44 protein-coding genes (1 of these 44 running past the window's edge) are annotated in these 57,671 nt (G+C 59.4%); 33 read left to right on the top strand and 11 right to left on the bottom strand.

Translation table 11 applies throughout. The features are described 5' to 3' along the window. From pcrA to GTO89_RS13340, 12 genes are all read left to right on the top strand, one after another. Positions 1-1,046, top strand: partial view of a DNA helicase PcrA gene (gene pcrA / locus GTO89_RS13395; protein WP_161262602.1) — the end only. The gene continues 1,432 nt to the left of window position 1, outside the view; the window shows 1,046 of its 2,478 coding nt (coding positions 1,433-2,478); its start codon lies off the left edge, out of view; it ends in the stop codon at positions 1,044-1,046. A 27-nt stretch (positions 1,047-1,073) separates the two neighbouring features. Continuing rightward, entirely contained in the window at positions 1,074-3,098 is a 2,025-nt protein-coding gene (gene ligA / locus GTO89_RS13390) for an NAD-dependent DNA ligase LigA (RefSeq protein ID WP_161262601.1), read from the top strand. Between the two features lie 15 nt (positions 3,099-3,113). Continuing rightward, positions 3,114-4,829, top strand: coding sequence for an adenine deaminase (ade, locus tag GTO89_RS13385; RefSeq protein ID WP_161262600.1), 1,716 nt, complete (start codon positions 3,114-3,116; stop codon positions 4,827-4,829). Between the two features lie 77 nt (positions 4,830-4,906). Further along, positions 4,907-5,401: a hypothetical protein gene (locus GTO89_RS13380; RefSeq protein ID WP_161262599.1), complete on the top strand. Its 495-nt coding sequence runs from the start codon at positions 4,907-4,909 to the stop codon at positions 5,399-5,401. Positions 5,402-5,419: 18 nt separating this feature from the next. Beyond that, the gene (locus GTO89_RS13375) at positions 5,420-7,201 is read left to right on the top strand and encodes a hypothetical protein (RefSeq protein WP_161262598.1); all 1,782 of its coding nucleotides are present in this window, start codon (positions 5,420-5,422) and stop codon (positions 7,199-7,201) included. Positions 7,202-7,334: 133 nt separating this feature from the next. Beyond that, a complete protein-coding gene (gene gatC / locus GTO89_RS13370) occupies positions 7,335-7,619 on the top strand; it encodes an Asp-tRNA(Asn)/Glu-tRNA(Gln) amidotransferase subunit GatC (RefSeq protein ID WP_161262597.1) in 285 nt (94 codons plus the stop codon). Positions 7,620-7,693: 74 nt separating this feature from the next. Then, entirely contained in the window at positions 7,694-9,157 is a 1,464-nt protein-coding gene (gatA, locus tag GTO89_RS13365; protein WP_161262596.1) for an Asp-tRNA(Asn)/Glu-tRNA(Gln) amidotransferase subunit GatA, read from the top strand. A gap of 3 nt (positions 9,158-9,160) precedes the next feature. Then, on the top strand, positions 9,161-10,708 hold the full coding sequence (gene gatB, locus GTO89_RS13360) for an Asp-tRNA(Asn)/Glu-tRNA(Gln) amidotransferase subunit GatB (protein WP_328793919.1): 1,548 nt from the start codon (positions 9,161-9,163) through the stop codon (positions 10,706-10,708). A 291-nt stretch (positions 10,709-10,999) separates the two neighbouring features. Continuing rightward, positions 11,000-12,988 (top strand): methyl-accepting chemotaxis protein, encoded by a 1,989-nt coding sequence (locus tag GTO89_RS17870; RefSeq protein WP_161262595.1) that lies wholly within the window; start codon positions 11,000-11,002, stop codon positions 12,986-12,988. Between the two features lie 146 nt (positions 12,989-13,134). Then, complete coding sequence (locus tag GTO89_RS13350; protein ID WP_161262594.1) at positions 13,135-15,294, top strand: ATP-binding protein; 2,160 nt, start codon at positions 13,135-13,137, stop codon at positions 15,292-15,294. 85 nt (positions 15,295-15,379) lie between these two features. Then, positions 15,380-16,396, top strand: coding sequence for an alpha/beta fold hydrolase (locus GTO89_RS13345; RefSeq protein WP_161262593.1), 1,017 nt, complete (start codon positions 15,380-15,382; stop codon positions 16,394-16,396). 42 nt (positions 16,397-16,438) lie between these two features. Then, entirely contained in the window at positions 16,439-17,374 is a 936-nt protein-coding gene (locus tag GTO89_RS13340) for a ketopantoate reductase family protein (RefSeq protein ID WP_161262592.1), read from the top strand. Positions 17,375-17,468: 94 nt separating this feature from the next. On the opposite strand, the gene GTO89_RS13335 is transcribed toward GTO89_RS13340, so the two are convergent. Beyond that, positions 17,469-17,819: a PilZ domain-containing protein gene (locus GTO89_RS13335; protein WP_161262591.1), complete on the bottom strand. Its 351-nt coding sequence runs from the start codon at positions 17,817-17,819 to the stop codon at positions 17,469-17,471. A 246-nt stretch (positions 17,820-18,065) separates the two neighbouring features. On the opposite strand from GTO89_RS13335, the gene GTO89_RS17865 reads away from it, so the two are divergent. After that, the gene (locus GTO89_RS17865; protein ID WP_161262590.1) at positions 18,066-18,905 is read left to right on the top strand and encodes a methyl-accepting chemotaxis protein; all 840 of its coding nucleotides are present in this window, start codon (positions 18,066-18,068) and stop codon (positions 18,903-18,905) included. Positions 18,906-19,008: 103 nt separating this feature from the next. Here the strand turns inward: GTO89_RS17865 and sfsA are convergent, their stop codons facing one another. Beyond that, a complete protein-coding gene (gene sfsA, locus GTO89_RS13325) occupies positions 19,009-20,169 on the bottom strand; it encodes a DNA/RNA nuclease SfsA (protein WP_161262589.1) in 1,161 nt (386 codons plus the stop codon). A gap of 179 nt (positions 20,170-20,348) precedes the next feature. Here sfsA and GTO89_RS13320 point away from each other — a divergent pair, with 179 nt between their 5' ends. Next, positions 20,349-20,918, top strand: coding sequence for a nitroreductase family protein (locus GTO89_RS13320; protein WP_161262588.1), 570 nt, complete (start codon positions 20,349-20,351; stop codon positions 20,916-20,918). Between the two features lie 211 nt (positions 20,919-21,129). Here the strand turns inward: GTO89_RS13320 and GTO89_RS13315 are convergent, their stop codons facing one another. Beyond that, positions 21,130-21,807, bottom strand: a complete 678-nt coding sequence (locus tag GTO89_RS13315) for a hypothetical protein (RefSeq protein WP_161262587.1) — start codon at positions 21,805-21,807, stop codon at positions 21,130-21,132. 661 nt (positions 21,808-22,468) lie between these two features. On the opposite strand from GTO89_RS13315, the gene GTO89_RS13310 reads away from it, so the two are divergent. After that, complete coding sequence (locus tag GTO89_RS13310; RefSeq protein WP_161262586.1) at positions 22,469-24,541, top strand: endonuclease MutS2; 2,073 nt, start codon at positions 22,469-22,471, stop codon at positions 24,539-24,541. 102 nt (positions 24,542-24,643) lie between these two features. Here GTO89_RS13310 and GTO89_RS13305 read toward each other — a convergent pair whose 3' ends face one another. Continuing rightward, positions 24,644-26,212: an L-lactate permease gene (locus GTO89_RS13305; RefSeq protein WP_161262585.1), complete on the bottom strand. Its 1,569-nt coding sequence runs from the start codon at positions 26,210-26,212 to the stop codon at positions 24,644-24,646. Between the two features lie 146 nt (positions 26,213-26,358). Between GTO89_RS13305 and GTO89_RS13300 the strand changes: the two genes are divergently transcribed. From GTO89_RS13300 to GTO89_RS13280, 5 genes are all read left to right on the top strand, one after another. Continuing rightward, a complete protein-coding gene (locus GTO89_RS13300) occupies positions 26,359-27,963 on the top strand; it encodes a thiamine pyrophosphate-binding protein (protein ID WP_161262584.1) in 1,605 nt (534 codons plus the stop codon). A 93-nt stretch (positions 27,964-28,056) separates the two neighbouring features. Beyond that, positions 28,057-28,269: a helix-turn-helix domain-containing protein gene (locus GTO89_RS13295; protein WP_161262583.1), complete on the top strand. Its 213-nt coding sequence runs from the start codon at positions 28,057-28,059 to the stop codon at positions 28,267-28,269. A gap of 175 nt (positions 28,270-28,444) precedes the next feature. Beyond that, positions 28,445-29,611: an energy-coupling factor ABC transporter permease gene (locus tag GTO89_RS13290; protein ID WP_161262582.1), complete on the top strand. Its 1,167-nt coding sequence runs from the start codon at positions 28,445-28,447 to the stop codon at positions 29,609-29,611. Positions 29,612-29,637: 26 nt separating this feature from the next. Then, positions 29,638-30,450 (top strand): cobalt ECF transporter T component CbiQ, encoded by an 813-nt coding sequence (gene cbiQ, locus GTO89_RS13285; protein ID WP_161262581.1) that lies wholly within the window; start codon positions 29,638-29,640, stop codon positions 30,448-30,450. Next, positions 30,447-31,229, top strand: coding sequence for an energy-coupling factor ABC transporter ATP-binding protein (locus GTO89_RS13280; protein WP_161262580.1), 783 nt, complete (start codon positions 30,447-30,449; stop codon positions 31,227-31,229). Before cbiQ ends, GTO89_RS13280 begins: the two co-directional genes overlap by 4 nt. A 41-nt stretch (positions 31,230-31,270) precedes the next feature. Here GTO89_RS13280 and GTO89_RS13275 read toward each other — a convergent pair whose 3' ends face one another. Next, positions 31,271-32,563: a threonine/serine exporter family protein gene (locus GTO89_RS13275; protein ID WP_161262579.1), complete on the bottom strand. Its 1,293-nt coding sequence runs from the start codon at positions 32,561-32,563 to the stop codon at positions 31,271-31,273. A 333-nt stretch (positions 32,564-32,896) separates the two neighbouring features. On the opposite strand from GTO89_RS13275, the gene GTO89_RS13270 reads away from it, so the two are divergent. From GTO89_RS13270 to GTO89_RS13230, 9 genes are all read left to right on the top strand, one after another. After that, positions 32,897-33,967 carry a 3'-5' exoribonuclease YhaM family protein gene (locus GTO89_RS13270; RefSeq protein WP_161262578.1) on the top strand — a complete coding sequence of 357 codons (1,071 nt, stop codon included), beginning with the start codon at positions 32,897-32,899 and terminating at the stop codon, positions 33,965-33,967. Beyond that, the gene (gene addB, locus GTO89_RS13265) at positions 33,964-37,596 is read left to right on the top strand and encodes a helicase-exonuclease AddAB subunit AddB (RefSeq protein ID WP_161262577.1); all 3,633 of its coding nucleotides are present in this window, start codon (positions 33,964-33,966) and stop codon (positions 37,594-37,596) included. The genes GTO89_RS13270 and addB overlap by 4 nt, the downstream gene beginning before the upstream one ends. Next, entirely contained in the window at positions 37,593-41,699 is a 4,107-nt protein-coding gene (locus GTO89_RS17860; RefSeq protein ID WP_161262576.1) for a UvrD-helicase domain-containing protein, read from the top strand. Before addB ends, GTO89_RS17860 begins: the two co-directional genes overlap by 4 nt. A gap of 317 nt (positions 41,700-42,016) precedes the next feature. After that, positions 42,017-42,493: an L-2-amino-thiazoline-4-carboxylic acid hydrolase gene (locus tag GTO89_RS13255; RefSeq protein WP_161262575.1), complete on the top strand. Its 477-nt coding sequence runs from the start codon at positions 42,017-42,019 to the stop codon at positions 42,491-42,493. Positions 42,494-42,518: 25 nt separating this feature from the next. Continuing rightward, a complete protein-coding gene (gene bcp / locus GTO89_RS13250; RefSeq protein WP_161262574.1) occupies positions 42,519-42,986 on the top strand; it encodes a thioredoxin-dependent thiol peroxidase in 468 nt (155 codons plus the stop codon). Positions 42,987-43,061: 75 nt separating this feature from the next. Next, entirely contained in the window at positions 43,062-43,274 is a 213-nt protein-coding gene (locus GTO89_RS13245; protein ID WP_161262573.1) for a hypothetical protein, read from the top strand. Between the two features lie 177 nt (positions 43,275-43,451). Beyond that, a complete protein-coding gene (nifV, locus tag GTO89_RS13240; protein ID WP_407929495.1) occupies positions 43,452-44,591 on the top strand; it encodes a homocitrate synthase in 1,140 nt (379 codons plus the stop codon). Positions 44,592-44,834: 243 nt separating this feature from the next. After that, a complete protein-coding gene (locus tag GTO89_RS13235) occupies positions 44,835-45,200 on the top strand; it encodes a carbohydrate-binding protein (RefSeq protein WP_328793918.1) in 366 nt (121 codons plus the stop codon). A gap of 121 nt (positions 45,201-45,321) precedes the next feature. Further along, entirely contained in the window at positions 45,322-46,572 is a 1,251-nt protein-coding gene (locus tag GTO89_RS13230; RefSeq protein ID WP_161262571.1) for a glycosyltransferase family 4 protein, read from the top strand. 81 nt (positions 46,573-46,653) lie between these two features. On the opposite strand, the gene GTO89_RS13225 is transcribed toward GTO89_RS13230, so the two are convergent. After that, positions 46,654-46,932 (bottom strand): DUF4911 domain-containing protein, encoded by a 279-nt coding sequence (locus GTO89_RS13225; protein WP_161262570.1) that lies wholly within the window; start codon positions 46,930-46,932, stop codon positions 46,654-46,656. A gap of 153 nt (positions 46,933-47,085) precedes the next feature. Between GTO89_RS13225 and GTO89_RS13220 the strand changes: the two genes are divergently transcribed. Beyond that, positions 47,086-47,493 carry a hypothetical protein gene (locus tag GTO89_RS13220; RefSeq protein WP_161262569.1) on the top strand — a complete coding sequence of 136 codons (408 nt, stop codon included), beginning with the start codon at positions 47,086-47,088 and terminating at the stop codon, positions 47,491-47,493. Positions 47,494-47,615: 122 nt separating this feature from the next. Here the strand turns inward: GTO89_RS13220 and GTO89_RS13215 are convergent, their stop codons facing one another. After that, entirely contained in the window at positions 47,616-49,226 is a 1,611-nt protein-coding gene (locus tag GTO89_RS13215) for a glycoside hydrolase family 57 protein (RefSeq protein WP_161262568.1), read from the bottom strand. Beyond that, on the bottom strand, positions 49,219-49,905 hold the full coding sequence (locus GTO89_RS13210; RefSeq protein ID WP_161262567.1) for a DUF4912 domain-containing protein: 687 nt from the start codon (positions 49,903-49,905) through the stop codon (positions 49,219-49,221). The genes GTO89_RS13215 and GTO89_RS13210 overlap by 8 nt, the downstream gene beginning before the upstream one ends. A 445-nt stretch (positions 49,906-50,350) precedes the next feature. Between GTO89_RS13210 and GTO89_RS13205 the strand changes: the two genes are divergently transcribed. Beyond that, on the top strand, positions 50,351-50,749 hold the full coding sequence (locus tag GTO89_RS13205; RefSeq protein WP_161262566.1) for a CPBP family intramembrane glutamic endopeptidase: 399 nt from the start codon (positions 50,351-50,353) through the stop codon (positions 50,747-50,749). Next, entirely contained in the window at positions 50,746-52,389 is a 1,644-nt protein-coding gene (locus GTO89_RS13200) for an amidohydrolase family protein (protein ID WP_161262565.1), read from the top strand. Before GTO89_RS13205 ends, GTO89_RS13200 begins: the two co-directional genes overlap by 4 nt. Before the next feature lie 2 nt (positions 52,390-52,391). Here the strand turns inward: GTO89_RS13200 and GTO89_RS13195 are convergent, their stop codons facing one another. From GTO89_RS13195 to GTO89_RS13185, 3 genes are all read right to left on the bottom strand, one after another. Next, positions 52,392-53,501, bottom strand: a complete 1,110-nt coding sequence (locus GTO89_RS13195) for a hypothetical protein (RefSeq protein ID WP_161262564.1) — start codon at positions 53,499-53,501, stop codon at positions 52,392-52,394. Between the two features lie 385 nt (positions 53,502-53,886). Next, positions 53,887-55,032 carry a hypothetical protein gene (locus tag GTO89_RS13190; protein WP_161262563.1) on the bottom strand — a complete coding sequence of 382 codons (1,146 nt, stop codon included), beginning with the start codon at positions 55,030-55,032 and terminating at the stop codon, positions 53,887-53,889. Positions 55,033-55,113: 81 nt separating this feature from the next. Next, positions 55,114-55,731, bottom strand: a complete 618-nt coding sequence (locus GTO89_RS13185; protein ID WP_161262562.1) for a copper amine oxidase N-terminal domain-containing protein — start codon at positions 55,729-55,731, stop codon at positions 55,114-55,116. A 418-nt stretch (positions 55,732-56,149) separates the two neighbouring features. Here GTO89_RS13185 and rlmD point away from each other — a divergent pair. Further along, positions 56,150-57,671, top strand: a 1,522-nt coding sequence (gene rlmD / locus GTO89_RS13180) for a 23S rRNA (uracil(1939)-C(5))-methyltransferase RlmD (RefSeq protein ID WP_161262561.1), incomplete at its 3' end; no start/stop codon positions are given.

The following is a 57,671-nucleotide window of genomic DNA, read 5'->3' as shown; positions in this document are numbered from 1 at the left end:
CCCAGATCGTCGAAGCCATCCTCGACCGGACGGGCTATGTGCGCGAGTTGGAGGCCGAGCAGACAGAAGAGGCGAAGGGGCGCATCGAGAACATCAAGGAATTCCTTTCCGTGACCCAGGAGTTTGACCGGACGGCCGATGAAAAGACCTTGGAGGAATTCCTGGCCGGCGTCTCCCTCGTTTCTGACACGGACAATTATAATGAAGAGGAAGACGCCGTTGTCCTCATGACGATGCACTCGGCCAAGGGCTTGGAGTTTCCCGTCGTCTTCGTCGCCGGCATGGAGGAGGGGGTCTTCCCCCACAGCCGTGTCCAGTTCGAAGAGGCCCAAGTGGAAGAGGAGCGCCGGCTCTGCTATGTGGCCATCACGCGGGCGCGGGAGCGCCTCTACCTGGCTCGCGCATGGAGGCGAACCCTTTTCGGCAATACTGTCTCTAACGGGCCTTCCCGGTTTTTGGAAGAAATCCCTCCGTCTTTGCTGGTTGAGGAGGATGACCGTCCGCCCCGGGAGTCTCGCTTTTCCTCTTCTACGTCCCTTACTTCTTCTTTTTCCGGGAATGGAGGCGGCGCTTCCTTCGGCCGTGAGACCTATGGAAGAGAAAGCGCCTCGGGCAGCAGCAACCGCATGAGCTACTTTGAACCGGCCTCGGTGCGGACAGGGGCTGGAGGCAGAAGCGCCGTTGGCGGTTCTGCGCCGGTGGCCAAGGGCGCCGATGCGGGCCGAGCGGGCGCACCGGCGGGCACGGCTGCAGCGGGAACGGGCTCGATGAGCGTCCCTGGCGCTCCCGCCTTCGGTGAGAGGGCGAACACAGGCGGCATGGCCGGCGCTGCCGGCGCGTCCGGTTCATCCGGTGCGGGCAGCGCGCCGGCTTCCGGCAGTGGTGTTGGTTTCATCGTCGGCGATAAGGTCCAGCACGGCAAGTTTGGCATGGGCATCGTCGTCAAAACCTCGGGAAGTGGCGAGAGCCAGGAGCTTTCCGTCGCGTTCCCCCAACAAGGGATCAAAAAACTGCTCGTGAAATATGCCGGGCTAAAACGGGTATAGTCTGAAATGAACTGTGGAGGTGTTCCCATGGCTGCCAGAGAGGGCGGACCCGCCCCGGTCGATGGGGCCCAGCGCATCGCTGAACTGCGGGAGCTGATCCGCCATCATGACACCTGCTATTATGTCCATGACGCGCCCGAGATCAGCGATGGCGAATACGATCGGCTGATGCGGGAACTGATCGAGTTGGAACAGGCCCACCCCGAAGAGGTTACGCCCGACTCGCCGAGCCAGCGCGTCGGCGGCGCGCCCCTCGCGGCCTTTCGCGCCGTCAGACACCGTGTGCCCCTGCTGTCGTTGGCCAACGCTGTTGATGACGGCGACCTGCGCGAGTTCGACCGCCGGGCTCGTGAGCGGGCCGACCGTCCCCTTACATATGTCGTGGAGCCCAAGATCGATGGCCTCACGGTGGTGCTCTCGTATCAAGCGGGGCGTTTTGTCCGGGCGGCCACCCGGGGCGACGGCACGACCGGCGAGGACATCACGGAGAACATGAAAACGGTTCGCGCCGTTCCTCTTCGGCTGAAGGCGGATCTGGAAGCCCTGGAGGTGCGCGGTGAAGCCTATCTGCCCAAGGAGGCCTTCGCCAAGCTGAATGAGGAGCGGGAAGAGGCGGGCGAACCGGCTTTCGCCAACCCGCGCAACGCCGCTGCCGGGTCCTTGCGTCAACTGGACCCGAAGGTGACGGCCTCACGACCGCTGCGCGCTTACTTTTACAACATCCTGCACCTCGAAGGCGACCGTGTCAGCGAACAGGTGGCAGCTTTGGAAAAACTGGAGGCCTGGGGTCTGCCGGTCAACCCGGTGCGGCGTCACTGCCAGACCATCGATGAGGTCCTCGAGCACTGCCGGTACTGGACGGAGCACCGTCACGACCTGCCCTATGAGATCGACGGGCTGGTCATCAAGGTGAACGAACTGGATCAGTACCCCTTGCTTGGCGAAACGGCCAAGAGCCCCCGCTATGCCATCGCCTTCAAGTTTCCCCCGGAGCAGGCCGTCACCCGCGTGCGGGACATCACCGTCAAGGTTGGCCGCACCGGCGTGATCACGCCGACAGCGGAACTGGAGCCGGTGCGCGTCGCCGGCACGACGGTCAGCCGGGCGACCTTGCACAACGAAGACATCATCCGCGAGCGCGACATCCATATCGGCGATTATGTGATCATTCAAAAGGCCGGGGACATCATCCCCGAGGTGCTTTCCGTTCTCAAAGAGAAGCGGACCGGCGAGGAACGCTTTTTTGACATGCCCAAGACCTGTCCTGAATGTGACAGCCCTGTCAGCCGGCTGGAAGGGGAGGTGGCGATCCGGTGCACCTCCGCTGCCTGCCCGGCCCAGGCGAAGGAGGGATTGATCCACTTCGCCTCCCGCGATGCCATGAACATCGAGGGCCTCGGACCGGCGGTGGTCAACCTCCTCTGGGAGGCCGGACTCGTCCACGACCCGGCCGACCTCTATGACTTGGCGGCAGAGCAGGTGGCCCCGCTGGAACGGATGGGCAAAAAATCGGCGGCCAACCTGATCGCCGCCATCGAGAACAGCAAGTCTCGGGGCCTGGCTGCGCTGATCTTTGCGCTCGGCATCCGCCTCGTCGGACAGACGGCGGCCAAGACGCTCGCACGCCACTTCGGTTCCATGGAGGCGCTGATGAGCGCCACGACCGAGGAACTGCAAGGGGTGAGCGAGATCGGACCAAAGATGGCCGAGTCGCTCCAGCGCTGGTTCGCTGTTCCCGCCAACCGGCAGGTCATCGCCCGCTTGGCCGAAAAGGGGATGCCGATGGAGGCCGCCAATGCGGCGGTCGCCGCTGTTCCGCAAATTTTCGCCGGCAAGACCGTCGTGCTGACGGGGACGTTGCCGACGCTCGACCGCCGCGAGGCGCAGCGGTTGCTGGAAGCCCGCGGCGCCAAGGTGGCTGCTTCGGTGAGCAAAAAAACGTCTATGGTGATCGCCGGCGAGGCTGCTGGATCGAAGCTCGATAAAGCGAAGGAACTGAACATCCCCATCCTCTCGGAAGCGGAATTTTTACAGTTGATTGACCAGGGATAGCAGGGAGGAACCGGCGTGACGGCGAATAGAAAACAGAATGGGGACATTCTGCTCCGCGGCGGCAAGGTGGTCAACGTCTTCACCCTTGAGATCGAAGAGGCGGACGTGGCCATCGCCGGCGGGATGATCACCGGCCTTTACCGCCGGGACACAGCATCGCCCGCGCCAGGGAGCTATGGACAGGTGATCGATCTGCAGGGCGCCTTTGTGACGCCCGGTCTGATCGACGCCCACATCCACATCGAGAGCACCCTGTTGACGCCGCCCGCCTTTGCCGGCGCCGTCGTTCCCCATGGGACGACCGCCGTCATCGCCGATCCCCACGAGATTGCCAATGTCCTGGGCGTCGATGGTGTCTGGGCTTTTGCCCGGATGGCCGAACGGTTGCCCTTGGATGTCTATATCATGGTTCCTTCCTGTGTGCCCGCCACCCCGCTGGAGACCAGCGGCGCCGTTCTCGACGCCGAAGCGGTCGCCCAAATGATGGACGATATTCCCGGCGCCATCGGGCTGGCTGAAGTGATGAACGTCCCCGCCGTTCTGGCCGGGGATGACGACCTCTTGCAGAAGATCACCGCCGCCCGATTGCGTGCGTTGCCGGTCGACGGGCATGCGCCCGGTCTGAAAGAAGAGGCGCTGCAGGCCTATATCTCGGCCGGCGTTACCTCTGATCATGAGAGTGTTACCGCCGAAGAAGCCTGGGAGAAACTGCGCCGGGGGATGCGCCTGCTGATTCGTGAAGGATCGGCGGCCCAAAACCTGGCTGATCTCATATCCTGTATCGTGCCGGCTACGCAGGAAAACATTTCTTTTTGCTCTGACGACCGGCACCCGGCAGACCTCTTGCGCGAAGGACATATGAACGCCATTTTGCGCAAGGCTGTCTCCCTCGGTGTCGCTCCGGCGCTGGCCGTCAAGCTGGCGACCGTAACGGCAGCCCGCCACTACCGGTTGCCCCGTGTGGGCGCCGTCGCGCCGGGATACCGGGCCGACCTGGCCGTCTTTTCGGATCTGACCGCCTTTCAAACCCAGGCGGTGTTCAAAGGTGGACAGATGGTCGCTTCGGCAGGGAAGCTGTGCGAAAAGGCCGGTGACGCCCGAACATACGCCGATAGGCCTTGTTTCGGTGAAGGCAGCGTCCATCTTCCCCCCATCGCCGGCCGCCTCGCGCCTGCCTATGATCGAGACGCCGAGGTGCGTGTCATCGTTATCCAGCCCAACCAGATCGTCACTGGTCAGGAGATCATCCCGGCCGCCCACATCGGCCCGGCCAAGGATATCCTCCCCGTGGCCGTCGTGGAGCGCCACGGCAAGAGCGGGGCCATCGGTTGCGGCCTCCTCCGTGGTTTCGGCCTGAGACGTGGCGCTGTCGCGTCGACTGTCGCCCATGATTCCCACAACCTGATCGTCGTCGGCGTCGACGACGCAGAGATGGCCTTCGCCTGTGAGACCCTGGCCGAGATGGGCGGCGGCATGGTCGCCGTTGCCGGCGGTCGAGTCCTCGCCGCCTTGCCCTTGCCGGTGGCCGGCCTCATGTCGGATGAGGACGCCGCAACGGTCGCCCGGCGCCTCGCGTCGTTGCACCAAACTGTCCGTGATCTCGGCTGCACTCTGGCGGCGCCGATGATGACCTTGTCCTTCCTGGCCTTGCCGGTCATTCCGGAACTGAAGCTGACCGATCAGGGCCTCGTCGATGTAAATCGTTTTTCTTTGGTTCCCGTTCTCTGTTGACGGACCGCTTGACCCATAATCGCAACGCAGTGATCAACGCTAGGAAAGGCAGGCCGTCGAGCGTGAAGGTTGTTCCGATGTTCCGATTTACCGCCAAAGCGGCGCCATTCCGGCTCCAAGGCGTCATCTCGTTGATGATGGTATGGGAAACCCGTCGGATCGGCGCGCAGGGAATCTATGTCCATTTTGTGGTGGCCAATCCCGTCGAGTCTCAGATCGACTGGTTTGACCAAGTGCCCTTTGGTCAGGGGGACAGCCTTTTTACGGGATTGCCTGATCATTCTGTCGACCTCGCCATGCCAGAGGCGCTCAACCTCTTTGATCAGATCCTAAGCGATCTCGAACAGGCTGACGTGGAGATCCCCACAGAGATCACGGCGCTCCGCAAGACGCTGCAACCCCAGGATCCCCTGACGCCAGACCAGTGGCATGCCATGATGATGCGACTCTTTGACCGGCCCTTAAAACCGCGGGAAGTGGTGCATGCCTACTTTCAGGCCAGGGCTGTCGATGACTGGGCCCTCGTCTATTTCCTTTTGCCCCGTCGCACACGGCAACGGGATGGGAACTAGGAGGAATTTACCCGGCGCATGCTGAAAAAACACGAAGGGGAGAGTGTCCTTCGCGGCGTTGTGGTCGAAGAATCACCCAGTGTCAAGGGGGTCCACCTGATCGCCGAATCGCTCATCGGCCGGGATCAGTTTCTCCTCACCTTTCGCGCTCATTTTTACCTCGTCCAGGAGGAAGGTCGCTGGGTCATCTCCAGCATCCGCCGCGAGCCGTCCCTGAAAGTCCCCTTTGGTCAAGATCCCTTCTTCCAGGGGTTTTGGTATTGGCGCGTTTTCCCGACGCGCAACACCGATCTGATCCTGGAAAACCTCCGCAATGAAGACGGCTGTCATGCCGAAGAGGGTGAGCGTGGAACGGCCGTTATCTATATGAGCCACATGAACGATTCCATCGAGATGGGCGTCGATGTGGCTCGCGACGCCCGTGGTCAGGTCTGGATCGGTCGCCGTGAGATCGCCGTGGGCACCGTCTCGGAGGAGCGGCTCAACGCGCTTATTCGGGACCTGCGCCGCAGCCGCCTCATCGGCCATAGCCCGGGGAGAGGTCCCTACCGTCTGCCCGAGATCGCCAACTACGCCTTTCGTGAAGGCAGCTACGCCAACTTTGAAGAACTGCTTGACGCCTGGGAAGTGAAGCTTGACGACCCGCTCATCGGCCCCGAAGGCTGGGGGCGGGACAGCGATAACGACCCTGTCGCCCGGGCGGTCGCTGAGACAGCCCAGATCGGTTCCTTGCTGACCCAGTTCATTCATTGGCGTTTTGCCGAACAGTGGAAGCGTGAGTGGAGCCAGTTTGCCCGCCATACGGACGAACCGGAGTCATCTTTTGCCGACCACCCCCTTGGCGCCCTCTTTTGGGAGTGGTTCGTCTTTGACCGCCGTCTCCGCAGCGGCAGCACCACCTTGGACGCCTTTGAGCAGGAGGTGGCGAGCCACCTGCCGCCGGCCTTGCGAGAGGCCTTGCAAAACTGGATAAAAAACCGGCCCGGCTTTTACGTGATCCTTTCCCTGGAAGAGAAGGGGTACTGGGTCCGCGATGTCTTCGGCGAGGAAAAGTTCTTCATCCGCGATCCCGAGTACAACCCGAAAAAACCGCCCTATGAAGGGGGCTACCTGCTCTTTTGCCGGCTCATGCCCTGGGAAGAGGATTATCGCTACGGCGGCATCGCTTTTTTCTTCCCGCCCTGGTACCGCTCACCGGTAGTGAGTTACATCCGGGAACTGGGTTTGAACACCGGCGGCGAAGTGCCCTTTGACTGGCTCAGCCTGTGGCGGCGAAAGTCCCGGCAGATCCTCTACTTCGTGATGGAGTTGCGACGCAAGCAGATTCAGCCGAAACTGATCACCGCAGAGGGACATCGCGCCAGTTCTTGCCGGTCGATTTTCCGGATCGCCGATCAGGCGGCTTTGCTGGAAGCGCTCGAACAGCTGCCAGACCTTTCGGCGCCGGAACGGGAAACGCAAAAGGGGCAGGGGGAGATCTGTCGCTTCAAGTGGCTGGAAGCGGGTTTGACGGCCCAGTTGATGAACGCCTTGCGCGCTGTCGACGTGGAACAGACCGTCGACGGGATTCCCCTGACCGATATTCACTGCTTGAACCCGGGCGGGGAGATGGTGCGCCAGGTCGGCAACCTTACCCTGTACCGCCAGTACGCGGTCATCGATACGATCTCCAAGGAACGGATGGACATCATGAAGCGGGTGCTGATCAAGTTTTGCGGCTTTTATCTCAGTCATGAGGAAGATGTCTTCGAGGAGCCGGAAACACTCGGCTCAAATCTCGTCAAGAATAAAATGAAGTGACCATCACAAATGAGACACGCCTGCGGCTGCATTCCGACTGATTTGCCGATCGGCTGCGAGGAAGTGTACAATTCGATGATTCTTCGCTTCGATAAAGATGATGAAGATGATGAAGATAAGGAAGGTGAAATCGATGGCCCTTACCAAAGCGGAAGTGGAACACGTGGCCATGCTGGCCCGCCTCCAACTGTCTGAGGCGGACGTGCAACGATACACAACCCAACTCAACGCCATCCTCGATTATGCCCAGCGCTTGCAAGCCTTGGACACCAAAGATGTCCCTCCGACAGCCCATGTCTTCCCGCTCCACAACGTTATGCGCGACGATCGCATCGACCCCTCGATGGACCGCGAAAAGATTGTCGCCAACGCGCCGGAAGAGGAAGAAGGCTTTTTCCGCGTACCGCGGATCGTATGAGCCGCCCTTAACCCCCAACCCTTGATCATCAGATACCGGAACCGCTCGCCGGAACCGACGAATGGAGGATCCCCGTGAAGCTGTACACGAAAACGGCCCATGAACTTCACGATCTGCTCGTCCGCAAGGAAGTCAGCGCCACTGACCTGGTGAAGGCCCAAGCGGAACGGATGCAGGCATTGGAACCGAAGATCCAGGCGTTTGTTACACCGACAGTGGACAAGGCCTTGGAACAAGCCGCCCTTGTTGACGCTAAAATCGTCGCCGGCGAGGCCATCGGCCCCCTGGAAGGCGTTCCCATGGCCATCAAGGACAACATGTGCACCGATGGCGTGCGCACCACCTGCTCCTCGAAAATCCTGGAGAACTTTGTGCCGCCCTATGACGCCACTGTGGTGACCAAACTGAAGGAAGCCGGCGCCATCATGATGGGCAAGACCAACCTGGACGAGTTCGCCATGGGTTCTTCGACGGAGAACTCCGGCTTTTTCACCACCCGCAACCCCTGGGATACAGAGCGAGTGCCCGGCGGTTCTTCCGGCGGTTCTGCCGCCTCTGTCGCTGCCGGACAGGCGGTCTTTTCCCTCGGTTCCGACACGGGCGGTTCCATCCGCCAGCCGGCCGCCTTCTGCGGTGTCGTCGGTTTAAAGCCCACCTATGGCGCTGTCTCCCGTTTCGGCCTCATCGCCTTCGCTTCGTCTCTCGATCAGATCGGTCCCTTCACCCGCGATGTGCGCGACTGCGCCCTCGTCATGAACGCCATCGCCGGTCATGACGCCAAGGATTCCACGTCGGCGCCGGTCGATTTCCCTGACTATACGTCCTTGCTTGGCAAATCGATCAAGGGCTGGCGTGTCGGTCTGCCGAAGGAGTACTTCGGCGACGGCATCGACCCTGAGGTTCGCGCCGTCATCGAAAAGGCCGTCAAGACCATCGAGAGCTTGGGCGCCGAGGTGGCCGAATGCTCGCTGCCCCATACGGAGTACGCCCTGCCCGTTTACTACCTGCTCGCCCCAGCCGAGGCGTCGTCCAACTTGGCCCGTTACGACGGTGTTCGCTATGGCTACCGCTCCGAGTCGGCCGACGACCTGATCAGCATGTTCAAAAAGACCCGCGCTGAGGGCTTTGGCGACGAAGTGAAACGGCGCATCATGCTGGGCACCTACGCCCTCAGTTCCGGCTACTATGACGCCTACTACCTGAAGGCGCTCAAGGTGCGCACCCTGATCAAAAATGACTTTGATCAGGCCTTCGAGAAGTTCGACTGCATCCTGTCGCCGACGACGCCTTCGGTGGCCTTCAAATTCGGCGACCGCACGGACAACCCCCTCCAGATGTACCTCTCTGACGTCTTTACCCTGTCGGTCAACCTGGCGGGCATCCCCGGCCTCTCGATCAACGCCGGCTTTGCCAACGGCATGCCGGTGGGATTGCAAATCATCGGCAAGGCCTTCGACGAGGCGCGCCTGCTTCAGATCGCCCACGCCTATGAAGAGGCGACCGGCTGCCACAGCCGGATGCCTGAGTTGGGGGTGTGATCGATGGGCAACGAAATGATTGAGACGATGGATAGGGACGAAACGATGGAACGAGAATTTGATTTTGAGATCGTCATGGGCATTGAGGTCCATGCTGAACTGCACACGAAGAGCAAGATCTTTTGCGGCTGCACCACCGAGTTTGGCGGCGAACAGAACACCCATGTCTGCCCCGTCTGCCTTGGCTTGCCCGGCGTGTTGCCGGTGCTCAACCGCCAGGTGGTGAACTACGCCATGAAGGCGGGCCTCGCCCTCAACTGCGAGATCGCCGAGTTTTCGAAGTTTGACCGCAAGAATTATTTCTACCCTGACCTGCCGAAGGCATACCAGATCTCCCAGTATGACCTGCCCATCGCCAAGGATGGCCACATCGAGATCGAGGCGGGCGGGAAAAAGAAGCGCATCGGCATCACCCGCGTCCACATGGAAGAAGACGCCGGCAAGCTTGTCCACGGCGGCGCCGCCAACCTGGCCGGGGCCGAATACTCCCTCGCTGATTACAACCGGACCGGCGTGCCCCTCATCGAGATCGTCTCCGAGCCGGATATCCGCTCCATCGAGGAGGCCATTGCCTATCTGGGTCAATTGAAAGCCATCCTCGAGTACACAGAGGTGTCCGACTGCAAGATGGAGCAGGGCAGCCTGCGCTGTGACGCCAACGTGTCCCTGCGCCCCTGGGGGCAGAAGGAGTTCGGCGTCAGGGCGGAACTGAAGAACATGAACTCCTTCAAGGCCCTCCAACGGGCCCTTGAATACGAGATCGAGCGCCAGGCGGAGATCCTCCGTGAAGGCGGCGCCGTCGTCCAGGAGACACGCATGTGGGATGAGGCGAAGGGCATGACCATCTCCCTGCGCAGCAAGGAAGAGGCCCACGACTACCGCTACTTCCCCGATCCCGACTTGGTTCCCCTGGTGATCTCCCGCGAGTGGGTGGACAAGGTTCGCCAAACCCTGCCCGAGTTGCCGCAGGCGCGGCGGGTGCGCCTCGTCCAGTCCTATGGCCTGCCTGAATATGACGCCGGCATCATCGTCGGATCAAAAGCGATGGCTGACTACTTTGACGCCGCCTGCGCCGCCTACGCCATCGCCGTTCCTGCGGGCACGGAAGCCGACAGCAAGGGCCAGGAGCGGGCCAAGCAGATCTCCAACTACTTGATGGGCGAACTGACGCGCTTCCTGAACGCCTCCGAAAAGGGCTTCCAGGACAGCCCGATCAGCCCCGACAACCTGGTCGGCCTCCTGCGCCTGCTGGAAGAGGGCACCATCTCCACGAAAATCGCCAAGACTGTCTTCGAGGAGATGTTTGCCACCGGCAAGGCGGCCAAGACCGTCGTCGAGGAGAAGGGCCTCGTCCAAATCTCTGACGAAGGCGCCATCGCCGCCGTCATCCGCGACATCCTCGCCGCCAACCCCGCCGTCGTCGCCGATTACAAGGCGGGCAAGGAAAAAGCCATGGGCTTCCTTGTCGGTCAGGCCATGAAGGCGACGAAAGGGAAAGCCAACCCCGGCTTGGTGAACAAGCTGTTGAAGGAAGAATTGGCGAAGATGTAACCCTGATCACAGAAGAGCCTGTCATCCACGGAATCGATGAAAAAAACCTCCGGCAGCGGCCAAGCGTCGCATCGGAGGTTTTTTTCTTTTACGGCCACCCGGACGGCATTGCCTTCCCATTAAAAACAACATATAATTTTCCAATAAAAGGAATTCCGATGCCGCATTTTTCATCACTTCGCAACATAGCGTCTGAACGGAGGTTTTATTAGCGCGCCGACCGCCTGAGCATCGGACGGGTTTTAGGGAGAAGCAAGACGATAGGAGGGATACCCGATTCGAACCAATTCGGTGAAACAGAAGATCGTCTGGCCCATCCTGATCGTATTTGGTTTTGTCGTCTTGGCCATGGCTGCCTTCATCTACAACTACACCGCGCAAACCCTGAAAACCCAGGGGATGGTGCTCACTGAGACGATTCGCATGGGAACAGAAAACGCCCTCGCTGCGCGCAAACGGGTGGAAAAGGTGCTGGAGCGGGAGATGCTCGCAGAGGCCACCTTATTATCCCTGCTTGTAAAAAAAGGCGCCACCTATGAAGACTTGGTCGAGTTGTCGCGGCGGGGGGACATGGACGAGTTGTGGGTGAGTGACAGCACAGGTCAGACCCGGCTGACCAATCTGGCGCCACGCGTTGATTTCAGTTATGGAAAGAACTCGAAAGAGCAGGCCTTCGAGTTCATGGATCTGATCACCGGTAAACGGCAGACTGTCGTCCAACCGGCGCAACCGCGTTCCCTGGACAGACAGGTTTACAAATATGTCGGTGTAACCGGATGGGATGACGAGCGCATCGTTCAGATCGGCCGAAGCGGAAAAATGCTGATCGATCAGGAAAAACGGATCGGCGCCCAGGCATTTTTCGAACAGATGAGCGACGATTTGGGCAAAGAGGTGCTCTTCGTCGCCATCGTATCGGAGGAAGGCAAGGTGCTTCAGGGAACCGATGAGACGGTCACAGAAGTATCTCCCGAGATCTGTGCCCGTTTGAATGAGGGACTTCTCAACGGCAAGACGCAGTATCTTGTGGGACAGTATCAAAAGAACCCGGTCGCCTACTACGTGGCGCCCCTTTCGAACGGTCAGGGACTGGTGTTGGCCTATTCCAACCGCATTCTCAGCTACATTCGCAATGTGACGGCCATTTCGGCGCTGGCCGGTTTTGCGATCATCTCCCTGGTCTTGCCGACCGTCGTCAACCGCCAGATGGGCCGCCTCGACGAATTGGCCAGGGCCTTGCAGGGCATCAGCCGCGGCGAGGGCGATCTGACCCAGCGGATCCCCGCCACGACGGATGACGAGATCGGGTTGTTGGGGAAGGCGGCCAATGGCATGCTCGAGACCTTGCAACGCACGATCCGTCATATCAGCGGGTCGGTGGAACAGTTCCGGGGAGCCTCAGAAAACTTGAAAATGACGACCGATCAGCTTCGTATCGTCAATCACCAGACGGCTGATGAGACGGCAAAGGCCTCCCAGGAGGCTCATGATTCTGATCGAACATTGGCCGGCATGGGCGCCCGCATGGAAGAGGTGGCCCATACGGTGGAACGCATGGCGGCGGCCACTGAAGAGACCTTTCTCGCGACGGAACTGGCGGGGCGGTGCGTGGACCGGGGACAGGAGGTTGTCGCCGCGGCCCGGGAGAAGATGCAGTTCATCCGTCTTTCAACAGACGATACCAACCGGGTCATCGATCAATTGTCCTTGAAGTCGGGACAGATCGCCAAAATCCTGCTCATAATCGACCAGATCGCCAACCAGACGAACCTGCTCGCTCTCAACGCCGCCATTGAGGCAGCAAGAGCCGGCGAGGCGGGGCGGGGATTTGCTGTTGTGGCCGGCGAGGTCCGGAAATTGGCCGAAGAATCGCAGCGGGCTGCCGGCGATATCGCGGCCATTGTCGGCGATATCGGAGATGAGATTGAAAACATTGTCATCAACCGGGAAAAACAGAAGCAAGGGCTCGCCGCGGGCATCCAATCCTTCGGCGAAGTCGACGACACCTTTCGAGATATCGCCGTCGCCAGCCGGCAGGTGCTGGAACGGACGGAAACCGTCGCCGGTCAAATCCAGACGCTGGCGACGGAATGGCAATCCCTGTTGGGGGAATTGCGGCAGGTGCAGGAGAACTCGCGGCGGATGGCCGGCAACACGGAGACGATTGCCGCCACCGTGCAGGAGCAGGCCGCATCGATGGAAGAGATTGCCCTGTCGGCGGCCCTCCTGGCTCGAACCGCTGACGGGTTGCAGGAAACTTTGTCTGGGTACCGATTCTGAGCCATGCAGTCGAAAAAGCGACCAGCCTGTCTGGTCGCTATTTTTTTCTCCCTGTCGCCATTGTATAATGAAAACAAACATGCGCGAACGAGCACAATCACAATCACTGTCGTCCTTCCCCCCCGGAAGAAAGAGGGATTCTCATCATGTGGCAACGGCATCACATCGCTGCGTCTGTGTTAGACGCGCTTACCGCCCATATCGCCGTCATCAATGCCGAGGGAACAATCATTGCCGTGAACCAGGCATGGAGTGAATTTGCTCGCGCCAACGGTGCAGCCGAGGCGAAAGCCGGTGTGGGCGCCAACTACCTGGCCGTCTGTGATGACGCGCTGGGAGATGACGCCGACCTGGCAGCCCAATTCGCCGGCGGGATTCGTGCCGTCATGGCGGGAGCACAGGCGCTGTTCGCCCTGGAGTATCCCTGCCATTCGCCGGAGCAGCAGCGCTGGTTTATCGGACAGGTGACACCCATGCGCCCAGTGGTTGGAACAACAAAGGAAGAAAATCTGTTCATCGTCGCCCATGAGACAATCACTGAACGGAAGATGGCGAAGGAAACAGAACGACAACTGCAACAGGTGCGGGCGGCGCTGCAGCGCAAGACGGAAGAGCAGACCATGTTGCTCAACGACATCGACACCCACGTCTGGTACCTGAAGGATCCCGAGACGTTTGGCGCCGTCAACCGCGCCCATGCCGAGTTTTACGGGATGGACCCCGCCGATCTGGACGGCCGAAGGATTTACGACATGTGCGGGAGTCGCGCCGAGGCCGATATCTGCATCGCCGGCAACCGCAAGGCCTTTACGGAAAAAATCCTCGTCCGCGCCCTGGAGTGGGTCACCGACGGACAAGGACGCCGGCGTCTGCTCGCTGTCAACAAACGACCCCGGCTGGACGAAACGGGCAATGTGGCGTTTGTCATCTGTTCCGCCGACGATGCGACGGAAAAATGGCAGGTGGAAGAGAACCGCAAACAGGTCGAAGCGGAACTGCACCAGGCCAAGGAGGCGGCGGAAGCGGCCAACCGAGCCAAAAGCGCCTTTTTGGCCATTATGAGCCATGAGATTCGCACACCCATGAGCGGCGTCATCGGCATGACCGAATTGCTCTTGGATACGGAGCTTTCGGGTGAACAACAGAAGCTGGCCGGGATGATCCGCGAGTCGGCGAATCTGCTCCTGACCATCATCAACGACATCCTCGACTTCTCGCGCATCGAGGCGGAGCGGCTTGCCCTGGTGTCGGAGATCTTCAACCTGTCTTCAGTGGTTCAATCGACGACAGGGCCGCTGGAACTCAAAGCAAAGAAAAAAGGACTGCAGTTCCACTGCGCCGTCGACCCAAACCTGCCCCAACTGCTTCTGGGTGACGCCGTCCGACTGCGCCAGGTGTTGTTCAACCTCCTCGGCAACGCCATTAAATTCACGGAAACGGGAACGATCACCTTTCGGGTGACGGGCGAGGTGGAGTCGACGGAGTTTGTTCATCTTCATGTTGAGGTTAGCGATACCGGTTTCGGCATCACGCCGGAAGAACAAAAGCGACTGTTTCAACCCTTCACCCGCATTGAAAACCAGCAAACCCACCGGTTGGAAGGGACGGGGTTGGGCCTTGTCATCGCCGACCGGCTCGTCTCCATGATGGGGGGCAAGCTGTCTGTTGAAAGTGAGCCGGGAAAAGGAGCCACCTTCCGCTTTGCCATTCCGCTGCCCATCTTTCAAGCAGGCAGCGTTTCCCATGAGACGATGATCTCATCCTCGAGGACATTGCCGGCGACTGCGCCAGCATCGTCGATGACGGGCACTGTGTCGCCACCGCCACTCCTGCTGGCCAAAGCGGCGGACCGGCAATCGACACCGGCGCCGGCGACCCTTCCGGCTATGCCGGCGAGAGCCAAACCGGAGCGTCGGCTCTTCAACCACTTTCCCATTCTCCTGGTGGAGGACAACCCTGTCAATCAGAAACTGATCGGCCTTCAGTTGAAGACTCTGGGCTATATTGATGTCGATCTCGCCGTCTCCGGCCATGAGGCCATTGAACGCACTGAAAAACGGGAGTATGCCCTCATCCTGATGGATTGTCAGATGCCAGGGATGGATGGGCTGGAAGCGACCCGGCAGATCCGTTGCCGCGAAGAGACGAATGGCCGCCATACGCCGATCATCGCCGTGACGGCCAACGCCATGCTCGGTGACCGGGAGGTGTGCCTCCAAGCGGGAATGGACGACTACCTCAGTAAACCCTTCCGCCTCGAAGAGTTGCATCACTCTATGTTGCAGTTCCTTGAAGCCAGCGGGTAACCTGTTCGCCTGTCGAAGATGGAGGAAAAAAGAGGGCGCAAGCAGAATCTTTTTCCCATGGAATCGCCGATGGAGGGAAACAGCCATGCTTCAAGAAGCATTGTCCAGGGGGAAGCGCCCAAACTATCGAAAACCGATCATTCTTGGGCTGGCATGGTTACTGGTTCTCCTCTCGCTGACAACTGGGGCAGGATCGGCCTTGACCCATCGGGCAGAAGGCGCGCCGGTCGGACCGTCGAACTGTCTGGCGCCGGGAGACCACAAAGCGCTGATCAACGGGGTGGAACTGAGTTACCATGTGGCAGGTGATGGGCCCGTCTGTGTCGTTCATCCCGGCGGACCGGGTTTGGATTGGAGCTATGCCCGGATGCCGGAGGTGGAAAAGCATTTTCGCATGGTCTACCTGGAACCGGTGGGAACCGGCGCGTCGGGCCGGCTGGAGAGACAGAATGACTACACCTTCGAACGGTATGTGGAAGATCTGGAAGCATTGCGCCGGCGCCTTGGCCTGGAAAAGATGTACCTCCTGGGCCATTCCCATGGCGGCATGGTCGCCCAGCATTACGCCTTGCGCTATGGCGAACGGTTGCAGGGACTGATCCTTTATGCGACAACGCCGGTCACGGACGACACCTTTCAAAAAACAGTAGCGATGAACGTCTTCTGGTTTTTCGACCGTCCCTGGTACTGGGAGGCCATGGCGGGGATGCGCGACACCGCTACGGTGCGCACCGACGAAGAGGCGACCCGGAACTTTCGCCGCTATGTGGGGCTCTATTTTGCCGACTATGACGCCCATAAACAAGAGATCGACCGCTTCGCCGAAGGGGTGCGCTGTTCCCTGGCGCCCAATCAGGCTTTTTACCGTCAGATGCCTTTCTTTGACTTGCGAAACCGGTTGGGAGAGATCTCTGCCCCCGTATTGATCTTGGCTGGGCGGAAAGACTTTCTCTGTCCGGTCCAGTATGCCGAGGAGATGGCAAGCCGCATCAAAGGCGCCCAGTTGGTTCTTTTTGAACATAGCGGCCACCTGGCCCATCTGGAAGAGCCGGCGGCCTTCGCCGAGGCGATGGCCCGTTTCAAAGCCGGCGCGGCCCATTGAGTCAAGTCCTCCATAAACGCGCGAAGGAAGGTTGAATAGCGTATGCGGATCGCAATCGTCGGACTGGGCGGTGTGGGCGGGTACTTCGGTGGAAAAATGGCCGCCGCCGCTACAGCCGATAATGAAGTGTTTTTTATTGTTCGAGGACGTCACCGGGACGCGATAACGGCGAAAGGACTGACCGTAAAAAGCAAGGAGGGTGAGTTTACGGCCAAACCGGTCCTGGCCACAGATGACGCCGCTCTGATCGGCCCCGTCGATTTTGTGCTCTTCTGCGTCAAGACCTATGATCTCGAATCGGCGGCGGCGCAAATGGCCCCCTTGATCGGCGACCAGACGATCATCCTGCCTCTGTTGAACGGCGTCGACCATGCCGAGCGGTTGCGGGCACTTTTGCCGCGAGGGCGGGTGCTCAACGGATGCTGCTATATCTTTTCGATGATCGAACAACCCGGCGTCATCGTGCAATCGGGCGGCGCCTGCCGGATCGTTTACGGCGTCGACAGCCGCCCCGGTCTTCCGGAGATCCGCCCCGAGGAGATCGAAGCGATCGCGAGCCTGTTCCGTCAATCGGGCATCTTGGCCAAGGTTGTCGAAAACGCAGAGGTCGCCGTCTGGAGCAAATATCTGCTCATCTGTTCTCTCGGCGCGATCACCTCCTTCTACCAGGCGCCTGTCGGCGCCATCACCGGCGAGCCGGAGCGATTGGCGCAGCTGCGCGCCTTGATGGAAGAGGTGGCGGCGGTTGCGCGAGCCCAGGGCGTCAACCTTCCCGAAACGATCGTCGAGGAGACGATGAAATCGGTTTTTTCCTTCGGTCCTGACAGCACCACATCGATGCAGCGGGATGTGGAAAAGGGAACCCGGACGGAGTTGGAGTCTTTTTCCGGCTATATCGTCCGGGCAGGAGCCAAATGGGGTGTCGCCACACCGGTTCATGGCGAAGTGTACGCCAAACTGTCCGCCCAAAGCGGCTGAGTGGGGCCGCCCTCGGCATATATTTAGCAAACATGCCTATGGAAAAGAGGCTGCGCGACGGTTCGACGCGCAGCCTCTTTTCTGGTGGGGCTTTTTAGAAAAAGCCGCCGGGAAACTCGAACGATCCTGACAGGGCTGATTCGACGAGGAGTTCATTCACCTTGGTTTGAATCACATCGGTCGTTTCCGGCGTCTGATCCACAAACATAGCGCCATAGCGGTCTTTGTGCTTCCAAGCGATCTCGATCGAGGTCTTGACCATGGGGAGTTGAATCTGGTAACGCTCATGGACGACTAGCGGCCGGTCACAGATGAGGAGGAGCCCCCCGAAGCTGATGTTGTGAATCTGCACAGGAGCCAGGAGGTCGATTCCATCGGACGCAAACACCTCTCCTTTCCAATTTACATCGACACGAGGGTGGACACGTTTTTCTGAAAAAACCACAGCAATCCCCCCTAAGTTTCTTCTGGTGGCAATATTTTAAGATTCCATACCATTCTTCGCATTGGACAAATTTTCCTCTGTTGTTGCTGGGAAAGAAACAGGCCAGCTTGAATAAATTGGTTTTCCCCCGTAGAAGGAACAGGAGAACGGTTTTTTCCGTCGAACTGAATAAATCGAATATTCGTTAACCAGTTCGTCGAGTGGGTTAAGCGCAAGCGATGAAACAGGGAAAGGAGCGACAAACTAATGGATCATCGGGAAACAACAGGGGCTGACGTCCTCACGCTGATCATAAACAGCGCCCCCTTTTTTAAAACCATCCTGCCCGTCGACTGCATGCTGGCGGTAACGGACACAGAGCGTTTTGTCTATTACGCGCCGGGCAAGGGCATCGATGTCAAAGTCCGCGTTGGAGAGGCCGTTAAACCGGGGGACGGTATGTATGAGGTGCTGCGTTCCGGGTCACCGCAGGTTACCGTCGTCCCCAAGGAGGCTTACGGCGTAGCCTTTAAAGCAGTTACAGCCCCAGTTCGCAATGAACAGGGGCAGATCATCGGCGCCATGGGAATGGGCGTGAATGTGACGGCTCAACTGGAGCTACAGGACATCGCCCAATCGTTGGCCGCGTCATCGGAAGAGATGACGGCCACCAGCCAGGAGGTGGCCGCCACGGCCGGCAACCTGGCCGCCCATCTCTCGGAATTGAAGACCTCCAGCGATGCCGTGCTGCAACGCCTGAAAAAGACCGATGACATCCTCAAGTTCATCACCGGCATCGCCAGCAAGACCAACCTGCTCGGGTTAAACGCCTCCATCGAATCGGCTCGCGCCGGCGAACATGGTCGGGGCTTTTCTGTCGTCGCCGGCGAGATCCGCAAGATGTCCATGGACAGTGAACAATCGGTGAAAGAGATCAAGAACATCCTCACCAGCATCGCCGAGGACATCCATAAGATGGGTCAGAAAATCGCGCGGTCCGATGAACTGAGCTCCGCCCAAGCCCAGGCGACCCACCAGATCTCCGAGGCGATGGAGCAATTGGCCCTGGCTGCGGAAAAAATCCAGGGTTTCGCCAAAGACATGTAAAATGGGTTGTCCGGCTATCCCATGGCTGTTGCCGACATTGCGTTCACATGCCATCACATGCTCTCAGGCTAGTTACCGGTCAGGGCGTGCCCTGTTCGGATCGCTATGCTTTTGCGGGAGAGAGCAACCGCTCTTCGACGCGCCCCATGCGGAATCGCTGCAACAGGTTGATGAAAGCCCGCTGGCGCAGCGGATTTTCGGCAAAATAGAACAGGTGGCTCGAACAGGAACAGTCGGAGCAGCCGAAATTGGGCGTCTCCCCTTGGGCGATGGGCCGCAGCGCCTGGGCAAGTTCATGCTCCAGATCCTCTGTCGTCCGTACGGCCAAGGCGGTGCAACTTGCTGCGGCGTCACGCAGGGTATCGATGTGCCAGTGGAAGTTCTTGCGCTTGCGGCAGTGGCGATCGATCCGCTGGGTCAGGTTTTTCTTGGCGCTGCCTGTATAGACATAATAGCCGGCGGGGAAGATCCGCTCTCCCAGGCTGCCGATGGTCAGGGGCGTTTCCCTTGTCAACGCCAGGACGAGGAGGTAGCAACCCCCATCGTGGAGCTCATTTTCGAGAAAGCTCCAGGGGATGGATACGGGAGCGACAGCGTCGCCCAGGCTCAGGTCGTCGCGCCAGGACAGGGAGAGGGCCTGCAGCCACAGGTCATGGCGGACATCCAGGAAGGTCTGGGCAAAAGCGAAGTCGGTGTGATAATCGGGCAAAAACCAGCGCGCCCGGGGCCATTGCACGGCGATGAGAACGCCGCAAGCCACCCCTTCCCGTCGGGAGAGGGCGGCCAGTTCTTCCAGATGGCGCCGGCCCCGATCGGTGACGGCGTCAGGGAACATGGCCATGGCGCCTTCAAAAAGGGTGCATGACTTTACCTCCAGATAGAAGGGCTTTCCCTGGCGATCCAGCAGAAAATCAAAGCGGTGGCGGCCGACTTTTACTTCGGGCCGGACGACAGCGGCATCCTCTAACCCTGGGATGCGCCCTTCCGTGAGCAGCCGGTGAATCACCTCGTTCGTCATGTGCGTGTGCAGCATCACGGGCAGTCCGTCCCGTTCGACGGCGACGACCGTATAGGCCGTTCGACGGCCTTCGGGAGCGGTGGAAAGAAAGAGGGTCACACCGGGAAAGAATAACTCCCAGAGGCGACCCGGATTGGGCAGGTAGGCCCGGACCGGTTCTCCCTCCAGGTCACATTCGACGATAAAACGGTTGGGCCGGCGGAGAAAGGCGGCCCTTTTCACTTCACCAAAAAAAGAGTCGGACATTTTCGCATTTCCTCCCATCCCGCCGCAGCGGCGGCGCCGCTACTATTCTATCCTTTTCAACGCCGGGAAGGAAAGCCTTTTCTCCGATGGGTCTCTCGCCGGCGCTTGAAAAAAGGGCATGCGCGATCGCCCGCTTCATGGTATGCTAATTGTGATGACAGCAACAAGGGGGTTGTTCCATGCTCTACGGACTCGTCGCACGCAATCGCAGCTTCCGTCGCTTTCACGAGAGCCATTCCATCAGCCGGGAAACACTTACGGAACTGATCGAATTGGCCCGCCTGTCTGCCTCCGGGGCGAACCGGCAACCGTTAAAGTACATCCTTTCTCATGACCGGGAGAAAAACGATAAGATTTTCCCCACCCTCTCTTGGGCGGGTTATCTGAAAGAATGGCCGGGACCGGTAGCCGGGGAAAGACCCTCGGGTTATATCGTTATCCTTGGAGACCGGGAGATCAGCCAAAACTACTTCGTCGATCATGGCATTGCCAGCCAGAGCATCCTGCTCGGGGCTGTGGAAAAAGGCCTGGGCGGATGCATCATCGCTTCCATCAAGCGGCAGGAACTGGCGGAAGCCTTGCAGATCCCCGAGCGTTACGAGATCCTGCTCGTCATCGCGCTGGGCAAACCGAAAGAGACGGTGGTCATCGAGCAGATCGGAGCAGATGGCGACGTCAAATACTGGCGTGATGAGGATGGCACTCACCATGTGCCGAAGCGCCCGCTGCGGGAACTGATCCTGGAATAAGCGCTCTGGGTCGCAAAATCAATAGAGAATAAGGGCGGTTCCGAGTTTCCTTCGGAACCGCCCTTTTGCGCTTTATTTTGGCGACGATGGTGCAATAAAGTTGTTCTTGCCTGTGTTTTTACCCGTAGTCTTGCCTTTCTTTCGCACACCTTGCCGATACGTGAAGACGATGTCTCCTGGCGGGTTTGCACGTTTTCAATAGGGCGACCGTTTACCGGCCGAAAAAGGGGAAGGTGGGATAGACATAACATTGAATGCCTTCGAAGATATAACCGCCGCTGCCCCTGCCCAACTCATTGAAATTGATCGTGTAGAAATGGTCGCCGGCGGTGGGGTTCCAGTAGCGGTACAGGGGAACCGTTCGGGGGCGCTCGGTGGGGAAGACATAGCAGGCGATTCCTTCAAACTGGTATCCCTGGGCGCCTGAACCGAGTTCGCCGAAATTAGTCGTGTAGAAATGGTCGCCGATGGTGGGGTTCCAGTAGCGGTAAAGGGGCGTTGTGCCGGGCCGTTGCCTTGCGTAGACCAAGCAGGCGATCCCTTCGAAGCGGTAACCGCTTCGCCCAAAGCCGAGTTCATTGAAGTTTGTCGTGTAAAAATGATCGGTGATCGTGGGATTGAAGTAGCGGTAGAATGGAACAAGGTCGCGCCGGCGGAACTCACCGAGTTCTTCCGGTTCTCCCGGTGTAGGTCCCGGTCCGGGGAAGGGTCCCGGTCCAGGAGAGGGTCCCGGTCCGGGGAAAGGTCCCGGTCCAGGGAAAGGTCCCGGTCCAGGGAAGGGTCCCGGTCCGGGGAAGGGTCCCGGTCCGGGCTGGGGCCTGCGGGCGGGCGGCAGCCCAGGCGCAGGCTGCTGGGAGGCCCCGTACAGTTCATCATCGTCATCATACATCGAGGTGACACCTTCCTTGCCAAACAATCATCCTGTCTTTTCCGCTGGGATGTCTTCCGTTCGGGAAAGACGTCGGTTTGCCATAACATATGAATGACAGCCAGAAACGGTGAAATTTTCCTCTCGCCTCGATGAGTCGTCTTTGGCGATGATCGGCAGGCAGCGTCGAACTTGACAAGATTTGTTTTTCCTGCTAAGGTAAATGCGTAAAAACGATTGGGAGTATGGTGTATGTCTGCGGTTGTTCTGAGCTAACAATTCCATAAGGTCTGAAAGGGAATCCCCTCTAAGCGGCGCAACCCCGATCACAGGAATGTGAGCGGTGCGATTGACGTTGCTGTTTCAGGGGCTAGATTTTTCTACCCTTTTCAGGTCTGAATTGTTCAGAACAGCGGCTTGCTCGCCAGCCAATTCGGAATGCAAAGATCAATGCATGCCGTGCTGTCCTAGCACGGCATTTTTATGCCCTTTTGGGGTGCGGTGTCCTTTCCGGGCGGCGTTGACCTGGTGTTGACGTCACCCGATTGGATCGGGCTTCCCAACAAGGGTGCATTGGCGATGCCAGGAGAAGGTTGTGGGTGAACGACGGTTCATCGACAACCTTTTTTATTTTAAAAGTCTCGCGATGACATGTCGCGCGATGACAGAGGAGGAACAGATGATGAAATCCATGCAGATGCTCGAATTCGACAAGATTAAAGAACGGATCAAAGAATTCGCCTTGTCCGACCAGGCGAAAGCGATGATCGACAACCTGACCCCGGCAGGGGAGCAAAAGACGGTGGAGCGGTGGCTTCAGGAGACGACGGAAGCGCGGGACATACTGCACCGGCGTTCCGGCGTGCCGCTCCACGCCTTGACAGACATGGGAAAAATCCTGGACAAACCGGAGAAAGGGTATGTGCTGACGGCGCAGGAACTGGCGGCATTGCACGGCTTTTTGCGGGACGGGAACAAACTGAAAAAAGTGATGCAGGAGTTGCGCCATACGGCGCCGATGGTCAGCGCCTACGCCTTGTCCATCCACGAACTGACCGGTGTGATGGAGCGAATTGAGCAGTCGATCGTCCATGAACAGGTCGACGATCAGGCCAGCGCTGAACTGGCTAAAATCCGGCGGCGCATCGCGGCGACGGAAGGGCGATTGAAGGGGCGACTGGAGAGCATCCTCAAATCGCCGGAGACGCGCAAGTACCTGCAAGAAGCGCTTGTCACCGTGCGCAACGGCCGCCATGTCATCCCTGTGCGCAGCGAGTGGCGGCACTGTGTCCGTGGGATGGTTCTCGACAGTTCAGCCAGCGGCTCCACCGTTTTTGTCGAACCGGAGGGGATTCGACCCATTCAGGAAGAGATCGCCCTGTTGCGGGCGCAGGAGGAGCAGGAGGTCTTCCGAATCCTGGCCGAGTTGTCCGCCCTTGTCGCCGCCTGCCAGCAGGAACTGTCAGTCAACATGGAGGTGATGGCCCAATACGACTTCGCCTTTGCCAAGGCTCGCTACAGCCGATCCATCGACGGCGTCGGCGTGCAGGTGAACAGGGAAGGGATCATCCGCCTCACCGGCGCGCGGCACCCCCTGATTGGGCGCGCCGCCGTTCCCCTCGATTTTTCTATCGGCGAAGACTACCGGGCGCTCGTCATCACCGGTCCGAACACCGGCGGCAAGACGGTGGCGCTGAAAACGGTGGGCCTGCTTACGGTGATGGCCCAGTCGGGCCTGCATGTGCCCGCCGACCCGGGGAGCTCGGTGGCCCTCTTTCGCAATATCCTCGTCGACATCGGTGACGGCCAGAGCATCGAACAATCGCTGAGCACCTTTTCCTCTCATATCTGCAACATCATCGACATTGTGGCCGACACCAGTCCCGACAGCCTGGTCATCCTGGACGAACTGGGCGCGGGGACCGATCCTTCAGAAGGGATGGGCCTGGCCATCGCCCTCTTAGAGGAGATCTACCGCAAGGGAGCAACGATCGTCGCGACGACCCATTACAGCGAGATCAAGGAATTTTCCGCCAGCCAGCCGGGATTCAAAAACGGCTGTATGGCCTTTGACATCGATACCCTGCAACCGCTGTACCGGTTGACCATCGGCCGCCCGGGCGAGAGCAACGCCCTGCGGATCGCCTTGCGGTTGGGGTTGGACCGCCGGATTGTGGAACGCGCCCACGAGGTGACCTACAAAGAGAAGCAGGCCTATCCGGAACAGTGGGGGAGGGACGGTAAAGGGAGCGAGGGGAGCGATGGCGGGCGCGAAGGCGAAAACATCTTTTCGGCTCGGAATGAACGATTTGAGAAAGATGAAAAGCGAGAGTTGCAACATCTCGATGGGGTAGACGACGCCGTCATTCAAGAGAGAGTGCCTGCTGAAAATACGGCGCAAGAGCCAATCCAAAAGCCGACGCCAAACGCAGCGCCAAAAGAGCCGTCAAAATCAGTGAATGGGAAAGCGAAGACGACCTTTCAACTGGGCGACGCCGTTTACATCTCCACCCTGGACGGCATGGGCATCGTCTGCGAATTGGTGAACCACCGGGGCGAAGTGGGGGTCATGTATAAGAAGAAAAAGATCATGATCAATCACAAGCGCCTCTCCCTCCGCATCGAAGCCGCACATCTCTATCCCGAAAACTACGACATGGACATTGTCTTTGAAAGCAAAGAAGACCGGAAAAAACGTCATCTCATGAGCCGCAAGTATGTGGAAGGCGTCACCATCGTCAAACCTGTCGAATAGCGAGGCGAAAAAAAACAGACCCCCTGCTGTCGCCTTGGCGCAGCAGGGGGTTGCCGTCAAGATTCTCGTTACACCGTTACCGTGGCAGAGACAGGTTTACTATCAAATAAAGGCCAACACCTGCGCCATCACCGCCGTGATCGCCGTCAGCAGCGCCGACAGCACGAAAGCCGTCTTGATCACTTCGCTCTCAATGCCGAGGGCGTCAATGGTGGCGGCGGCATTTTGCAGCTTCGCCGGCGAGATGACGCTGGCCAACCCGCCGCCGATGGCCGTCCCGGCGATGACGATCAGGGGGTCGACGTTCAGGAGTTTTGATGTGAGCAGGTGGTACTTGGTGAACATGGCGATCGTCGAGGCTTCGCTGCCGCTGACAAAACCGCCGAAGAGCCCCAGGTAGCCGCTGACAAAGGGATAGAGGACGCCGAAGGTTGACGCCGAGGCCTTCGCCAGAATGGAGATCATGTTGGTCGCCGGATCAGCGATCTTCCAGACGCCTTCGATGTTCTGCATGCCCGAGTTGTTCATCACAAAGGCGATGGCGAAGAAGACGGCGGCGGCCAAGGTGGGCCGGGGCGCCCGTTGGAGCCACTTGGCGATCGTCTCCGAAACAGCGGTCCGGTCCGGCCTGAGCCAGATCATCGACAAGGCCGTGCTGACGAGCACCCAGGTGTAGGCGTTCCAGAGCATGCGCGTCTTGATCACCTGGCCGGGGATGATCGCCAGGGGCATGGCCCAATCGGCAAAGAGCAGTTGGAAGAGGGGCGGGAAAAAGTTTGTCACCATCAAGATGGCGCAGAGAATCAACCAAGGGGAAAGGGCCACAGACAGGGACATCTGTTTTTCCACAGCCAGGTCTGCCTCGGTCAGGCCGGAACGGTCGATGATCGGCCGCCCCGTCACTTTGAGGTAGAGGAGCATCACCAGGATGGTGCAGGAACCGGCGATCACGCCCGTCAGGACGACGCCGGAGGCGAAGAAGGGGATGTAACTGATGGCGACGGCCGTCCCGCCGTTGGTCATGCCGGCGATCAGGCAGGGCAGGAAGCCCCGTCGCACCAGATCCCAGCGCCCGACGATCCAGAGCATGCCGAAACCGATCAGGGTGGAAATCATGGGAAGAAACTTGGAGAACACCTGGGCCGCCTGGACGAGGGACGTGCCGGTCAAGTCGGCGAAGACGACGAGGGGCGCGCCGAGCAGGGCGTAGGTGCAAAGGGCGTCAAAGCCGATGGCCGGCAGCGCCACGGCGACAAAGGTCGAATAGCCGAGGGCCACCAGGATCGGCGGCAGGATCGACACGGGCGTGGCGCCGATGGAGACGAGGAGCGTGCCGGCGCCCACGTTCAGGAGCATGATCTGCACGGCCTTGTCCTGGGGCGCCAGGGTTTTGACAAAAACGACGATGCGCTTTAAGGCGCCGGTCCGTTCCATAAAGGTGATCTGGAGAATCGAGGCGAGCACCATCAGCGAAACGGGGAAGGAGGAGACAACGCCGGCCAGGCTGGCGCGCAATCCCGCCTCCCAACTGGTGGAGAAGAAAAGGCAAGCGATCAACAGGCTAAGCAACCATCCTACCATGCCACTGAGATCGGCCGCCATCCGTCGCCAGGTCATCAACAAAACGATGACCGCGATCGGAAGCAGGGTCAAAGAAAGAGAAAGAGCCAAAACTACCGTCCTCCCATGCTACACATATTTTTTTGAATCCGATTATATCATAATTACGGTTGCGGTTCGGAAAAACTTCATTGCAGCATTGGTTTTTTTGCGCATAATAAGGGCGCGATCAATCGTTGAGGATGGAGGACAAGCTTGTGCAATCTACCGTCGCCGCTCTGCTTTGGCGGGCTGTTGCGGAGTGGGGGATCGAGCGCGTGTACGGGGTGGCTGGCGACGCGATTTTTCCCTTGCTCGACGCCTTGGGCAGAACCCAATCGCTGCGCTATATCGGCGCGGTCAGTGAAACGGGGGCCGCCTTCATGGCCGGCGGCGAAGCCAGGGCAACAGGCCGGCCCGGTCTGTGTATCGCCACTGCCGGACCGGGAGCGGCGAATCTCGTCAACGCCGTGGCGGACGCCTACCGGGACGAGATCCCCCTTTTGGTCATCACCGGACAGGTGGAGACAGGGAAGGTGGCGACCGCCGCCAAGCAGTATATCGATCAGCAGCAACTCTTCGCCCCGATCACGGCGATGACCGTCACGCTCACCCGGCCGGAATCGGCGATCGATATACTCAAAGCCGCCATGGAAAAGGCGATCGGCGACAGAGTTCCTTGCCAGATCACGATCCCCAAAGACATCCAAAGCAGCCCGGCTCCGGAAATCGTCGCCATCCCTGCCCTGGGCGCGCCGCAGCTCCCGAAGATGCAGGGAGACATCGACCAAGTGGCAGACCTGCTGAACCAGTGCAAGCGTCCGCTGGTCATCGTCGGACGAAGGGCACTCCCCTTTCGCGATGAACTCCTGCAATTGACAGAAGCGCTGGGCGCCGGGATCATTCCCGGTCAAGGCGCCCGTGCCATCGTCCCGGCGACGGATAAAAGGTTCCTCGGCGGATTGGGGGAGGCCCACATCCCGGAACCCCTCGCGCGGGCCGATCTGATCCTGCTGATCGGCGCAAGCCCCTTTGAACACAAATTCATCCCCGCCCACATCGCTGTGGCGCAAATCGACACCCATCCCAAATGGTTGGCCCATGAGCTCCGCCCCTGTTCCCTCACGGGCGATGTGGCCGCAATTTTGCCCATGTTGGTGGAGAAGGCTCAACAGGACCGGCCGGATTCAGCGTGGATCGGGGAAATAGAACAAGCCCATGACGCGCTCTTGGCCATGATTGCGCCGGTGGGTCAAGAGAACAGCCCCAAGGGCTCGAGCGAACCGATCGATCCGCCACAGGTCATCTCCCTGTTGAATGATCGAGTGCCCCCTGACGCGATCATCGCTGTCGATACTGGTGAATTCATGCACTGGTTTGACCGGGGTTTTCTGCCGAAAAGGCAACAGGTGATCCTGTCAGAGAACTGGCGGTCCATTGGCGCCGCATTGCCCTACGCCATCGGGGCGCAAGCGGCCGAGCCGGGAAAGAGAGTCGTTGTGCTCACAGGTGATGGCGGCTTGCCGCTGACCCTTACGGAAATCGTCACGGCGGTGCGGCATCAACTCCCGGTGGTCGTCCTCGTGTTTCATGACCGAAGGTATGCTTTAGAAGCGGATCGCATGGAAAAGGCGGGGTTGAAGCCGCTGGGAACAGACCTCGCCCCACTCGATTTTGCGGCGGTGGCCATCGCCTGTGGCGCTGAAGGGTTCAGGGTGAGTGAAAGCTCGCAGCTGCCTGCAGCCTTGGCCACGGCAATGACGCGGGAAAAGCCCGTCGTCGTCGATATCGAAATGGGTTCCGCGCGCCCCCTGTTTTTATAGCCCTGTTCTCGGCCGCAGCGGAAGGAAATCAACGGATGTGGACAAGGATTTTCTCCTGCAAATGTTGAAGAATACAGCAGGAGGGGGAGACCTGTGTTTGGCTTTGGCATCAAAAATAAAACGGTGAGAGAACTGCGAAAAAATCGAGGGCTGACGGCCAAGGAACTGGCGCAGCGGCTGAAACTCGACACGATTGATATCCTTCAGATCGAGGACATCCGGCTGAAGGATGTGCCGGAACCGTTGCAATCGAAGATCACCCCGATACTGCGGGGGGATGATATGGATAAGATGAAGTGGTTATGACAGCGGCAAACCTTGACGCCCCCAGGAGTTGATGATAGATTAGGGGTATTGAAGTCTTGAAGGCTTTATGCGTTTGATCAATATATCTCAAAATCGGCCCATGAAGGGTTGTCCCCATGAAGGGGTATGCGACAACACCCGTAATGGGTCATTTTTTTGAGAGGAGCTTACGAATATGCATATGGCCGACGCGCTCATCTCTCCCGTCGTGGGGGGGACCCTCTGGGCTGCTGCCGCTGGAGCTGCGGCCTACTCGATGAAAAAAGTCCAGAACAACATCGATGAAAAGATCATCCCCATGATGGGGGTGATGGGGGCTTTTGTCTTTGCCGCGCAGATGATCAACTTTTCGATCCCCGGCACCGGTTCGAGCGGTCACATCGGCGGCGGCATGCTGCTGTCGATCATGCTGGGACCTTATGCCGGTTTTCTGACGATGGCTTCTATATTATTGATTCAGGCGTTGTTTTTTGCGGACGGCGGTCTGCTCGCCTATGGATGCAACCTGATCAATATGGGCGCATTCAGTTGTTTTGTCGCCTACCCATTGCTGTATAAAGCCATCCTAAGAAAGGGACTGACGGCCAACCGCATGCTTGTGGCCTCGATTGCATCTGTTGTCGTCGGTCTTCAACTGGGCGCCTTCAGCGTGGTTTTGGAGACGATCTTATCGGGCAAGACAGAACTGCCCTTTAACACCTTCCTGTTGTTGATGCAGCCGATCCACCTGGCCATCGGCATCGTGGAAGGTCTGGTGACGGCGGCCATCGTGACCTTTGTCTGGAAAAGCCGCCCGGAGATCCTGGAGCTGGCAATCACCGGTCAAAGCTATGGCGATCTTTCGTTGCGCAAGGTGTTGCAGGGACTGGCCGTTTCCGCTGTGATCGTCGGTGGCCTGCTGTCCTGGTTTGCGTCGGCAAATCCGGACGGACTGGAATGGTCGATGGAGAAGACAGCGGGAACGACGGAATTGGAAGCTTCCGATGATGTGCACAATGCCTTTGCCGTGCTCCAAAAAAAGACGGCCTTTTTACCTGATTACGACTTCAAAAGAGCCGAGTCAGAGCCCTCAGAAACAACTGCGGCAAAATCGGAAATAATAGATAACCCGGCAGTAAAATCGGGTGACACCGGTTCCACTGCGTCCGGCGCCTCCCTTTTGAACGCTTCCGAGTCAGGCGCGACGGAGGCAACCGAGACGGCGGAAGCGTCCTGGCCGAATGTCAATGCGGGAACGTCCGTGTCCGGCATCGTCGGCGGCCTGCTGACGCTGGCCCTGTCCGCCTTGATCGGATTTTTGATCCATCTGTCGAAACGACAGCAACGAAAGGTCAACGCCTGAGATTCGTAGGACGGGGACTAACGACGATGTGGAATATGGCCGATTCACTCCTCAGCATGAGACATCTGGACGATCTGGCGCGACGCCAGACCTCTATCCATAGGCTGCACCCGGTCGCGAAACTCGTAACCACAGTTATGTACTTAGCTGTGGTTACTTCTTTTGACAGCCGGGCGATCGGGGCGCTGCTGCCGCTGGCGCTTTTTCCTGTCGTGCTGATGGCCCTTGCCGAGTTGCCGCCCGATGCCATCGTGAAGCGCCTCTTGTTTGTAGAGGCTTTTGTGGTCACCATTGGCATCTTGAGCCCCTTGCTTAACCGGGAGGTCGTCACGGTAGGCGGAATGACCCTTTCAGCGGGATGGCTCGTTTTTGTTTCGCTTCTTCTTAAATCGGCCCTGACGGTGACGGCCACGCTTATCTTGATCGCGACGACGGGGATGGACCGCATCGCTGTCGCATTGCGCCTGCTCAAGGCGCCGAAGCTGTTCGTGCTGCAGTTGATGCTGACCTACCGGTATATTTCCGTGCTGATGGAAGAGGTGCAGCGCACCGTCATGGCTTACTCGCTGCGGGCGCCCGAGCAAAGGGGCGTCCATTGGACTGCCTGGGGATCCCTGGCGGGGCAACTGTTGCTGCGGACGGTGGACAGGGCCCAGCGCGTCTATGAGGCCATGCGGCTGCGCGGCTTTGACGGCGATTTTCAGGCCGGAGAGGCGGCGATGAAGGTCAAGGCGAGCGATTACGGCTTTACCGCCGGTTGGGTCGCCTTTTTCCTGGCGGCCCGCTTCGTAAACCTGTCGGCGTGGCTCGGTTCTTTGATTACGGGGGTGCTGCGATGAGCGGTGGCAAACTGGAAGTCAACAACCTGCGTTATACCTATCCCGACGGCCACCCGGCGATCAAGGGGCTGTCCTTTCACGTCACGCCGGGTGAGTCGGTGGCCATCATCGGTGGTAACGGCGCCGGCAAGACAACGCTGTTGTTGCTGATGATGGGGCTGCTTTGGCCTTCGAGCGGGGAGATCGTCGTGGACGGCATCGCCGTGACAAAAAAGACCTTGCCCCAGATCCGGCAACGGATGGGCATGGTCTTTCAGGATCCCGACGATCAGTTGTTCATGACCACCGTCTATGATGACGTGGCTTTTGGCCCGCGCAACAGCAAGCTGGATGAACAAGCGGTGGAGAAGCGGGTCGAGGCGGCCTTGGCGGCCGTCGGGATCGCTCACCTGAAGGATCGGGCGCCCTTTAAGCTCTCCGGCGGGGAGAAGCGCGCCGCCGCCATTGCCTCTGTCTTGTCCATGGGGCCGGACATCCTCGTCATGGACGAGCCCACGTCGGCATTGGATCCGAAATCGCGCAGGCGGTTTATGGAATTGCTGCGCAGCTTTCCCCATACGAAAATCATCACCAGCCATGATCTGGACATGGTCTTGGAGAACTGCGATCGGACGATCGTCATCCAACAGGGCGAGATCATCGCCGACGGACCGACGAAGACGATCCTGCTTGACGCTGAACTGATGGAATTGAGCGGCCTGGAACAACCCTTGACCGTCCAGGCTTGTCCGAACTGCGGCGGCCTGGGGCGCGTCAGCGGGAGCGACGGCAAGGACTGAAGCCGAATGTTTCTATATTCATTACTCCTGGGCGCTTGCCGCTACAGGCTCCGCTTCACCCGTTTATGCCAGTAGCGCCAGTCAAGGCGGATGTTCCACCGGTTCTGTTTCCAGTGCCGCATCACCGCTGTCACGATGGCCACGCCGGCGCCCACGGCGACAATGCCGCCGAAGCCGACCATCAGCGGTTCCAGGACGTCGAGGTAGTTTCCCGTGAAGAGGAAGATGGTGGCCCGGAAAAACCAAATCCCCGGCAACAGGGGCATAAAACCGCCGATGATGAAGACGGTGACAGGTACGAGGTGGATGCGGGCGAGGATCTCGCTGACGATGGCGACGACGATGGCGCCCCAGAACATGCCCAGGATCAGCGTGTAACCATTGGACACGGCCAGATAGAGAACGGTGGCGCTGAGCATCCCTGTCACTCCGCCGGAAAAGACCAGTCCCTTCGGCGCATGGTTAAAAATGCTGAAGAGAGCGGAAACGAAAAAGCTGACGGCGATGATCGGCGGCTGCGGCACCACCGGTTCGGACAGGTACTGGGTGCCCACCATGGACAGCGTGATGCCGGCCCCGCCAAAGAGGGCAGCCGCGAGGCCGGCTGACTCGAGGCCCCGGATGGCGCCGGAGATCAGGTCGCCGGCGATGATATCCCGAACCGAGTTGACCATAAAAGCGCCCGGGATGGCCGATACCAGCACCCCGGCCACAACGGGGCCGATGTCAAAATTGATGCTCGCGCGCGCCGCCAGGACGAGGCCGGTGCCGACAGCGCCCAGGAGCAGTTCGCGCAGATAGGCGATGGCGACGAGTTTGGTGCCGTCGATCAGCAAAAAGGCGAGAAAGGCCATCACCAGGGCCAGTCCGCATTCCATCCATTCGCCGCCGAAGATGGCGGCGGAACCGGCTGCCGTCATCGAGATGACGGCGAGTCTCAGCAGCGGTGAATAGGGGGGCGGCGTGTTTTCGATTTTTTCCAAATCGGCAAAGGCGGCTTCGAGGGAGATCTCTTTGCGGGCCACCTGGCGGGAGAGATGATTGATGGCGGAAATCCGGCTGAGATTGACGCCTTTTTTTGATACGCGCCGGAAGTAGGTGCGGGGGTTGCCTTCGTCATCGACATAGCTGACGAAGACGCCCGCCGGGGTGACATAACTCTCCAGATCGTCGATGCCGAGAGCGGTTCCCATCTTTTGGACCGTGTCTTGCACCCGGTACACCTCGGCGTTCGATTCGAGGAGCACGCGACCGGCGTTGACGATGAATTCGATGGCCCGGTTTACGGGCTGGTTCGCGGTGCGGGTTAGGATGACTTGCAAGGAACTGCTCATGGGACGATCACCTCCGCCGTGAGTGAGCTTGTGAACTGAATTCATTATAAGCGGAAGAATGCATGAACGGCTAGAACTGATTGATCCGTAATAGCCGACTCAAAAGACGCCACATAAATAAAAAATGCCTTTTAACGAGCTGCCTGCTGGTTGAAAGGCATTTTTTCGTGCAAGGAAATTGCAGCCCCTTTGCCGAACAAATATGGGCTGGGTTCCTTTATTCTCATTACGCATATCCGATTTCTTGTACGGTTTCCTTATCTTTTTATCTTATTGGTCTCATATCATATTCTTATTTGGTCTCGCGACCCGAACAGAAAAGGAGTTGTCCCTGTGACACAAGCATGCGAAGTCCATCCGACAGGCCGTCTTATGGTCAAAGACATCAAACATGGTCAGGCCTTTCATGACCTTTTGGTTGTTCGCCGTTTTTCCCTTATGCCTTACCGCGACGCCGCGAAGGGGCATTATCTCACCGCCACCTTGGAGGATCGATCGGGCAAGGTGGAGGCGAGAGCCTGGGACAAGGGCGAGCAGTTTGCCCAAATCCTGAAGGAGGAGACTGTTTTTCGCATCCGCGGCCAGGCCACAGAATACCAGGGAGCCATCCAACTGCATATCCACGGTGTCGAACCGGTCGACGCCCGGGAGGTTGACTGGGGCCACTTCCTGCCGGTGACCCCCTTAGATCGTGACCAACTGGAGGCCGATTTGGATCGCGCCATCGCCGCCATCGCCAATCCCCATCTGAAGATGTTGCTGGCGCGTCTCTTCGCCGAAGGGGACATCCGCCGCGCCTATGTGAACGCTCCGGCGGCAATGACCCACCACCAGGCCTACATCGGCGGCTTGTTGGAGCATTCCCTTAGGGTCCATGCGACGGCCCTCGGCCTTGCCGCCAATGTGCCCGAAGCCGACCGGGACCTGCTGGCCGCCGGCGCCATCCTCCACGATATCGGAAAAATTGAGGAGCTTCAGTACCAGAGCGTCATCGGCTATACCGTCGCCGGCAATCTGCTTGGTCACATCGTCATCGGCATCAACCTGCTCGATCGCGAAATCGCCGGCCTGCCCGGATTTCCCGAGGAACTGCGCCTGAGACTGCTGCACCTGATCGCCAGCCATCACGGCGAGTATGAGTGGCAGTCGCCCAAACGGCCCCAGACGGCGGAAGCCATGATCCTTCATTACGCCGATCGCTTTGACGCCGACATGTTCAAGGTGCGCCAGGCGCTGGGCGAAGCGAAGGACGGCTGGTCGCCCTACCTCAAAGGGATGGAACGCCGCTTTTACGCCGGCGTCGCCGATTCCGGCGCCCTTCAAGGGAATGTCGCTCAAGCCAGCCCGGCGCAGAGCGCCAGTCAACCGTCGCCCCATGATCGAGGGGGAGGGGAGCGCTCATGAGCCTGCGCTTCATCCTGGGCCGGGCCGGAACGGGGAAGAGTTGCGCCTGTCTCGATGCGATCGCCAGGGAACTCCTCAGCGCCCCCTTGGGGCCGGCCCTGCTTTTCCTCGTGCCCGAACAGGCCACCTTTCAGACCGAGCGGGCCTTGGCGACAAGACAGGGACTGGGCGGCGCGATCCGGGCGCAGGTCTTCAGTTTCCGCCGCCTGGCCTACCGGGTCCTCCAGGAGGTGGGCGGGAGCGCCCGCATCCCCATCGGCGAGTTGGGCAAGCGCATGATCCTGCGCAGCCTTTTGGAGCGGCACAAGGACGAACTGCGTCTCTTTCACCGCTCCGCCGGCCAACCCGGTTTTGCCGATGCCCTCGCCGGCGCCTTGTCGGAGTTGAAACTGTACAACATCGATGTGGACAGCCTGGAGCGCTGTCAGACCGAGGTGATCGAGCGCCAGGGCGCCGGACTCCTCGCTGACAAGCTTCATGATCTGGCGCTTCTTTACGGCGCGCTGAACGCCTTTTTGGAGGGCAAATACACCGATCCCGACGACTACTTGCACCTGCTGGCCCAGCGCATCCCTGAATCGGCCATGCTTCGCGACGCCGAAGTCTGGGTCGACGGCTTCGCCGGCTTTACCCCCCAGGAATTGTCCGTCCTGGCGGCGCTCCTGACCGTCTGCCGTCGCGTCAATGTGACGCTCTGCCTCGATCCGGCCCAACTGGATGATCCGTGCGATCTGGACGACCCCTTTTTCCGCACCCGCGAGACCCAGGCCAAGCTGTTGCAGTTGGCCGGCGACCATGGGATTGCTATCGAAAAAGCGATCCACCTCGACGAATCGGCCCCGCGCTTTCGACAAGCCCCCGAACTGGGGCGATTGGAGTCCCTTTATTTTCGCCGGCCCGCGCCAATCTGGCCGGGCAAAACGCAGGGACTCTTCGTCTGCGCCGCCGCCAACCGCCGCAGCGAGGTGGAGGGAGCGGCCCGGGAGATCATCCGCCTCTGCCGCGACCAAGGCTACCGCTGGCGCGACACGGCGCTCCTGTTGCGCGACCTGGAATCCTATCAGGATGTGATCGAGAACGTCTTCGGCGATTTCGGCATCCCTTTATTCATGGACTGCAAGCGCCCGGCGCCCCATCACCCGCTCGTCGAACTCATCCGCTCCGCCCTCGAGGCGGTGCTACGCGACTGGACCTATGAACCCCTCTTCCGCTATTTGAAAACCGATCTGGTCCCTCTATCGCGGGAGGAGACGGACCGGCTGGAAAACTATGTGCTGGCCCACGGCATCCGTGGCCGCCGCTGGCGCGACGACGAGCCCTGGCTCTTTCGCCGCCGATTGACCCTGGGCGAGGACAGCCTCGACTCGTTCAGCGATCAGGAACTGGCGGAACTGGCCGAGATCAACGACGCCCGCGATCGGGCTCGGGACGCCTTGCGCACCTTTCATGGGGCTGTCGCCCGTTCCAAGGCGGTCCGGCCGATCACGGCGGCCCTCTATCAACTGCTCATCGACGTGCAGGCGCCGGAAAAACTCTCCGCCTGGATCGCTGAGGCGGAAGGGGCCGGTCGGATTGAAGAGGCCCGCGCCCACCGCCAGATCTGGTCGGCTGTGCTCGACCTCTTTGACCAGATCGTGGAATCCCTCGGCGAGACGCCTCTCGATCTGGCCACCTACGCCGTCGTCATGGAAGCGGGCCTTGACAGCCTGAAGCTCAGCCTGATCCCGCCGGAATTGGATCAGGTTTTCATCGGCAGCCTCGATCGCTCCCGCAGCCCTGAGATCCGGGCCGCCTTTATCCTTGGTGTGTCCGAAGGCGTGCTGCCGGCCCGGCCCAAAGACGACGGCATCTTTGACGACAAAGAGCGGGAGCGCATCCAGGAGTTGACCGGTCTTGAACTGGCGCCGGGCAGCCGTCGTCGTCTCTTCGACGAGGAGTACCACGTCTACCTCGCCCTCACCCGGGCCAGTGAGCGCTGCTACCTCGTCTATCCGATGGCCGACGCCGAAGGGCGGGCGCAACTGCCCTCGTCGGTCATCGCCCGGGTGCGCGAGATCTTTCCCCAGGTGACGACACGGACTTGGCTGCTCGAACCGGGCGCTTTGTCCTTGGCAGCCGCTCCTGTGGAGGATTTGGCTGTCGACGATTCTACCCAGGCAGCAAGGGCGCTCGACGATGAACTGGCCCTCGAATACATCGTCCATCCCGGGCGCAGCCTCTCCTACCTGATTCCTTCCATGCGGGAGGCTCTGGCCCACCGCCCGTCGCCGCTGATCTGGTGGGTCGCCTACTCCTGGCTGGCCGAACGGCCCGCCTGGCGGGAACGACTGGCGCGGGTGCTCTCCGGCCTCTGGCATGAGAACCGGGAAAAAGACCTGCCCAAACCGGTGAGCCGCCGCCTCTTCGGTGACCCCTTGAAGGCCAGCGTCTCCCGGATCGAGCGCTTTTTGGCCTGCCCCTTTTCCCATTTCGTCTCCCATGGCCTTCGCCTCAAGGAACGGCGGATCTTTCGCCTGGAAGCGCCCGATCTGGGCGAGTTTTTCCATGCCGCCTTGAAGCAGTTCGGCGACCGCGTCCGTGAGGACAAACTCGACTGGGGCGCCTTGCCCCGGGAGGAACTGTTTCGCCTCACCGGTGAGGTTGTCTCCCACCTGGCGCCGCAACTGCAAAACGAGATCCTCCTCAGCACCGCCCGCCATCGCTACCTCACGGGGCGCCTCCAACAGACCCTGTCGCGGGCTGTCGCCGTTCTTGGCGAACATGCCCGGCGCGGCCAATTCCGGCCCCTCGCCCTGGAGGTCGGCTTTGGACCGCGGGAACTGCTGCCGCCCGTCCAGGTGTCCCTGCCCGATGGCCGCGCCATGGAACTGGTGGGCCGCATCGACCGCATCGACGGCGCGCTGGCCGGCGATGTGCCCTGGCTGCGCGTCATCGACTACAAGTCCAACCGGGCCGATCTGAAGCTGGCCGATATGGCCCACGGCTTGAAGCTGCAATTGCTCACTTACCTGGATGTGGCCCTGCGCCACGGCAACCGGCTGATCGGCGGATGCGCTTTCGGCGAAGGCTTGTCCGCATCGCTGAACGAAACGGCCTCGCCGCTGCTGGCCGCGCCGGAGTGCCGTCCCGGCGGGATGCTCTACTTCGGCGTTCGCGATCCCCTGCTTCCGGCGGGCGGTCCCCTGACGCGCGATGAGGCGGAGCAGGGCATCCTCAAAGCCATGAAGATGCGCGGCCATGTCCTGGCCGATCCCGCGGTGGTGGCCCTCATGGACGGCGAGACCCCTCAGGGCTTTTCGCCGCTCATCCCCGTGGGCTTAAAAAAAGACGGCAGCTTCTACAGCGCCTCCTCCGTATTGACGATCGACCAGTTCGCCCTCCTGCGCCGGTACCTGCAGGGCATCTTCGCCCGCGCCGGCGAAGCCATCCTGGACGGGCTCGTCTCCATCCGGCCCTACCGGCGCGATGATCGACTCGCCTGCGCCTTCTGTCCCTACAAGCCCGTCTGCCAGTTTGACCTGTTGTTGCAGGATAACGACTACCGGCTGCTTATCGACGACCCGCCGGAGACGATCTGGGACAAGATCGCCGCCGGCCCAACATCCGTGTTTGAGGGGGTGATCCGGTGAACCGCGATCCCAAATGGACAGACGAGCAATGGCAGGCCATCACCGCCCGCGGCGGCGACATCCTCGTGGCCGCCGCTGCTGGCGCGGGCAAGACGGCTGTGCTGGTTGAGCGGATCATCGGCATCATCAAGGAAGGCGTCGATGTGGACCGCCTGCTTGTCGTCACCTTCACCAATGCGGCGGCGGCGGAGATGCGCGAGCGCATCCGGGCCGCCCTGACCAAGGAGTTGGCCCAAAACCCCCAGCAGACGCGGCTGCGGCAACAACTGGTCCTGATCAACCGGGCCGCCATCACGACGCTCCACTCCTTTTGCCTTGATTTGGTCCGCAAACACTACTATCGCCTTGACCTCGATCCTGCCTTCCGGGTCGCCGACGAGACGGAGATCGCCCTGCTGCGCCAGGACGTGCTCGATGCGGTCTTTGAGACCTTTTATGAGCGAGCCGGCGAGGCGGCCGGCAGTCATGGAGAGGGAGAGCCCTTGAAGGGCGCCGATGCGGAGTTCCACCGGTTCACCGCCCTTGTCGACGCCTACGGTGGCGACCGCGACGACAGCCCCTTGCAGGACATCGTCCTCCAACTCTATGCAAAAGCCCTCAGCCAGCCCTGGCCAGAGGGGTGGCTAAAAGACATCCTCCGCGTCTTCCAGGACGCCGGCAAAACGATCGGGGACAGCGGCAGCGGCGAGACCGCCTGGGAAACCCTACCCTGGTTTAGGGCGTTGCGTGAGGAGATCGCCATCGACCTGGCAGAGGTGGAAGGGCTTTTGAACCGGGCGCTGCGCCTCTGCCGGCTGCCCGGCGGACCGGCCGCCTATGCTGACGCCATCACGGCTGATCTGCAACTCACCCAGGACCTGTGCCAGGCTGCGGGCCGGTCCTGGTCGCAACTGTACAGCCATTTTCAGGCGCTTGCCTTTACCCGGGCCAAAGCCATCCGCGGCCCTGTTGACGAAACCCTCAAAAAAGAGGTGGGCCGTCATCGCGATCAGGCCAAAAAGAAACTGACAGACCTGCAAAAGAAGTACTTTCTTCGTCCGCCCCAGGAACTGGTTGGTGACCTGGAGCGGGCGCTCCCGGTGATGGAAACGCTCGTCGAAGTGGTCCTCGCTTTCGACAGCGCCTTTCAAGCAGCCAAGCGGGAAAAACGCCTCGTCGACTTTAACGACCTGGAGCGCTTCTGCCTGCGCCTGCTCCTGGATGAGGCGGCGACGCCGGAGGCGCCGCTCCCTTCGGCGCTGGCGCGGGAATTGAAGGAACACTTCGCCGAAGTCCTCACCGACGAGTATCAGGATACGAACACCGTTCAAGAGACGCTCCTGAGCCTGGTGTCGCAGAACAACCGGTTCATGGTTGGCGATGTGAAACAAAGCATCTATCGCTTCCGCCTCGCCGAGCCGGGGCTCTTCATGGAGAAATATCAGCGGTATGGGCCCTACGAGATGGCGGCGGCGGGAGAGGCCCGGATCGACTTGGCGAAAAACTTTCGTAGTCGCCGCAACGTCGTCCTGGCTGTCAACGACCTCTTCCGGCGGATCATGACCGTTCGCGCCGGGGAGATGGCCTATGACCGGCAGGCGGAGCTCGTCTACGGCGCTACCTTCCCGGAACTTCCCGGCCACCCGGGCGACCCTGTCGTGGAATTGCACCTGTTGCAACGGCAGCCCGATCCCGATGGGCCGGAACCGGAAGCGGGCGGCGCCGATCAAACCGCCAGCAATGCCATCAATAACAGCGCCAGTGACGGCGCTGCCTCCGACGCGGACGAAGACACCGGCGAACGGGAGGGCGGGGAGGAGGCCTTGCTCCTCCTCGAAACGGCCCAGTATGAAGCGCGTCTGGCAGCCCGCCGTATCAGGGAACTGATCGACGAAGGGATGCCTGTCTTTGACCGGGACCAGGGCGGCTACCGGCCTGTCTGTTACCGTGATATCGTCATCCTCATGCGCGGGACGAAAGGGCGGGCCGACATCTTCCTGGAGGAGTTCCGGGCAGCCGGCGTTCCCGCGTACGCAGACACTGGTTCCGGTTACTTTGAGGCCACCGAGGTCTCCATCATGCTGTCGCTGCTGCGCGTCATCGACAACCCGCGCCAGGACATCCCGCTGGCAGCTCTTCTGCGCTCGCCCATCTTCCGGTTTACAGGGGAGGAAATGGCCCGCATCCGCTTGGCCGAACCGCGTAAATCCTTCTTTGATGCCATCCAGGCTTTTCTCAGGCAAGTTGAGGGGGCTGGGGGAGAAGCCGGCAGCGTCCCGGCGACGAGCGTCCGGCCGAACGTCGAGCCGCCGATGGATGTGGCGCCCATCGCCCACCGCCTTCAGGAGTTTTTGCGCCAAATCGACGCTTGGCGGACCATCGCCCGCCGGGATTCCCTGGCCAAGTTGATCGCCGCCATCTACCGGGAGACCGGCTATTACGACTACGCCGGCGCCATGCCCGGCGGGGGGCAGCGCCAGGCGAACCTGCGCGCCCTCTATGACCGGGCGCGCCAGTACGAGGCGACCACCTTCCGGGGCCTCTTCCGCTTCCTTCGCTTCATCGAACGACTCCAGGATCAGGGCGGCGACTTGGGGACGGCCCGGGCGCTCGGGGAAAAGGAAAATGTCGTTCGCATCATGAGCATCCACAAGAGCAAGGGCCTTGAGTTTCCCGTCGTCTTCGTCGTCGCCATGGGCAACCAGTTTAACGTCCAGGACTTGCGCCAGGACCTGTTGATCCACAAAAACCTCGGTCTTGGCCCGGTCGTCGTCGACACGCAACTGCGTTACCGCTATCCGACGGTGGCAAAGCTGGCCATCCAACGCCGCCTCTACCGGGAAACCTTGGCCGAGGAGATGCGCATCCTTTATGTGGCGCTGACCCGGGCCAGAGAAAAACTGATCCTCCTGGGCACCGTCCGCGATATCACCAAGGCTGCCCAGCAATGGCGTCTAGACGGTGATGGGATCGCCCTCGCCTCGCCCCTGGCCGACCAGGCCCTGTTGCGGGCCAAGTGCTACCTCGACTGGATCGGTCCGGCTTTGGCGGAACACCCTGACGGCCAGGAGATGCAGGCCTGGGCAGCCGGCGCGATCGCTGCGGCGATGGAAGGGAACCTGCCGGAACGGGAGCAAAAGGCGGAAGGCATATCCCGCTGGAGACTGTGTTTCGGCGCCAAAAGCGCGCTGACTCGACAGGAGGCGGGAAAGCAGACCGAGATCGCCGTCGATCCGCTCTGGCTGGCAAAGTTGCGTCGCTTTGAACCGGTCACCTCAACGGAGCGGGTGGAAGGCCAACTCGCCTGGCAATATCCCTTGCGGGACGCCTCCGGCATTGCGGCCAAGGTCGCTGTGAGCCGTGTCAAGGATCGCTTTGTCCGGTGGCTCTATGCCCAGGGAGAGGAGATACCGGAGAGTGACGGGGAAGTCCAGAACGGGCAACTCCAGCCAACGCAATCCCTAACGGTGCAATCCTCAACAGCGCAACACTCGCCAGATCAACCCCCATCCCAGGTAACCGATACGCCGCCATCGCGTCCCGCCAGCGCACTCTCCGAGATGCGCCCCCGTTTTCTCCAACAGGAACGGCGGCTCACGGCAGCCGAGCGGGGCACCGCCTTTCACCTCGTCATGCAGCACCTTGACTTTGCCGGCGACCTGTCGCGCGACGGCATCGCCCGGCAAGTGGATCGGCTGGTCGAACGGGAACTGCTGACGATGGAACAGCGAAAGGCAGTCGACGAAGAACAGATCGGCGCCCTTATGGAAAGCCCGCTGGGCATTCGCCTTCGCCGGGCCAAGCAGGCCCTGCGGGAGGTCCCCTTTACACTTGCCCTGCCCGTTCGGGAGGTCTATCCCGACAAGGCCTCTGTAGACGACAGGGTGATCGTCCAGGGTGTCATTGACTGCCTCTTTGAGGAAGAAGACGGCTGGGTGCTTCTCGACTATAAGACAGACCGCCGGCCCTCCGGGATGGACAGCGACGAATGGTTCTGCCAGCTTCGAGAGATGTACCTGGGCCAGGTAAACCTCTACCACCGGGCTGTTGAGACGGTGTGCAAGGTCAAAGTAAAAAACCGTCACCTCTTTCTGATCGCCGCCGGTCGGGAAATGGTTCTGTAAGAAAGGAGCGGCCACTTGGCAAAAAACCAAGGGCCGCTCCGGGGTCAGCGTGCGCGCCCTCCCACTTTCGGTTGCTCAGCACAGGGCGGACTTTTTTTATTTTTTAACAAAGGGTGAACGGGCAAAGGAATGATATCGCCGGTCGTCGAAGAAAACATGTCTGTAACATCAACAACCGCATCAGCCAACCGTCAACGGCGACAGACACCATCAGACAACAATCCGAGCAAGCACCGAACCAAACATCGAAATCATGCATCTGAGCCGGCAGGAACAGAAAACTGTCCGGTGATCAAGGAGAATGGAGGAGGCGCACGATGAGCCAGTCCGAAACCTTTTCCCTGGAAACGGTCCGGCAAGCCTTTCAAGACCGGGCTACTTGGTTTTACCTGCTTCTCGATGAGGCCCAGGCCATGGGTGTCGACGCCGAGACGCTGGCGAAGAAAGCCATTTTCCGCTACGGCCAGATGAAAGGCCAGGCCATGGAGCCGACGGCGGAGATGGAAAAGTTGATCGCCCAGTTTGCCCGGCCCACGTCCCAGGCGATCTTTGAGATGAAGATTGTTGAGGTGACGCCGGAACAGGCGGTCATTGAGTTTCACCGCTGCCCCCTCGTCGACGCTTGGCGGGAGCGCCACGGCTGTGACGTCAAAGAGACCGATCGTCTTTGCGACTGGGCTGTTCAGGGCGACCGAGGCATCATGGCCTGCTTCCCGGACTTTGAATTTATTCCCGAAAAACGCATCGGCGCCGGTGACGCCTGTTGCCGGATGGTATTTCGCAAAAAGTCATGATCACCGCTGGGGAGGCTATATGCATATGGAGGAACTGACCATCGGTCAGAAGGCGCCCGATTTCGAACTGCCGGCTTCCAACGGGGAAACGGTGCGTCTGAGCCAGTTTTTAGGACGCCCTGTGGCGCTCTATTTTTATCCCAAAGACAATACAGCCGGGTGCACCCTGGAAGCGCAGGAGTTTCGCGACCTGCACAGCCAATTCGAAGCAGCGAATGCCGTCATTTTAGGTGTGAGCCGCGACAGCGTCAAATCGCACGAACGCTTTGCCGAGAAACAGTGCCTCCCCTTCCTGCTGCTCAGTGACAGCGACAGCACCCTTTGCAATGCCTATCAGGTTTTAAAGGAAAAGACGCTTTACGGCAAAAAGTCCATCGGCATCGAACGGTCCACCTTTCTCATCGATCCGCAAGGGAATATCCAGCAGATCTACCGCAAGGTCAAATCGGCCGGCCATGCCGCCGCAGTGCTCCAGGCGTTACAGCCGCGCTGATCCGGCGGTGTTCTGTCGTCACTGGCAAAGGGCGCCGGTGGAGTCGATCAAATCGGGCGGGCAGGGGGCGAAAACATGGGATTGCACCGGGGAAGAGTGCATAGCATGCTGGAACAGGCGAAAGAGCAGGGACGGAAGGTCTATGTCTATTTTGCCGACGGCGATGTCAAACGGTTCCAGATCGTCGACCTGACACCGACCATCGCATATGGGATCCGCGACGATATTCTCGATCCCACGATACAGCCGATTCCAACGCAGAAGATCACCGCTGTCGAATGGGTGTAAAATCAAAGGGATCGACGTTGACAAAAAAGACGAAAAATAACCCAAAAAAGGTCAAATCCCGGCAAATAATGCTGTATACAGTATATGAAAGCTCCTATTCTTGCGTTTGCTTGCAGTTATGCTAAAATATAATAGTCTTTACCAAAGAGAAAGATAAAATACAATTGAGGGGTGAGGGTGTTGACCAACCGGCAAATTTCCATCGTCGACACTACGTTACGCGACGGCGAACAGACAGCAGGTGTTGTTTTCGCCAACAAAGAAAAACTCCGTATTGCCAAGATGCTCGATGAGATCGGGGTTCACCAGATCGAGGCGGGTATTCCTGTCATGGGCGGCGATGAAAAAGAAACCATTGCGAAGATTTGCAAGATGGGCCTGAAGGCCAGCATCATGGGTTGGAACCGCGCCGTCATCTCCGACATCCAGCACTCCATCGATTGCGGCTGTGACGCTGTGGCCATCTCCATCTCCACTTCCGACATCCATATCCAACATAAGCTGCGCACCTCCCGCGAATGGGTGCTGGAGTCGATGATGAAGGCTGTTGAGTTCGCCAAGGGGCAGGGCCTCTATGTCTCCATCAACGCGGAAGACGCTTCCCGTTCGGACATCGAGTTCTTGATCCAGTTTGCCACGGAAGCCAAGAAGCTCGGCGCCAACCGCCTGCGCTACTGCGACACTGTCGGCATTATGGAGCCCTTTAAGATCTATGATAACATCAAACGGCTACGCGAAGCCGTTGATATCGACATCGAAATGCACACCCACGACGACTTCGGCATGGCCACGGCCAACGCCATCGCCGGGGTCCGCGCCGGCGCCACCCATATCGGCGTGACCGTCAACGGTCTTGGCGAGCGGGCTGGCAACGCGGCGCTGGAAGAAGTCGTCATGGCGCTTAAATATTGTGACGGAATCGACCTGGGCTTCAAGTCGGAGAAGTTCCGCGACCTCTGCGAATATGTCTCCAAAGCCTCGGGGCGCTTCTTGCCCACCTGGAAATCCATCGTCGGCAGCAACATGTTTGCCCATGAATCGGGCATCCATGGCGACGGCGTGCTGAAAAACCCCAAAACCTACGAAGTCATCTCCCCGGAAGAAGTGGGCCTGGCCCGTCAAATCGTCATCGGCAAACACTCCGGCACCGCCTCGATTAAGTCCAAATTCCGTGAATTCGAGATCGACCTCACCGAAGTGCAGGCCGCCGAAGTGCTGGCTCGTGTTCGTGAGACCGCTGTGGAATTGAAGCGGACCCTCTTCGAAAAGGAACTCATGTTCATCTACGAAGAGCTCTTTGGCTATCCCGAACACTAAGCCCTTATCGGCTTTCGCCATGAGGTTGTTTCAAGCGGCATTCCAATCGGTTCCCGGCGCATCATGCGCCGGGGCCGTTTTTTTTATGCCCAGGAGGACTTTTCCCGGAATCGCCTTGTTCCTGAAATCATTTCCCCAATTGATCGGCATTCCCCAGAAGCTTCGGTCATAGGGCGGGGCGCAACGCCGCATACTAGGGAAGGTCGGAGGTCCCCCAACGCCGAGTACGATGGAGGTGATGGAGTGGCCGACAAGAAGTACACCCGTTTCAGTGTCGACAACCGCTTGGAAGCGATGGCCGAGAATATGTATCCCGGCGGGGTGAGGATCGATCCCCTACCTGCCACAGCCGGGCAGGAGGTCTGCATCCTCTATTCAGGGCTGCTCGCCAACAGCGGCGCCGACAAGGTCTATCTGCACGTGGGGTACGGTGATTCGGAGAACTGGAAAAAGGTCGATGACGTGTCGATGGACAAAACCGGCTATGGCTGGGTGAAGGTTCTTCCCGCCCATGATCTGGGCGCCATGCACTTCTGTTTCCATGATTCCATCAACAACTGGGACAACAACAACGGCGTCAACTGGACCATACAGGTGCACAACGGCTAGGGGCCGCTCTCGGCCCCGGCCCTCTGCCTTATGCGGCTCCAGACAAATATCAATGCCTGCGGGGAGACGGACAAAGGGGCTTGGCCCGTCTTCAAACTGCAGAGTTCCGGGAGGGGTTTCTTTGCGAATCCTCATGCTGTCTTGGGAATACCCGCCGCGTGTCGTCGGCGGACTGGCCCCCCATGTTCACGGGCTGTCTGGGGCGTTGACCCAACAGGGCCACGAGGTCCATGTGATCACCCAGGGGGGAGACGGCCTGCCGGCGACCGAGCGGGATCGGGGCGTCACCGTCCATCGCATCCATCCCTATTCCTTATGGTCCCTCGATTTTGCCGGCGACATCCATCATCTCAACTTCGCCTTTCTGGAAAAAGCGCTGGCCGTGGCCGGTGAATACGGCGATTTTGACGTTGTTCACGCCCATGATTGGCTGGTCGCCTATGCCGGACGGGCCTTGAAACACGGCTGGCAAAAGCCCCTGATCGCCACCATTCACGCCACCGAATGGGGGCGTCACAACGGCCTGCACAATGACCTGCAGCGGTATATCAGCCAGGTCGAGTGGTGGTTGGGCTATGAGGCCTGGCGGGTGATCGTCTGCAGTCAACATATGGAGCGGGAGTTGGGCCGGATCTTCCAGATGCCTGGCGACAAGATCGCCGTCATCCCCAATGGCGTCCATCCCGATGAGTTCACTGCGGCCAAAGCCCAGGGATTTCGCCGCAGCGATTATGCCGCTGACCATGAGCGGATTCTCTTTTATGTGGGTCGCCTGGTCTGGGAAAAGGGCGTGCAGGTCCTGGTCGAAGCGATGCCCCAGATCCTTCGCCGCCATCCCGCCAAGCTCGTTATCGGCGGGACAGGGACACAGATGAACTATTTAAAACACCTGGCCAACCGCAATGGTGTCGGTGACAAGGTTCATTTTGCCGGCTATGTTCACGGCGCGACGAAGGTAGGGCTGCTCCGGGCTGCTGATGTGGCCGTGTTCCCCAGTTTGTACGAACCCTTTGGCATCGTCGCCCTGGAAGGCATGGCCGCTGAAACGCCGGTCGTTGTCTCTGATACGGGCGGTTTGGCGGAAATCGTCCGGCACCGGCAAAACGGGTTGAAGGCGTTGACGGGCAATGTGAACTCCCTGGCCGAGCAGATCATCACCGCCCTTGATGATGAACTGCTCGTCAAGGCGATGACGAAACAGGCCGCCCGGGAGGTGCGGGAGGTCTATTCGTGGTCGGCCATCGCCGCCCAGACACTCCAGGTCTATAAGACGGTGAAAACCGAAGCGAACCTGGCGGAGCGGCGCGGACCGGTGTCCCTCTTTCGCTTCAAAGGGTTCAGTCAGCTATTGCAGACAGGATCAAGGCATTAAGCCGATTGTCTAGCCGATTGTCGCGCGATGCCGCGAGCGATGACAGGCGGAAGGATGCGCCTTGGTTCCTTTTCGCAGCCGCTAGCGGGAGTAACGGATCTCCACAGGGGGGCGGGGAAGGCTCCTCAGGATGGCCGGCAACTCCGTCCAACACTCAGGGGTGGCGTGCACCGCATACCATCCCTGCGCAGGTTCCAGGGCGACCACATACAACAGGTGGGCATAGCCCTCAAGCAAACGCAATCCCAGTCCCGATGCCTGTCCGTCGGCAAATCGAATAAAGGCGACGCGCTCGGTGGCAGCGATCTCTTCGACCCAACGGGAGAGGCGACGGTTTCCTTTATAACGGTTTGATTTCATGGTAGTAAAACCTCTTTCGGGTAAAGAACATCAGGCTCCATATGATGCAGCAACAAAAGTATAAACGGTATAACCGCAGTATCGCTGCGGTTTTTTCATGTCTAAATCATTTTTTTAGACCATGCGTATGATGAAAATGAGGGGGGAGAGAGTATGGCGGATTTTTGGCAAGATCCGAGCGTGATCGAAGCATGTAAGGCGCTACTCACTGCTGTGATCGGCTGGGTGATCGGGCTATTGCAGCAGCAGAGAAAAAGCGGCGTCGAAAATTGGAAACGCGATATGGAAGCGATCAAGATGGTCACATTTATGGTGCAGCAGAGGGCGTGCAGTCGTTCCCTTTCGAAGGAAGAAACCAGAGCCATCGCCATCGACCGCGCCAAGGCGCTGGGCATCTCCAATGATCCCCTGATTGAAATGGTTGTCGATACGACGATGGCTGTATGGGATTGTGAACGAAAACGGAAAGGTCCCTGTCCATTGCGGGAGGACGAGGACCTGAAAGCCAAAATCGACGCCATCGATATCACCAAAGAGGTTCATCCCAAAAACAGCCCATAAAACAGCGCATAAAGTGGCGCAACCGCAAAAAGCAGGGCGAACGCTCCCGCCTAACCCAAAAGGGATAAAGCGCAATGCCAAATAGCCGCCCTCGCCGTTCTTGGGGAGAGGGCGGCCGTGGATTAGTGGACGGGTGATCCGGCGTCACAGTAGGTGCGGTAGTCCATGTTCGGGAAAATGGGGCTTCGTTCCTCCAGGTCGCGGATGACCTGTTCTTCCATGGGCGATTTGCCGCGCAACATCTCGTAGAGATGTGAACAGTTGTTGAGGTGATAGACAGAGCGGTTGACGGCGTAGCGCACCGCCGTGTCGGTCTTCATGATAAAAGCCCAATCGCTGCTCTGGGCCAACAGCAGTTCGCGGGCCATCTGGTTGAGGGCGCGGCGAGACAAGCCGTCCCGGTCCCCCTGTTCCCTCGACAGGCGCACCATCCGCTCCGCCGCGCGGTGCAGGTGACGGTAAAGCCAGTGGTTGCTGTTTTCCAACCACACCTCATGGTAGCCGGCGTCGCCCCAACTCGATTCATTGGGCATGGCCGGCTGAATCCGCGGCGCCTGATCGAGATAACGCCCAGGGGTGATGAAGGCGATTTCCGGGTCCACTTGCCCCTGCTGGCGAATGACCTGATCGAGAAAGCGCGGCCCCTCATACCACCAGTGGCCGAACAACTCAGCGTCATAGGGGCAGAGAATCAGGGGAGGTCGCTCAGGCATCAGGCTGCTCAACCACTCCAACTGGCGTGAGCGGTTGAAGAGGAAGTTGCCCGCATGGACAGCCGCCTTCGCCTCAGCCCATTCTGGCACATAAGCCTCTTTGTGGTTGCCTTCCCGGTCGGTGATGCGGTGGTACTTGAACCCCGTATGCAACCGGATGCCCTCGGGATGGATGAAAGGGCGCACATACTCAAAATCCAGGTCATAGCCGATGTCGCGGTAGTACTCCCGGTAATCGCCGTCGCCGGGATACCCCTCATCCTTGCTCCAGACCTGTTTTGACGATTCTACGTCACGGCCGAAGGCGGCGACGCCGGCTGGCGTCATCAAGGGCGCGTGAAGGCCGTAGCGCGGCCGGGGGGTGGCGTAGAGAATTCCGTGAGCGTCGGTGATGAAATAGCGCAGGTGGAAGTCGGCGAGGATGTTTTCCAAACCGGGGTGAAAGGCGCACTCGGACAACCAGATCCCCGGCGGCGAGCGGTGAAAATAGTCCCGGTAGGTATCGACAGCGACAGCGATCTGCGCCCGCTGCGCCTCTGGGTGGGGCCGCATCAGCGGCAGGTAGCCATGGGTCGCCGGACAGGGGATGATCTCCAGGATGCCGGCGTCCATCAATTGCCGGAAAGCGCCGATCAGATCACGACCATAGCGATCGTTGAAGGTGTGCAGCGCCTCATTGAAACGGTCTCGGTACATCTGGGCCAGCGGCGCAAAGGCCGGATCATCTCGCGTGCGCTCTATCTCCAGATCGGCGAGCAGGGTCAGTTTTGAGATATGTTTGGCATAGCGCTCCTGTAAAAGCGGGTCTGCCAACATGGTCAACAGCGTGGGACTCATGGTCAGGGTGATGGACGCCGGCAATCCGTCTCGGCGCCAGCCCTCGAAGACGGAGAGCAACGGCAGGTAACATTCGGTGATGGCTTCGAAGAGCCAACGCTCTTCCAGGTAGTCGTCCCGATCAAAGTGGCGGACGAAGGGAAGGTGGGCATGGAGCACAAAGGCAATCCAACCTTTAGTCATGGGCAACGCCTCCGGCCAGTGACGTTTTTGGCGGGATGATGGTCCAAGGACCGGCAGGGGAAGTGACCATGACCATGGGCAAAGCGTGGCCTTGCAGTTCCGGAATGGGCGGCCATTCTGGATCGATCACCGATGAAGGCGACGCCGCCGGGGTGACGATCTCATTCGAAAGGAGCAGGATGACGAACCCCTCGGTCAAGCGTCGTCCTACGGCTAAACGGTAGCGGTGAGCCGGCAAGACACCCTGTATGAACCAGTGATCGGCGTTGTCAGGCACGTCGATCTCCAGAAAGGGCGCTTGCTCCAGTTCGGCTACCTCCGTAATGTCATAGAGGCGGATCTGGCGCGGCGCCGTCCACCACTCGTCGGGATGATAGGCCGCAGCGGCCGCCTGCTCCCGTTCTCCTGAGACCTCCCAATAGGAGTATAGGGAATGGGGGGAGCGAGGCAATAGGCTGATCGCGTCTTCGTCGCAGTGGTGCAGCAGGGGCGACAGATTGGCGTCGAAGCGCTTGGGGCCGACAAATGGGCTCAGATCTTCGGCGTATTCCTCGAATATTCTTTTTACCGGAAAGGGCGAGCGGCGGCTCTGGCGCTGGAACCATGAATAGACGAGCAGGAAAGTAACGGCGAGCATGACCAGCGCAAGCGCGAATAAGCCGATATTAAACCAGGGCACCAAGGTTGAGCACCTCCTTTGGGCTGATTGCCCCCCTAGTATTCCCGCGTCTTCGCTCCCTATTTAAACGAGTCGGCAGGGATTTTTCCCCGTCATCCCGAAAAGAATGATCAGGTCTGCGACACATGTCGCGATCTATGGCAAGGAGAACGGAATGACCGAGTGGAATATAATCAAAAGCATGGCGGTCGGGGCGATGACGTTGGGAATCGCTTTCGGGGCAAGCGCGTGGTTTCGCCGGAAAGAAATGGGCCGGGAGGAATTGCCCCGGGAGGAAATTCCCCGAGAGGAAACCGTCCACAGGGAAATGGCATGGAAGAGGATGGACGGCAGTCGGTCCGGGCTGTTGGTGCCCTGGGGCTGGGAAGCCGGGGGGAAACGGAGGCTTTTCCGGGGGCTTTCTCAAGGTGTCTTCCTTTTTTTGCTCGTCTCCCTGTTGGGAGGCTTGATTAACCTGATTTTTCCTGCGCCGCCCCATCCTGTCGAGGAGTTTTTTCGCAGCTCCCGTTCCGGACCAGAGCTGCCCACGTTGCTGTTGCTCCTGTTGGCTGCCGGCATTTTTGCGCCGGTGGCGGAAGAGTGTTTCTTTCGCGGCTTTTTTCTGCCGGCCCTGGCCCGGCGGTGGGGGTGGACAAGGGCGATCCATGGCAGCGCCTTCGTCTTTGCGGCCTTGCATGGTGATGCCTACCGTTTTCTGCCGCTCTACGCCGCCGGCTGTTGGCTTGGTCGGGTCGTATCTAGGGAGAGGACCCTGCTTCCGGCGATTGTGGCCCATGCCGTATGGAATCTGATCGGCCTGGCCCTGCTTTATCTCGGCATGTTATATATGGGGGGAATCGGATGAACCGCCTTTTGGCGATCCTGGGAGGGCTGCTCGCCCTGTTTGCGGCCACTTTTGCCGGGATCTACTTTGGAATGAACTATCTGGAAAAGCACGGGATCGAGTTGGTGAAGAAGCCCTTGGCCTACGACTATGTCCTCAAAAACGGGACCATCGTCGACGGAACGGGCAAAAAAGGCTACCAGGCTGACATTGGGATCAAAAAAGGCAAGATCGCCTTTATCGGCATCATCCAGCCGCCCGCCAAGGTGAAAGTCATCGACGCATCAGGCCTGCTCATCCTGCCCGGATTTGTGGACCTTCATTCACGGCTGGACGGGACGATGGACGGACCGGACGCCTTCGATAACCTGATCAAACAGGGCGTCACCACCGTCTTATCGGGCTACGGCGACATCGCCCAGGACGATGTGACCTTGCACCTCCAGCAGGCGGCCAAAGCGGGCCTTCCCGTCAATTACGCGCTCCTCGCTGGCCACCAGGGCCTCTTTAAGCTGCTGAAACCGGAGGAGAAGAGCGACGCTGTTGTGGCGGAAGAGACGCCTCTTGAGTTCGGCCAGATACCGCCGCCGCCTGCTGTGAAGGAAAAGCCCAAACCGGCCGTCGAGGATCTGATTCAGGAGTTGCAGACCTCCTTGGATCAGGGGGCGTACGGTCTCTCCATCGATTTTGACGACGAATTGGGCCGGCAATTGACCTTTGACGAGATCCGGCGCCTGGCCAAGGCTCTGGAGGAGCGGGGCGCCATTTTGGCCCTGAACCTGCCGGCCACCTCCTCCGACCCGGCGGTGCTGCTCAAGCGGGTCATCGACCTGCACCGGGAAACGAAGGCGCGTGTCTTGATGGCGCCTTGGGGGTATTTCGGCAACGCCACCGACGCCCGCGTCGCCGACATGGAACAGGATCTGCAGGCAGGATACCTGTCGTCGCGCAACATCTACACGACCCTCTATCCGAGCAACCGCCAGCCGGCCGGCGTCCGCCAGACGCTCCAGCGGGCCGTCACCCTCTACCCGCCTGAAATGATCGAGATCGCCGAGGCGGGTGGCCAAAACCCGCCGAACCTGGTGGGCAAAACGCTGCAGGAGATCGCGCAAGAGCGGGGCGCAGCGCCGGGCGTGGTTGCCCGGGAAATGGCCTCGGCAGGGCTTGTCCGGATTGTCCTGCGCACGACCACCTTGGAGCGGATCGATCGCCTTGCGGGATCGCCCTTTGTCTCGTTAACGGTCGACTCCGGTATGGGCAGCGCCACCCAGTACAGCCCCGATGCCCTCAAGGAGTTCCTGGGTCGCTCCGTCCGTGACCAGAACAAAATCCCCTGGGAAGAGGCGGCGCTGAAGCTCTCGGGTCGTCCCAGCGCCCTCTTGGGCCTGGAAGACCGGGGAACCGTGGAGAAGGGCAAGTGGGCCGATCTTGTGCTCATCGACCCAAAACTGTTGCCGCCCAGCACAGAGAAGAAGAGCGGCATCCGCCATGTCTTTGTCAACGGCGCCTTGGCCTTTTCCAAGGGAAAGATGCTGCAAGAGGGGCAGGGCAAGGGGCAACTGCTGCGTTTCAAAGGCAAGCCGATCATGCCCGAACCGGCGCCGGAACCGAAAACGTCGCCTGTGCCGGGACCGTCCGACGAGGAAGAAGAGGAATAACCTTAACGCACCTCTAGCGGCTCGGAGCAACGCCTCGGCGTCGGCTCGGACAAGGGACAGAAGTAGCGTTCCCGATCACAGATGAAATAGGAACGGAAGGGCTGGAAGGCGGCGAGGCGATCGCCGTCTTCTATAATTTCCAGCCGCCGGTCCGCTTCAAAACGGTACAGTACAGCCGATTGGACCGTCATCTCGGGAAAGGGGCGGGAGTGGTAGCCCACTTCTTCCTTTCGCAGCTCGAATTCGAGTTGGATAGGGTGCTTTTCACCGGCCGGAAAGACGTAGAGGATCGCCGGAAACCCTTCCGGGTCAGCGCAGACGTTCGCCTCAGCTCGAACACCCCCGTCTGCCTTGTCGCAGTTGACGGCGATGGAGGCAAACCGGCCCAGCGGAATTTCCACGTTGCGCTGCAAGGGAACCGGCTTTCCTGTGATCGGATCCGGTGGAAAGGTGAGGCGCAGTTCCCCCCAGGCGAGCCATCGCTGGATCGGGCAGTGGAGAAGATAATAGAAATCGTCGAAGGAGACTTCCTGTTTTAAACGCAGTTCACCGTCTCTCGTCAGGGCGAGGGCAAAGCGCGCCTGCTGGAGCATCGATTTGACGGATACGTTGACATAGCGGGAGAGGTAGGAAACGCTGCGCAACCGCTCCGGTGGCGGAATGATGGGGTTAAAAAGCGGGTTTCCCGTCGGGCTGATGGTCTGTTGCAAGAGACGGCGAAAGAGGAACATATTGCCGCCGATCAGCAAGAGGAGAACCCCCTGGAACCAGAAAAGAGGACGAAAGGGCCAGTCGATGGCCATCAAGAGCACCCACAGCCAGATCAACCCGATCAGCAGGAGGGTGAAGTCGAGGTAAAAGAGGATCGTCCGGCCGGGGCGGTCAGGGAAGAGGTAATGGACCTGATACTTGCGCACCAGACTGACCATGGGCGCCGCCAGGTTTTTATTTTCATGGTAGGGCAGCTCAAGGAACTCTTCGAGGATGTCCTGGAGCCGCTCGATGCGCCGTTGGACGACCAGGGACACGAAGATACCGGTGGAACCGAGCAAGGAAAGCAGTCCGCCGGTTGCCGACCAGAGCAAGGCCAAAAAAAGTTCAGCGGTGAACATGGCAGTTCTCCCCGTTTTTTGTTATTCATTCCCCGTCGCCAGGGCAAAATGCGTGGGTGGCATCGGGGAGGCTTTAGAGGCATGGGGGGGCGTTGAAGAGAGTGTTTAAAAAGCTTGGGGGAGGGTGTTGCTGTTCGATGGAATAGAGTGCCCCAAAGCAGTCAGATGGCATAAAAGAACCCGGTAAGCTGACGCTACCGGGTTCTTTCCACGCGATAAATGACTTTCGCGGTGATGTGAAGTGACGAAGAGACTGAACGATTTTAGTTGGAAGCGGTCGATGTAGAGGAGGATGTCGTCGTTGGAGAAGGGGTTGCAGGGGGAGTGGCGGTTACAGGACAGGAGGCCGTCGTCGTTGCGGGGAGTGTCGTGGGGGTGGAGGGCGTTACGGTTGTAGAGACGACGATGTCGGATCAGTTGACGTTGCCGTAGAGGGGGCATTGCTGGTATAGATGCTGTTCACCTGTTGTTTTAGCGTCAAAATCTGCTGTTTGTAGGCGATGATCTGAGTTTTCACGCTGATGACTTGATCCAGCGCCGCCGAAGCGCCCGAGAGATTTCCGGAGTTTACGGCGCTCCAAAAGTTTTTCCAGGAAGCGTCTAGCGTCTGGTGTTGTGCCTTGGCTTGTTCCCAGAGACCCTTTTGCTGCTCACGGAGCGGAGCGACTTGATCATGGACTGATTTCCATAGCGCCGATGCTTGTTTTTGTTTGTCCAACAAGGGTTGCACCGCAGACATATTCGTTTTGCGCTGTCCTTCGATGTCGGCGATTTGTTTTTTCAGGGCGTTGATCTGTTCTCGAAGGGCGACGATTTCGGGCACATTTTCCCCGCGAGCGTCGCCCGCTTGGATCGCGCCTTTGCCTTGATCGCGAAGACCTTTGATCTGTTCATTCAATGACTTGATTTGCTCTTGCAATGGCTTGACTTGCCCGTCAATCAATTGTTTGTTGGCGGCGCGAGCCTGTTGAATCTGGCTTTTTTCCGCATCAGTCAGGGGTGAGAAACGGGTCTTGGCCGCTTCTTTGTTTTTCTCATTTTGATCCTTTAATTGGTTTTGCAGCGCCTGATCCTGCTGGCGGAGTTGCACGATTTGCTGGTATTTGCTGTTGATCGTATCATACCACTGCTGCTGGTCGCCAACGGGCACATCGGAGACGGTTGGCGTAGTCGGCGACGGCGTGGTTGTCGTTGAGGATTGCGGTGTAGTCGAGGTTGTTGATGACGTAGACGACGTTGGTGACGCGGAATCTGTGGGTGTGCTTGTTGTGGTAGCGCTGGGAGTCGTCGCCGTACTGGTCGTGCTGGTCGGAGTAGTGGACGTGTTATTCGTCGTGGTTGTCGCGGTATTGGCGGCGGTGTTCGTGGTCGATGTGGTGTCTGCGCCAGTCGACGTTGTTGAAGGGGCAATTGCGGTCGTAGCCGCCGCCGTTGGAGAGGTTGCCGTGGTAGCGCCCGTATCGGCTGCGAAGACGGTACTGGCCATCAACATATGTAGGGCGACTACCAAAGCGGTCGTCTCTTTTTTCATGAGAATACCTCCAGGCATCTTTTTTGTTTGTTTACTGCGTTACTCGCTTCGATATACGTTTATTAAGCGCTAAGATCACCTTTACTTATCGGTGATGTTGATGACGGTGACATTGCCAGCCTGGGCATAGTTGACGGCCTTGCCCAGATTTTCGCTGATGAAACGAAGCGGCACCAAGGTGCGCCCGTCAACGGCCCTGGCAGGCACATCCAATGTGACAGGCTTTTGGTTGACTAAGGCCTGTGCTGAGTCCAGGGTCAACTGGATCGTGTCACCGGCGAGTTGAAGGGTGACCGTCCGGGTGGTGTCATCAAATTTTGCCTGGGCGCCGAAGGCTTCCGTCACTTTGCGCACCGGGATCAAGGTCCGGCCATCAACGATCTGCGGGGGAACATCGAAGGCAATTTCTTGACCGTTACCTAACACCTTAATACCGGAAAAACCAGAGAGGTTCCACTGGTTTGCCAATTGCTTAAGGTCCACGGCATTTGCGGGATGGGCGGCCTCATCGGAGATGGCGGGATCGGGCATGGTCAGGGATTCAGTGACGATCGAGTCAGGAAGCGCCGTTTCCGTCGATTCGTTTTTGATTTGATTTAGCAGCCCTTTGAGGTCTGGCGGGGAGGCGGCCCAAGCGGTCGATACAGTTGTCAGGGCCAAACTTGTTGCGAGCGCGCACACTGCGACTCTCTTTTTCATGAAAATTCCTCCTGATCACGAGAAAATTGCGGATTCGGTCCTTCTTTGACCGTCTGCTTGTCACCAAGATCATTATGCGACTGATTTGTGGCAGATTTGTGTAAAAGTCGAAGCGATGGAGGGACCTTTTCACTCCCAGGCGAATGCCAGTCTCATTTCCGATTTTTAATCTCTTTGGAACGGAAGAGACGAATGGTATTGCCTTTGCAAAAACGGTATATTTCGATATTTTATTAAAGATCCTTCTTTTTGCAGGTATTCGTGTCTTATAATAGCTGTGCTAAGCAAAATTATCCAAGCAGGATGCGATCGGAATACATTGGCCTGTGGGGAATTGGTCAATCTATAAAAATGACCGCGCTAAATATAGACCTACATACAGGAACCGTTGATTCAACAAAATTTTGGAGGTTATTAGATGCGAACTGGCGATATCGATATCTTTTCCATCGAACGGATGACCCTGCAGGGTGAAGGCGTGGCTCGGCCCGGCGGGATGGCCCTGTTTATCCCCGAGTGCTTGCCCGGTGAACGAGTAAAGGCCCGTGTAACCCAGGTGAAAAGGAACTTTGCCCGGGCCGAACTGCTGGAGGTGCTGGAAGCGTCGTCAGAACGGGTGGAGCCACCCTGCCGCGTCTTTCCGCGCTGCGGCGGCTGCCAGCTTCAGATGATGGAGTACCCTGCCCAATGCCGCGTGAAGACGGAGGGGGTCCAGGACGCCTTGCGGCGACTGGGCCGTCTGGAGAATGTTTCCGTGGGCGACATCGTCGGCGCGGCAAACCCCTGGCGGTACCGCAACCGGGTGCAAATGCACCTTCGACGGGAAGCCGAGGGAGTGGAAAGTTCAAAAATGCCCGATAAGGCGGAGGCGTCGGGCAAACCAGTGACGGTGGATAAGTCCGCCCCATCGGGAAATGCCGAAAAGCCGGTACAGATGGGATACTACCGCCTCTCCAGCCATGAACTCGTGGAAAATGATGAATGCCCTCTCCTGCCGGAGTCCTTTCCACCGGTTCTGAAAGCCCTGCGGCGTCATTTGCCCGATATTGATCCCGAAGGTGAACTGCCCATCCGCCATGTAGTCCTGAAAATGACAACCCCGCCCGAAGGGGCGGGGGAGATGATGCTGATCCTCGTTTTTCCCGCTTGGCGCTCTGCCTGGCGTAAGGCGGTGGCAGAACTGGCCAAGCGGCTGATGGGGGAAGGGCTCACCGGCGAAGGGTTTACAGGCGAGCGTCTCGCAGGGAAACCACGTACGGGGGAACAGTATGCGGAAGATCATTACAACCTTGTCTCCCTTTACGTGAATGTGAATGAAAAAGGCGAGGGAGAGGTTCTCGGCCCCGACTACCCCTACCATGTGAGCATGCCGGGCAAAGAACGGCTGACCGACTACCTGCCCGGGGGACTGAAGATTAAGGTTGGCCCCGCCAGCTTTACCCAGGTGAATCCCCGGCAGACGGAAGTCCTCTATCAACTGACAAAGGAAGCCTGCGGCCTTACCGGAAGAGAGACGGTTGTCGACGCCTACTGCGGTGTCGGAACGATCAGCCTCTTCCTGGCCCGCGACTGCTCCCGTGTCATCGGCATTGAAGAGGTCTCCATGGCTGTCGAAGACGCTCAGCGAAACGCCGAACTGAACGGCATCACCAACGCCGAGTTTCTCACGGGCAAGGTAGAGGATCTGCTGCCGGATTTGCTCGATCGGGAGGGTGTTCCCGATGTGATCGTCTTGGATCCGCCTCGGCGGGGCTGTCATGAGCGCGTGATTGAAGCGATCGCCCAGGCCGGCCCTGAGCGCATCGTTTATGTCAGTTGCGATCCGGCCAGCCTGGCTCGTGACGCGGCGCGCTTGTCCGCTCATGGGTGGCGGGTGGAGAAGGTGACGCCGGTGGATATGTTTCCCCAGGCGGGGCATGTGGAGAGTTGTTTACTACTTA

This window comes from Heliomicrobium gestii, from assembly GCF_009877435.1.
In the GTDB taxonomy this organism is placed as follows: Bacteria; Bacillota; Desulfitobacteriia; order Heliobacteriales; family Heliobacteriaceae; genus Heliomicrobium; species Heliomicrobium gestii.
Note: the sequence above shows the minus strand (reverse complement) of the source record. Positions and strands in the feature narration are given on the sequence as shown.

Coding starts and splice junctions, on each gene's coding strand:
- bcp (WP_161262574.1), top strand. CDS start 42,519: ATGGAGGAACTGACCATCGGTCAGAAGGCGCCCGATTTCGAACTGCCG.
- GTO89_RS13185 (WP_161262562.1), bottom strand. CDS start 55,731: ATGAAAAAGAGAGTCGCAGTGTGCGCGCTCGCAACAAGTTTGGCCCTG.
- GTO89_RS13220 (WP_161262569.1), top strand. CDS start 47,086: ATGGCGGATTTTTGGCAAGATCCGAGCGTGATCGAAGCATGTAAGGCG.
- GTO89_RS13310 (WP_161262586.1), top strand. CDS start 22,469: ATGAAATCCATGCAGATGCTCGAATTCGACAAGATTAAAGAACGGATC.
- GTO89_RS13195 (WP_161262564.1), bottom strand. CDS start 53,501: ATGTTCACCGCTGAACTTTTTTTGGCCTTGCTCTGGTCGGCAACCGGC.
- GTO89_RS13280 (WP_161262580.1), top strand. CDS start 30,447: ATGAGCGGTGGCAAACTGGAAGTCAACAACCTGCGTTATACCTATCCC.
- GTO89_RS13190 (WP_161262563.1), bottom strand. CDS start 55,032: ATGAAAAAAGAGACGACCGCTTTGGTAGTCGCCCTACATATGTTGATG.
- GTO89_RS13275 (WP_161262579.1), bottom strand. CDS start 32,563: ATGAGCAGTTCCTTGCAAGTCATCCTAACCCGCACCGCGAACCAGCCC.
- gatC (WP_161262597.1), top strand. CDS start 7,335: ATGGCCCTTACCAAAGCGGAAGTGGAACACGTGGCCATGCTGGCCCGC.
- GTO89_RS13255 (WP_161262575.1), top strand. CDS start 42,017: ATGAGCCAGTCCGAAACCTTTTCCCTGGAAACGGTCCGGCAAGCCTTT.
- sfsA (WP_161262589.1), bottom strand. CDS start 20,169: ATGTCCGACTCTTTTTTTGGTGAAGTGAAAAGGGCCGCCTTTCTCCGC.
- gatB (WP_328793919.1), top strand. CDS start 9,161: ATGGGCAACGAAATGATTGAGACGATGGATAGGGACGAAACGATGGAA.
- GTO89_RS13375 (WP_161262598.1), top strand. CDS start 5,420: ATGCTGAAAAAACACGAAGGGGAGAGTGTCCTTCGCGGCGTTGTGGTC.
- GTO89_RS13320 (WP_161262588.1), top strand. CDS start 20,349: ATGCTCTACGGACTCGTCGCACGCAATCGCAGCTTCCGTCGCTTTCAC.
- GTO89_RS13215 (WP_161262568.1), bottom strand. CDS start 49,226: ATGACTAAAGGTTGGATTGCCTTTGTGCTCCATGCCCACCTTCCCTTC.
- GTO89_RS13380 (WP_161262599.1), top strand. CDS start 4,907: ATGTTCCGATTTACCGCCAAAGCGGCGCCATTCCGGCTCCAAGGCGTC.
- GTO89_RS13245 (WP_161262573.1), top strand. CDS start 43,062: ATGGGATTGCACCGGGGAAGAGTGCATAGCATGCTGGAACAGGCGAAA.
- ligA (WP_161262601.1), top strand. CDS start 1,074: ATGGCTGCCAGAGAGGGCGGACCCGCCCCGGTCGATGGGGCCCAGCGC.
- cbiQ (WP_161262581.1), top strand. CDS start 29,638: ATGTGGAATATGGCCGATTCACTCCTCAGCATGAGACATCTGGACGAT.
- GTO89_RS13290 (WP_161262582.1), top strand. CDS start 28,445: ATGCATATGGCCGACGCGCTCATCTCTCCCGTCGTGGGGGGGACCCTC.
- GTO89_RS13315 (WP_161262587.1), bottom strand. CDS start 21,807: ATGTATGATGACGATGATGAACTGTACGGGGCCTCCCAGCAGCCTGCG.
- GTO89_RS13225 (WP_161262570.1), bottom strand. CDS start 46,932: ATGAAATCAAACCGTTATAAAGGAAACCGTCGCCTCTCCCGTTGGGTC.
- GTO89_RS17865 (WP_161262590.1), top strand. CDS start 18,066: ATGGATCATCGGGAAACAACAGGGGCTGACGTCCTCACGCTGATCATA.
- GTO89_RS13200 (WP_161262565.1), top strand. CDS start 50,746: ATGAACCGCCTTTTGGCGATCCTGGGAGGGCTGCTCGCCCTGTTTGCG.
- GTO89_RS13340 (WP_161262592.1), top strand. CDS start 16,439: ATGCGGATCGCAATCGTCGGACTGGGCGGTGTGGGCGGGTACTTCGGT.
- addB (WP_161262577.1), top strand. CDS start 33,964: ATGAGCCTGCGCTTCATCCTGGGCCGGGCCGGAACGGGGAAGAGTTGC.
- GTO89_RS13345 (WP_161262593.1), top strand. CDS start 15,380: ATGCTTCAAGAAGCATTGTCCAGGGGGAAGCGCCCAAACTATCGAAAA.
- GTO89_RS13350 (WP_161262594.1), top strand. CDS start 13,135: ATGTGGCAACGGCATCACATCGCTGCGTCTGTGTTAGACGCGCTTACC.